This is a genomic window from Bradyrhizobium sp. SSBR45G (assembly GCF_030159255.1).
Lineage (GTDB): Bacteria > Pseudomonadota > Alphaproteobacteria > Rhizobiales > Xanthobacteraceae > Bradyrhizobium.
In genome coordinates, this window is the sequence record NZ_BSCT01000049.1 from 1 (window position 1) to 47,991 (window position 47,991).

Consider the following 47,991-nt stretch of genomic DNA (forward strand, 5'->3'; position numbering starts at 1 on the left):
CTGATTCTTCGCCGCAAGTCTATTTTAGCGCCTATGGGGTCAAGCCCGGGACGACAGCGGAGCGCGAGGCGGGCGCGTGCTCATATCATGACGATGCGCGCTGGTCCGGGACGACGGCGGAAGGTGAGGCCGAACGGCCAAGCACCAAACTCGCTGTCATCGCCCGGCTTGACCGGGCGATCCAGTATTCCAGAGGCGGTGGAGATGGAGCCGAGGTGCCGCGGCGTACTGGATCACCCGCTTTCGCGGGTGATGACGATCGAATGTGCGGTGGGTTGGTCCAACTCACACGCCAGACTCGGTACAGTACTCCGCTCGGCACGCGACCGCCCGAACTACTTCCTGATCTTCACGCCCTTGGTCGTGAATCGCTGCGCGCGCGGCTCCGGGCGCACCGGCCGTCGTGTCGTCGCGGCCTTGCCTGTCCCGGGCGGCTGATGCGCAGGCACCAGTTGTTCGGGGCGCGAGCCGATCAGGTCGCTGCGGCCCATCGCCTTCAGCGCCTCGCGCAGCACCGGCCAGTTGTCCGGGTCGTGATAGCGCAGGAACGCCTTGTGCAGGCGGCGCTGGCGCAGGCCCTTGATGGCTTCGACCTTGTCGCTGCCGCCGCGGCGGACGCCGCGCAGCGGGTTGACGCCGGTGTGGTACATCGCGGTGGCGGTCGCCATCGGCGACGGCAGGAAGGTCTGCACCTGGTCGGCGCGGTAGCGGTTGCGCTTGAGCCACAGCGCGAGGTTCATCATGTCCTCGTCGCTCGTGCCGGGATGGGCGGCGATGAAATAGGGGATCAGATAGTACTTCTTGCCGGCCTCGCGCGCGGCGGCGTCGAACATCTCCTTGAAGCGGTCATAGGTGCCGATGCCCGGCTTCATCATCTTGTCGAGCGGGCCGCGTTCGGTATGCTCGGGCGCGATCTTCAGATAGCCGCCGACATGGTGCGTGACCAACTCCTTGATGTAGGCGGGGCTCTCGACCGCCAGATCATAGCGCACGCCCGAGGCGACCATCACGCGCTTGACGCCCTTGACCTCGCGCACCTTGCGATACAGCCGGATGAGATCGTCATGCGAGGTGTTGAGGTTCGGGCAGATCTCGGGAAACACGCAGGACGGCCGGCGGCAGGCGGCCTCGACCTTCGGGTCCTTGCACGCCATCCGGTACATGTTGGCGGTCGGGCCGCCGATGTCGGAGATCACGCCGGTGAAGCCCGGTGTCTTATCGCGGATGCGCTCGATCTCCTGCAGGATCGATCCTTCCGAGCGGCTCTGGATGATGCGGCCCTCATGCTCGGTGATCGAGCAGAAGGTGCAGCCGCCGAAGCAGCCGCGCATGATCGTCACCGAGAACTTGATCATCTCCCACGCCGGGATCTTGGCATCGCCGTAGGACGGATGCGGCGCGCGGGCGTAGGGAAGATCGTAGACCGAGTCCATCTCCGCCATGGTCAGCGGGATCGGCGGCGGGTTGAGCCAGAGGTCACGGTCGCCATGGCGCTGCACCAGGGGGCGCGCATTGCCGGGATTGCTCTCCCGGTGCAGCACGCGCGAGGCGCGGGCATAGGCCTCCTTGTCGGTCTCGACCTGCTCGCAGGAGGGCAGGCGGATGACGACGTCGCCCTTCTCGCGCGCCGCGCCTTCATCGGCGGAGTCAAGATCGTCGGCGTGGAGCTCGACAAAGCCCTCGGGCACACGGCGGAACACGGCCGTGCCGCGGATGGAGTCGATCTCCTTGGGCGACTGGCCGGCGGCGAGCCGATGCGCGACCTCGATGACGGCGCGCTCGGCATTGCCATAGATCAGAATGTCGGCCTTGGCGTCGGCCAGCACCGAGCGGCGCACCTTGTCGGACCAGTAGTCGTAATGCGCAATCCGGCGCAGCGAGGCCTCAATGCCGCCGAGCACGAGCGGCACGTCCTTGAACGCCTCGCGGCAGCGCTGCGCATAGACCAGCGTGCAGCGGTCCGGCCGCTTGCCGCCTTCGCCGTTCGGCGTGTAGGCGTCGTCGCTGCGGATGCGGCGGTCGGCGGTGTAGCGGTTGACCATGGAGTCCATGTTGCCGCCGGTGACGCCGAAGAACACGCGCGGCTTGCCGAGCGCCTTGAACGGCTCGGCCGACTGCCAGTCGGGCTGGGAGATGATGCCGACGCGGAAACCTTGCGCCTCAAGCAGCCGGCCGATGATCGCCATGCCGAAGGAGGGATGGTCGACATAGGCGTCGCCGGTGACCAGCACGATGTCGCAGGCGTCCCAGCCGAGCGCGTCCATTTCCTTGCGGCTCATCGGCAGGAACGGCGCAGGCGTGAGGTCGGCGCGATGGCGCGGCCAGGAATTCAGCGGCGGGGCTATGGGGAGGGCGATGTTCATCGCCCACGCATAAGGCCGCAGGCCGGCGAGTTCAACCGAACCCCTGGCCGGTGGGTGCCGGCCCGGATCAATTTGTCCGGAATGGTTCCCGCGGGGTGTCGCGGGGCGCCGGGCCTTCAGGCGACCGGGGGCTCAGCCGATCTCCTCGGAGGCGCCGTTGCGCCGCTTCAGCCAGCCATGGCCGAAGAACGCCAGCAGCGAGGCGGCCGCCAGCATGATCCAGATCGAGGGCATCTTGGAGCGCGGGCTGCCGCCGGCCTCGCCGACCGTGCGCGGGTCCTGCATCATGCCGGTGTTGTTCATCGAGACCAGCCGCATGTCCGCGCCCTCGGCGGTGCTGCCGCGCAGGCCGGCCACCGCCGGCTGGGCCTGGCCGTCGGTCGTCAGCATCCGGCCCATCTGGGCGCCGGCATAGGCGGCCGTGCCATCGTCGCCCTGCGGCGTGTCCATCGTGGGCTGTGCCGCCCGGCTGCCGCCAGGCAGCTGCGCGAACGAGTTCAGATTGGCCGGGTGGTGCGGCTTGGGCGGATGCTCTGCCATCCGCTCCGGCTTCTCGGCCTTGTCCGCGGTCTTCAGGCTCTGCGGCACGGCGACGCGGACCTGCGGCCGGGCGTGGGACGGCTGGATCACGGCGAGCATCCGCTCGGACCACGCCATGTAGGCCTTGCAGGGCGTATTGCAGTATTGCCCGTTGACCATGTCGTCCTTGGCCTCTGCGGCACCGGGCGCCGCGAGCAGCACCGTCGACAGCAGCGCCGCAGCAGCGCCGAGCGTCAGTCTCGATCTCACTTGGGACGTCGCTTGCAAATGGCCGTTCATCGCAATTTCCCCCGTCGCGGTTTCACGCCGTTTCGGAGATAACGACAGCCGTGATGGTCGAGAGTTGGATCAGATCGCGTCAACATCCGGATGAGTTTGAGGTCAATTTGCTGATGCGAGGCGTTCCTAAGAAGCGACAAGCGCTGCTGTTCGACATCGACGGCACGCTTGCCGACACCGATGCGCTGCATCTGGAGGCGTTCAACACGGTGTTTGCACCGTTCGGCCATGTGTTCGACCGTGCGCGGGCGGCACGCGAACTGCTCGGGCGCTCCAACGCATCGATCGCTGCCGAGTTTCTGCCATATGAGCCGGCGGAGCGGCGCGACACGATCATGGCGCAGAAGGAGGCCGTGTTTCGCAGCCTCGCTGCCGGCCAGGTGCAGCCGCTGCCGGGTCTGATGGCGCTGCTCGATCGCGCCGCGGCGGCGGCGATCCCGATCGTGGCAGTGACCAACGCGCCGCGCGCCAATGCCGAGCTGATCCTCGCCGGGCTCGGCATCACCGACCGGTTTCGCGCCATCATCATCGGCGACGAGCTGCCGCACGGCAAGCCGCACCCGCTGCCTTATCTGGAGGGGCTGCGCGCGGCCGGCGTCATGGCGGATGATGCGGTCGCGTTCGAGGATTCCCGCGCCGGCATCACGGCTGCAACCGCTGCGGGCATCGTGACGGTGGGCATGCGCACCAATCTCAGCCATGACGATCTGATTGCCGCCGGCGCGATGCTCACCGCGGCGACGTTCGACGAGCCCGAGGTGCTGGCGCTGGTGCGAGGGGCGTGAGTCGGCGAACAAGCGCGCAGGTTCAACGCGAGGAGACGAAATATTTCGGCGATGACGGTCTTTGAAATGTCCAGGCGATGCCTAGCTGCTCGCCCGCCGACATCGATCGGCATGATCGCGCACGGCGACAGCGTTGCGGCAGCAGCCGCGCCGGCCGCGCGCGACTTGGAGATCCCTCATGGACATCACCACTCTGATCCAGCCGGCCCTGTTGGCCGGGGCGGTCATTGCGCTGCTTGCGTTGCTGAAGCTTTCCAACGTCATCCGCTACATCCCCAACAACCAGGTCGGCATCGTCGAGAAGCTGTGGAGCATCCGCGGCTCGGTCGCCGACGGCTTCATCGCGCTGAACGGCGAGGCCGGCTTCGAGCCCGAGGTGCTGCGCGGCGGCCTGCATCTGTTCTTTCCCTTCATGTACCGCATCCACCGCTCCGACCTCGTGACCGTCGGCCAGGGCAAGATCGCCTATGTCTTTGCCCGCGACGGCGCGCCGCTCGGCGCATCGCAGGTGCTGGGCGCCAACGACAGCGACGACAAGAGCGACTTCCAGGACGCGCGCCGCTTTCTTCTGGCCGGCGGCCAGAAGGGCCCGCAGCGCAAGGTCCTGCGCGAGGGCACCTATGCGATCAACACGACGCAGTTCGCGATCATCACCGACGAGCGCGTCTACGGTCATGCGCTGAGCGACCAGGAGCGGATCGTGCTCGACGCCATGCAGCTGACGATCGCCGAGCGCTGGGGCTTCACGCCGGTCATTCTGGCGGCCGATCATGATCTCGTCGGCATCGTCACCGTGCATGACGGCCCGTCGCTGCCTCCCGGCGAGATCATCGCCCCCGAAGTCGGCACCGAGCTGCGCGATGCCGCCACCTTTCACAACAATTTCCAGGAGCCCGAGAAATTCCTCGCCGCCGGCGGTCATCGCGGCCGCCAGCTGCAGGTCATCGTCGAGGGCACCTGGTACATCAACCGGCTGTTCGCGACCGTCGAGGAGGTGCCGAAGACGATCATTCCGGTCGGAAATGTCGGCGTCGTCATCTTCTACACCGGCCCGCGGACGGCCGACGTCTCCGGCGAGACCTATCGCCATGGCGAACTGGTCGGCAATGGCGGCCGCGGCGTCTGGAAGGATCCGCTGCTGCCGGGCAAATACGCGTTCAACACCTATGCCGGCAAGATCGAGATCATCCCGACCGTCAACTTCATCCTTAAATGGGTGCGCGGCGAGGTCGGCGCGATGAAGCTCGACGAGAACCTGTCGGAGATCTCGCTGATCACCAAGGACGCGTTCGAGCCGACGCTGCCGCTCTCGGTCGTGATGCACATCGACTACAAGAAGGCGCCGATGATCATCCAGCGCTTCGGCGACGTGAAGAAGCTGGTCGAGCAGACGCTCGATCCGATGGTGTCAGCGTTCTTCAAGAACGTCGCGCAGAAGATGACCTTGATTGAGCTCTTGCAGAACCGCGCCGCGATCCAGGAGGAGTCGGCGGCCCAGATGAAGGTGAAGTTCGAGGGCTATTCCCTCGAGCTGCAGGAGGTCCTGATCGGCACGCCGCGGGCGGCGCCCGGCGACCAGACCATCGAGAACATCCTGATCCAGCTGCGCATGCGGCAGGTCGCGCGCGAGCAGGTCGAGACCTTCCAGGAGCAGGAGAAGGCTGCGGTGCAGGAGCGCACGCTGAACGAGGCCAAGGCGACGGCGGCGGCGCAGGCGGCGCTGACGCAGTCGCTGATCCAGATCCGCGTCAACGAGAACGAAGGCGCGGCCGCGCTCGCCCGCGCGCAGAAGGACGCCGAGACGCGCAAGGTGACGGCGGCCGCCGTCGGCGAGCAGTCGCGGCTCGAGGGCCAGGGTGAGGCTGACCGTGCGCTGGCGGTTGGTGCGGCCAACGCGCAGGCGACCAAGCTCGCGGTCGACGCCTATGGCGGACCGGAGTTCAGGCTGGCCGAGCAGAACTTCGCCAAGTTCGCCGACGCGCTGACCCGAATCAACCAGCCGCTGGTGCCGCAATTCCTGATGTCCGGCGGGCAAGGGCAGGAGAGCGGCAACTCCGGCCTGATCCCGACGGCGATGCTGAGCTCGATGTTCGGCCGCATGATGCCGGAAGCGCTGGAGCAGTTGAAGCGCGAGGCGCCGCGCGCCGCGCGACAGTAAGGCTGAACGAAGTGGGACGGCGAGCTGACATGTTGCTGACATCGCACAACAGCTTGCCGTCACCGCGTCCGCGCAATGGTCGCCCCGAACGCGGCCAATGCATCGGCCGCCATGAGATCAAGGTGAGACGCATGCGCAATTTGGTGATCACGGCCGGTCCTTCGGAAGAGCCGTTTCGAGTGATGCTGCCAGCCGATGACGGCACGTCGGCGATCGATTCGCGCGGCCGCCGCGTGCGCCTGGGTGGCCGCGCCAATCGTTCGCCGCAGCGATTTCGCTGGGCGCGCCCGTCACGCGCCATGATCGTCATTCTCCGGGGCCTGAGGGCGACGCTGTCGGTGCTGCTGCCGCCGGAGAGCCAGAGCCCTTCCGACGCGGACGTTGCTGCGTTCATCGAGACGCCACCGGCGCCGCCGCGGCTGCGCCTTGTTCGCGATTGCGGCCAGGCGCTCGACATGCCCGCTGCTTCACCCGTCGTGCCGAGGGCGGCCGTTCTCGACGCGATCACGCCGCGCCATCAGGTCGGCGGCCTGCGCACGCGGTACCGGCGCTGAGCGCGCAGGCGACGGTCTTGTCCCGACCTTCATGCCATGAGATTGAAGTGACCGCGGCGGTCCGAAAGCGTCCTGTGCTCCTCCGTCGCGAGAGGTCAGGATCGCATGTTTATTTTGCGCCGTCTGCTTGTGTCGATCGCGCTGCTGCTCGCCCCGGCGGCGCTCGCTTCCGACAAGCCCGGCGAGATCAAGGGCTCGGTGCTGGAGCCGACAGCCGAGAACCTCGCTCTGACCTGGGCCAAGGCCAATGTGGTGCTGCCGGCGGTGCTGGCAGGCGGCCGGCGGTGGGAGGGGCATGCCGAGGACGCGCCCGATGTGATCGGCATCGTGCCGCTGGTCGTGGTGATGCACGGATCGAGTGGCGTCGCGCCGGCGATCAAGGAGTTTCAGGCGTGGCTCGCCGATGAGCTCGGCGCGGCATCGGTCGCACCCGACAGTCTCGCGATCCCGGACCGGCTGACTTATGCCTCGCCGGTCGATGTCGCGATCTACGAGCGCGTTCATGCGTTGCGGCTCGCTGAACTGGAGACCGCGCTGAAGACGTCGCGCGACTGGAGCTGGGTCGACCGCCAGCGCGTCGTGCTCGCCGGTACCAGCGAGGGCTCGGTCGCGGTCGGCCGCTACGCCGGCAAAGATGTCGCCGCGCGCCTGATCTATTCCTGGTCGTGCGAGGACAACTACTTCGTCACCGCGCCGCAGCTCGGCATCGGGCCGAAGGAGCCGGTGCTGAATGCGATCTCGGCGCGCGATCCGTACTTCTCGGCCGCCAATCCCTGGAACAACGACCGCGGCGTGACCGGTTCCTGCGCCGCGGCGCTGAAGGACGATCCGAAGGCGGAGGTGATGGTGATCGATGCCGACGTGCATACGATCCTGAACCTGCCAGAGGTGCGCGAGCGGACCGCGCAATTCCTGCGCGGCATCCTGAATCCCTGAGGCGGCCGCGTCCATGAATGTTCGGAGTGCCAAAACGTGCTGAGACTGCTCGTCCTCGAAGGCAATTCACTGGCCGGCCGGCGCCGCTGGGCGGAGATCACCGGGCATACGCCGTCGGAGAGCTATGCCGACGTGCTGCGTGCGCTGGCGCCGGACGCCGTCGTTGACATCGCCACGCCCGCCGATGCCGATGCGCGGCTGCCGCAGCCGATCGATGCCTATCAGGGCATCGTCATCACCGGCTCGGCGCTCAACATCTATCAGCGCGAGCCGGAAGCGCTGCGCCAGATCGAGCTGGTGCGCACGATCTTCGCGCAGGGCGTGCCGATGTTCGGCTCGTGCTGGGGCCTGCAGCTTGCGACGGTCGCGGCGGGAGGCGAGGTCTCGCTCAATCCGGCGGGGCGCGAGGTGGCGTTCGCGCGCAAGATCGCGCTGACAGAAGCTGGTCGCGCCCATCCGATGCATGCGGCGCGCGGCGAGGTCTTCGACGCGCCGGCCATTCACAGCGATATCGTGACCACGCTGCCGCCGGATACGACGGTCACGGCGCGCAACGCCATGAGCGAGGTGCAGGCCGCCGAGATCCGCAGTGGACGCGGCCGGTTCTGGGGCGTGCAGTATCACCCCGAATTCAGCCTGCAGGACCTCGCCTGGGTGATCCGGCGCATCGGCCTGCCGCTGGTCGATGAGGGATTCTTCGGCGATCTGGCCGAGCTGGAACGCTATGCCGCAGATCTCGCGACCCTGCACCGTGACCGTACGCGGCGCGATCTTCTCTGGCGCCTCGGGCTCGACCAGGACGTGGCGAATGACACGCTGCGCCAGGCCGAGATCAGCAACTGGCTCGCCTCGCTCGAGCGTCGCTGAGCGGGCTACTTCATGAACTGGATGATCAGCGGCGCCAGCGCCACGTTCATCAGTCCGACCAGCACCATCACGAGGCCGGCGATCGCGCCTTCCTCGCGGCCGATCTGGTGGGCGCGCGCGGTGCCCGCGCCATGCGCGCCGACGCCGAACAGCGCGCCCTTGGCCAGCGTCGAGCGCAGCGGCAGCCGCGCCAGCACGATATCGCCGACGGCAGCGCCGATGATGCCGGTGAGCACGACGAACACCGCGGTGAGATCGGGAATGCCGCCGATCTCGCCGGAGACCTCCATCGCGAACGGCGTGCTCATCGAGCGCGGCAGCAGGCTCAGCCGCAACTCGCCGTCGATGCCGAGCAGATAGGCCAGCGCCCAGCTGGTCGCAACTGCGGTGAGGCTGCCGGCGATCATGCCGGCGAGCAGCAGCGGCCAGCGGCGGCGGATCAGCGCGCGCTGCTCATAGATCGGCACGGCGAAGGCGACCGTGGCGGGGCCGAGCAGCGCCACCAGCCAATGCGTGCCGCGGATGTAGTCGCGATAGGAGACGTTGAGCGCAAGCGCCGCGATCATCAGCAAGGCCGGCGCGACCGCGAGCGGCATCAGCCACCAGCGCGGCCAGCGCAGGTGCACGCGCTTGGCGAGCAGATACAGCAGGATCGTCGCCAGCGACCAGACCGCGGCCTGGACCAGCGGCTCACGCCACAGCGCGGCGAGCGTCATGACGTTCGGTCCAGCGGTAGCAGAGGTCGACGGTGAGCGCGGTCACGCACATCACGGCGGTGGTGCTCACGATGATGAGGGCGAAGATCTTCAGGCCGAGCATGCCGAACAGCTCGCGATGGTCGAGCAGCGCCAGCACCGCCGGCACGAAGAACAGCAGCATCTCTGCCAGCATCCAGTTGGCGCCGCGCTTCATGCTCGCGACCTTCAAGCCGCCGGCCAGGAACAGCACGAGCGCCAGCGCCATGCCGATGATGCCGCCAGGCAGCGGCAGGCCCGTCGCGCGGGCCAGCGCCTCGCCGGCCGCCCAGAACGCGCCGAGCAGGCCGATCTGCACCAGACGGTTGCGGCGAAGCAGGCGGTGCGCCGGGATAAGAATATTGCGCTGCATCATGAGTGGTGTCCAAGAACCCTATTGTTGCAGCAAAGATATATCGCAGCGCAGCATGTACAAAATGAATTGAGTGAATGAACTTCAGTCGAAATCGGAATAGTATGTCCCATTATGGAACTCAGGACGTTGAAAACCTTCGTGGAAGTCGTCCGCCAAGGCGGCTTTTCCCAGGCCGCCAAGGTCGTCTTCGCCACCCAGTCGACCGTCAGCAAGGCAGTCAAGCAGCTGGAGGACGAACTGGGCCTGCCGCTGCTGGACCGGCTCGGGCACAGGAGCCGCATGACCGCGGCGGGCGAGATCGTCTATCGCCGGGCGATCCGGCTCCTGGCGGAGCGCGACGATCTGCAGGCCGAGCTTGCCGAGCTGCGCGGGCTGAAGCGCGGCGTGCTGCGCCTCGGCCTGCCGCCGATCGGATCGAGCACGCTGTTTGCGCCGTTGTTCGCGCTCTACCGCCAGCTCTATCCGGACATCGAGATCCGGCTGGTCGAGCACGGCAGTGACCGCCTCAGCGAGTTGCTCGCCGCCGGCGACATCGATTTCGCCGGCCTGCTGCCGCCGATCGCCGACGAGTTCAGCGCCCAGATCGTGCGCCGCGAGCCGCTGATGGCGCTGATCTCGGTCGATCACCCGCTGGCCCAGCGCGACACCATCACGTTGGCCGAGCTGCGGGACACGCCGTTCGTGCTGTTCGAGGCGGGCTTCGCGCTCAACCGCATCATCCGCGAGGCCTGCCGCCGCAACGGTTTCGAGCCGGTCGTGGCGGCGCGCAGCACGCAGATCGATTTCATTGCCGAGCTTGCCGGCGCCGGTCTTGGCGTCGCCTTCCTGCCGCGCATGATCGCGACCCAGCGCACGCAGGTGCCGATCAGCCTCGTCCTGCTCGACGAGCCCGATACGGAATGGACTCTGGCGATGGCGTGGCGCCGCGGCGCCTATCTCTCGCCGGCCGCGGCCGCATGGCTCAGGCTGGTCCGCGAGCGCGGCGAGGCGTGAGTCCTTAGGACCGTTCGCTGAAAGCACCTCCGCCCGATCGAGCGCGTTGCTGATGATGCGATGTCTGCGCGGTCATTGGACAGATGGTGCGTCAGATCGCGGGGGGCAGGGAACGGCACGAGCTGACGACGGTTGCCCTCGGCGCTGACTCGTTGTTCTGCGCCCTTGAAAGGACAATCGATGAGTGAGCACGATCGCACAAACTCGGGCCGCAAGCCTGAGGAACAACACGAGACGCAAGGCGCAGCACCTCCTGAGGTGAAGCAGCATGAGGCGGAAAAGATGCCTTCGGCCGGGCCGCATGCGCGGCCCGAACTGACCGACAATGACAAGACCCCTGGCACAGGCATGTTGCCGGAGCCGGGCGACGCCAATCCGAGTCCGACAGGCTAACTCAAGGCGCGCAACTCAGAGCGTGCGGAACTGGCACCGCTCTGACGGCGTTTCTGCTGGCTCCGAAACAACGTGGCGCGCCCAGGCGTGCCGCGCACTTACTTGTTGAAGTGGAGAAGCGGAATGTGCCGCTGGATCGCGTATCGCGGTGAGACGACGGCGTTCGAGCACTATGTGACCGAGCCGGAACACTCGCTGGTCACCCAGAGCATCCGCGCGCTCGAATCGACTGCAGGCACCAATGGCGACGGCTTCGGGCTTGGCTGGTACGGTGACCATCCCGAGCCTGGGCTCTATCGCGAGACCCGCCCAGCGTGGTCCGACGAGAACCTGCGCTATCTGTGCCGGCATCTGCATTCGCATCTGTTCTTCGCACATGTGCGCGCCGCGACCGGCACCGCCGTGACGCGCCAGAACTGTCATCCGTTCGCCTGCGGCCGCTGGCTGTTCATGCACAACGGCTTCGTCGGCAGCTGGAACAGGCTGCGCCGCAAGGTCGAGGCGATGATCCCGGATGCGCTGTATCCGTCGCGGCTGGGTACGACGGATTCGGAAGCTGTGTTCCTCGCCATTGTCGGCGCCGGCATCGATCAGGACCCGATCGCTGCGACCTCGAAGGTGCTGCGCGCGCTGTGCCAGCTGGTCAACGAGGACGGGCTGCGCGAGCACCTGCGGTTCACGTCCGCATTGTCGAACGGCCACGACCTCTACGCGTTTCGCTTCGCCGCCAACGACCGCGCCAATTCGCTCTACTACCGCGAGGATGGCGATCAGGTGATCGCCGTCTCGGAGCCCTACGACAAGGAGCCGGACTGGATCGAGGTTCCGCCCGACCACGTGCTGGTCGCGCGCGCGTCCAGGCCTGCGGAAATCGTTCCGCTGTTTACCGCTGCGTCTGGCGGTCATGTCGCGGAACGCAGGAGATCACAGAGGGTTATCGGCGGCACATAAAACAACAGGACTGGTGATCCGCGATGTGCGGAATTTGTGGTGAAATCAGCTATTCCGGTCAGCCCGCGCTGGCGGCGCTGGGCCGGGTCAACGATGCGATGCAGGCGCGCGGTCCCGATGCGGCCGGCCTCTACATGCAAGGCGGCGTCGCGCTCGGTCATCGTCGGCTCAGCATCCTCGATCTGTCAGCGGCCGCGGAGCAGCCGATGATCGATGCGGCGCTGGGTCTCGGCATCGCGTTCAATGGCTGCATCTATAATTTCCGCGAGCTCCGGGGAGAGCTGCAGGCCAAGGGCTACCGCTTCTTCTCGGACGGCGACACCGAGGTGATCCTCAAGGCCTATCATGCCTGGGGCAATGCTTGCGTGCAGCGTTTCAAGGGCATGTTCGCCTTTGCGCTGTGGGAGCGTGACAGCGGGCGCGTCGTGCTGGCGCGCGACCGTCTCGGCATCAAGCCGCTCTACTATACAGAAGGTGCGGGTTTCTTCCGCTTTGCCTCGTCCTTGCCGGCGCTGCTGACGGGCGGCGGGGTCGACACATCCATCGACCGGACGGCATTGCACCACTTCTTCAGTTTTCACGCCGCCGTTCCGGCGCCGCGTACGATCCTCAATGGGGTGAAGAAGCTCGAGCCGGCAACATTGCTGACGATCGAGCCCGATGGAACGCAGCACCGCGAACGCTATTGGCAATTCAACGTCGGCCAGCAGCGCCCGACCGATCGCGCCATGAGCGAGGAGGAGTGGTCGGATGCGTTGCTCGACGCGATGACCTCGGCGGTGGACCGCCGTCGCGTCGCCGACGTGCCTGTCGGCGTGCTGCTGTCCGGTGGGCTCGATTCGTCATTGCTGGTGGCGCTGCTGTCCAAGCTGGGACACGAGGACATCCGCACCTTCTCGATCGGCTTCGATGCCGTCGGCAAGCACGCTGGTGACGAGTTTTACTACTCGGACATCATCGCGCGGACCTTCGGCACCAATCACGAGCAGATCAGGATCGGCGGCGAGCGCGTGCTCGAAGCCTTGCCCGGTGCCATCGCGGCGATGTCTGAGCCGATGGTCAGCCACGACGCCGTGGCGTTCTATCTGCTGTCTTCTGAAGTCGCCAAGCGGGTCAAGGTGGTACAGAGCGGGCAGGGCGCCGACGAGGTGTTCGGCGGCTACAGCTGGTATCCCGGCTTCTTGTCGGCGAATGATGCCGTGCAGCAGTATCAGAACGCCTATTTCGATTGGAAGCAGGCCGACCTGCAGCGGCTGCTGGCTCCGGAACTGCTCGGCGACGATTTGAGCCGCGAGCTTGTTGAACGCTTCTTTGCCGATCATGGCGGCGCCTCCGCGGTCGACAAGGTGCTGCAGATCGACACCGAGATCATGATGGTGGACGATCCCGTCAAGCGGGTCGACAACATGACCATGGCGTTCGGGCTTGAAGCCCGCGTGCCGTTCCTGGATCACGAGGTGGTGGAGCTCGCTGCGCGCATGCCGGCCGAGCTGAAGGTAAAGAACGGCGGCAAGCATATCCTGAAGGAGACCGCGCGCCGCTGCGTGCCGGCGGAGGTGATCGATCGGCCCAAGGGCTATTTCCCGGTGCCGTCGCTGCGCTATCTGCGCGGGCCATTCCTCGACTACGTGCGCGACGTTCTCAACGATGACAAGGCACGCACGCGCGGGCTTTATCAGCGCGATTTCATCGACCACATGTTGCGGAACCCCGAAGCCGAGATGAGCCCGAAGGGACATTCGCGGCTGTGGCAGGCGGCCCTTCTCGAAGCCTGGTTGCAGACCCACGGCGTTTGATATCTGACAGGATTGATCACATGGGATTGGACCCGAGAATACTCGAGCGGCTCAGGCTGGGCCTGAGCGACGACGAGCAGCGGCTGGTGATCCGCTCGGCCACCGGCGGCGAGCGCGTCACCGAATATTCCTTCGGCATCGAGGAAGAGTATTTTCTCGTCGACGCGAAGACGCTGGACGTCGCGATTCGTACGCCGGATGATCTGTTCGAAGCGGCGAACTGGTCGACCGGCGGCCAGGCGATGCGCGAGATGCTGCAGTCGCAGCTCGAGGTCGCAACCAACGTGCATGTCGATACGGGCGATGCGCGCGAGGAGCTGAAATTCCTGCGGCGGGAGGTTGCCAGCGTTGCCGGGCAGTATGGCCTGACCATTCTGGCGTGCTCGACGCATCCGACCGCGACGTGGCGAAGCTCGCAGCCGAGCCCGAAGCCGCGCTATGCCGAGATGATGGAGGATCTGCGCTTCGTCGGCCAGCGCAACATGCTGTGCGGCATGCACGTGCACGTCCAACTGCCCGATCCCGAGCGCCGCTTTTCGGTGATGCGGGCGATGATCCCCCATATCCCCGTCTTCATCGCGCTCTCGGCATCTTCGCCGTTCTGGAATTCGCGCGAAACCGGGCTGAAGGGTTACCGGTTGGCGGCCTATGACGAGTTGCCGCGCACCGGCCTGCCTGAGCTGTTCACCTCCAAGCAGCAATACGACCGCTATGTCGCTGCGCTGACGAGGTCGGGCGTCATGCCGGACGAGAGCCATATCTGGTGGGCGATGCGGCCCTCGCTGCGCCATCCGACGTTGGAGCTGCGCGCGCCCGATGTCTGCACGTCGGTCGACGACGCCGTGGCGATCGCCTCGCTGTATCGCGCCCTGGCGCGTCATCTTTGTCTCAACCCGGAGCTCGCCGAGGCCGTCGGCAATGTCGAGCGCGCGATCGCTGTCGAGAACAAGTGGCGCGCGCAGCGCTATGGTACCGACTGCCTGTTCGTGACCGAGGATGGCCCGGTCACGGGCCAGGAGTTTCTGAATCAAATGATCGCCGATATCGCGCCGCATGCGGAGGCGCTCGGCTGTCTCGCGGAGGTCGAACGCTGCCGCACCATCATGCAGTTCGGCAGCTCGGCGGACTATCAGCTGCAGGCCTATCGCGAATCGGGCGGACAAATGTCGGCGGTGACGCAGTGGATCGCGGCGGCGACCGTGTCGCGCGCAGAGCCGCCGCGCTCGCAGGCGCCGGTGGAGCCCGCGCAGTGACGCCCGTCTAGGCCGCCGGCTTGATCACCCGGCCGTCGTGCGCGACGAGGCGGCCGTCCTTGTACACGGACCGTCCTTTGGGAACGGCGACAACCGCCTCCGGGATGTGCTCCGCGCTCAGGGTGACGAAGTCCGCGCGGGCGCCGACACGCAGACCGTAGTCGGCAAGGCGCAAGGCCTTGGCGCCGGCTTCCGTGACCAGATCGAAGGCGATGCGCAGGTCGTCATCGACATAGAAGCCGGAGCGGTAGCCGACCATCATGGCGCGGTTCAACAGATCACCGTCGCCATAGGGCCACCAGGAATCGCGGATGTTGTCGTTGCCGCTGAACACGGTGACGCCGGCGGCGCGCAGCAAAACGACGGGCGGGAAGGGGCGCGCACCCGGCGCGTTGGTCATGATGGCGACGCCTGACGCCGCCAGCACATCGGCAATCTTGTTCAGCGGATCTGCCGGCAGGTCGCCGAGCCCATAAGCGTGGCTGACTGTAACATGGCCTTGCATGCCGAGCGCGCGGGTGCGGGTCGCGATCTGCTCAAGCTCGAACAGCCCGAGCATGCCTGGATCGTGCAGATGGATGTCGACATCGACGCCGTGCTTGTGCGCCGTGCCGAACACGACATCGAGATGCTTTTCCACGTCACGATCGAAGCTTGCCGGATCGAGCCCGCCGACGACGTTCGCGCCGAGCTTGATGGCTTCGTCGAGCAGCTCCGGCGTACCCGGGCTCTTGAGGATGCCGCTCTGCGGAAAGGCGACGAGCTGGATCTCGATCAGGTCGCGATATTCTTCGCGCACGCGCAGGATCGTCTCGAGGGATTTCAGCCCCACCGAGCCGTCGACCATCACGTGGCTGCGCATCCGCGTGGTGCCGTGGCCGATGCACAGATCGAGCTGGTTGCGGGCGCGCACGTCCATCGGCGCGGCGGCGGCGATGTTCTGCGCCTGGAACGTGACGCGCTCATGCACGTCGAAGCCGTTGGTGCAGGGCTTGTGCGGCTTCCAGGCATCGCCATAGAAGCTGGTGTCGAGATGGATATGGCCCTCGATGAAGCCGGGCACGACTAGCGCGCCGCCGAGATCGATCACCTCGCGCGCGTCGGGCCGCTCGGTGTCGGCCAGCAGACCGCTGATGCGGCCATTGTCGACCGTGATCGCATGGCGCGCGCCGCGGTCGAGCCGTGCATTGATGAACAGCTTGTCGACGGTCGTCATCCCACTGATCCTTTCTCGCGATCAGCCCCAGCGTCGGAACGTCATTTGACGGTCCGATGCCGGGGCCGATACGCGCATTCTCGATCAGGATCGATCCGCGCCGCAAGCGCAGATGCTGGTCACGCTGCCAGCGCCTGCGGCAATCCGGCGAGCCAGTCACGCGCCAGCGCGATGTCGGCCTGCGACAGTTGATGTCCGGTCGGCAGCGTCGTGTGGGTCACGTCTGCACCGGCATCGATGAGCTGGCTGCACAGCTTTGCCGAGTTGCTGGCGGGCACGATCGGATCGTTCATCCCCGAGAGGATCAGCACCGGCTTGCGCTGGAGCTTGACGGCCGGCGGCTGCTGGAGCGGAACCATGGCGCGGAACAGCACCGCGCCGGCCAGCGCCTCCGGCTGCAGCAGGAGCAGCGCGGCAGCGATGTTGGCGCCGTTGGAATAGCCGACCGCAACCGGCGCGGCGATGCCGTAGCGTTGCCTTGCCTCGCCGATGAAGGCGCCGAGCTCCAGCGCGCGCCGGCGAACGTCGTCCTCGTCGAACACGCCCTCCGCGAGACGGCGGAAGAAGCGCGGCATGCCATGTTCGAGCACCTGTCCGCGCGGCGACAGCAGGGCTGCGCCGGGCGAGAGGGTGGCGCCGAGCGGCAAGAGGTCGTTCTCGTCGCCGCCGGTGCCGTGCAGGAGCAGCAGCGGCGCTGCTCCCGGTGTGCTTCCGGGCTGGAAGCGGTGATTGAAGGACAATGCCTCGGTCACGATACGGCCTCCTCGAGGTTGGGCAGCACGCCCTCGATCTGCTTGCGGTGCGTCTCGAGGAAGGCGGGCAGCTTCAGGGTCTTTCCGAGCTCAGCGACCGGCTCGTCGACCGCGAAGCCCGGAATATCGGTCGCGATCTCGAACAGCACGCCGCCCGGCTCGCGGAAGTAGATCGAGCGGAAGTAGTTGCGGTCCTTCTGCTCGGTCGGATGCAGGCCGTGGTGATCGACCAGCTTTTGCGCCATCACGCCCTGCTCAGCATCGTCAGCCGCGCGGAACGCGATGTGGTGCACCGAGCCCGCGCCCTGCGCGCCGCGCAGAAAACCCTTGGCCTCGTAGATGTCGACCACGCTGCCTTGGGCGTCGCCCGGCGCCTTGAAGCGGATCACCGAGCCTTCGCGGCCCGTCTCCGCGAAGCCGAACACGTCGGTCAGCACGGCTGCGGTCTTATCCGCGGAGTCGAGCAGCAGGGTGACGCCATGGAAGCCGCGGATCGCATGCTCGGCCGGGATGTCGCCATTGCTGTAGCCGGGCTCGTTCTCCGCGCCGGGGACGCCGACCAAGGCCAGCGCCATGCCGTCGGGATCGGTGAACGGCAGCACCGACTCGCCAAAGCGCTTCTCCAGCGCCTCATAGGCGATGCCCTTCTCGGTGAGGCGCTGCGTCCAGTAGCCGAGCGAGCGTTGCGGCACGCGGAACGCGGTCTGGTGGGTCTCGCCGACGCCGCGGCGGCCGGCCCGCACGCCCGCCCAGGGGAAGAAGGTCAGGATGGTGCCGGGGCGGCCGGTCTCGTCGCCATAGTAGAAATGATAGGTGCTGGGATCGTCGAAATTGACCGTCTTCTTGACGAAGCGCAGGCCGAGATCGCGGGTATAGAAGCCGAAATTGCGGATCGGATCGCCGGCAATCGCGGTGACGTGGTGCAGTCCGGGCATGTGGGTCTCCTGTCTGTGGGGCCCGATCGGGCCGTTGAACTCCTGGACGCAATATTGGTCGGCTTTGATTTGGAGACAATCCGTGCTTTTGTGACGTCTCTGTCTACAATTTAGCGACAATGACGGTCCGGGACGGATGGACAAGCTCAGCAGCCTCAGGGCCTTCGTGAAGGTGGTGGAGAGCGGCAGCTTCGCCGAGGCCGGCCGGCAGCTGCGGCTGTCGCGCTCGGCGATCTCGAAATATATCGGCGAGCTCGAGCAGAGCCTCGGCGTCCACCTGATCGTCCGCACCACGCGCCACGCCAGCCCGACGGACACTGGCCAGCTGTATTTCGAGCGCGCGGTCTCGATCCTCGCCGAGCTCGATGCCGCGGATCAAGCGGTCAGCCAGTCGCAGGCGGCGCCGCGCGGACTGCTGCGCGTCAACGCACCGATGTCATTCGGCACCATGCGGCTCGGGCCCGTCGTCGCCGATTTCATGATGCGCTATCCCGAGCTGCAGCTGCAGATCGTGCTCAGCGACGATCTGCTCGATCCGGTGCAGGACGGCTTCGATGTGACGCTGCGGATCGCCGAGCTGGAATCGTCGAGCCTGGTGGCGCGGCGGATCATGCCGGTGGAGCGCGTGATCTGCGCCGCGCCGTCGTATTTCGCGCGGCACGGCACGCCACAGAGTCCCGAGGATCTGCGCCGTCACACCTCGCTGACTTACGGCTTCCTGCTGACCGGCAATCAGTGGAGGCTCACCGGCCGCGATGGCGATCACTGGATCCAGCCGGCCTGGACCTTGTGCGTCAACAACGCTGAGGTGTTGCGTGACGTCGCCATCAAGGGGCAGGGCATCGCGCTGATCCCGCGCTTCATCGCCGCCGACGCGCTCGCCAGTGGCGCGCTGACCGCTGTTCTCTCCGACTACACGGCGCCGGAGCTCGCGCTCTATGCGATCTATCCGCCGACGCGGCATCTCTCGGTGAAGGTGCGGCTGTTCATCGACTTCCTGGTCGAGCGCTTCGGCAAGGAGGCGGGTTGACATCGGCCTACGGCAGGTTCTCGCGCACGATCAGCTCGGTGCGGGCGCGCACGGCCGCCTCCTGCACGGCGCGCCCGGCGCGCAGGCTGGAGAAGATCGTGATGCACTCCATCAGCGAGGCCTGCGGGTTCTGCGTCAGCACGGCGTCCATGGTGCCGTCGAGCAGCATGGCGCGGGTGTCCGGCGACAGGCCATGGCCGACGAACACGACGTCGCGCTGTCGCCCGACTTCGCGCAGCGCGCGGCCAATGCCCTCGGCCCCACCGCCGATGTTGTAGATGCCGGCGAGGCGTGGATGCCGCGCCAGCAGCAGCTTGGTCTGGCGATAATTGTTGGCCTCGTCATCGTGGCCCTCGCGCAGGCCGACGACGTCGATGTCGGGAAACTCCTCGCGGAACAGATGCAGGAAGCCCATCTCGCGCTCCTCATGGGCGCGATAGCTGAGACTGCCGGCGATCATCGCGACCTGGCCGAGCCCGTTGCCGAGGAAGCGCGCGATCAGATAACCCGCGGTGCGTCCGGCCGCCCGGTTGTCGAGCCCGACATAGGCCACCCGGCGCGTATTGGCGATGTCCGAGATCAAGGTCACCGTCGGCACGCCACGCTCGGCCAGCACGTCGACTGCTTCGCGCACGGCGGGATGCTCGATCGCCATGAACACGATGCCGTCGACCTCGCGGCCGAGCCGCAGCAGCTCCTGCGCCAGAAGATCCGGCTTCAGGCTCTCGATGCGCTCGACGCGCGCGCGCATGTTGAACGAAGCCAGCTGATCCTGGGATGAGATGATCAGCCGTCCGAGCATGTTGAGAAAGCGGTTGGTGCCGGCCGGCAGCAGGAAGCCGAGCCGCCATGGTTTCAGCGCCTGCGCGGGCAGCGTGCTGTCCATCAGATAGCCGAGCTCATTGGCCGCGCGCAGCACCCGCTGCACCGTGACCGCGCGCACGCCCGGCCGCTGGTTGAGGACGCGATCGACGGTCGCGGCGGAGACACCGGAGAGACGCGCGATGTCGTCGATGCGTGCCAGACGGCGGCGACGCGGCGCCTCGGGGCTGGTCTCGGTCATCGCCTGCTCCTGGTCGGCTGACTAAAACACATCAAAATCCATCAAGATTTGAGTTTGACGGCCGTCATTACTGCTCTCTATCGTGCCGGCGACCATGCGGCAAGAGCCTGGAAACATGGGCTGGCCGGATAACAACCAGGGGAGGACGTCATGACCAAACTGAGCCGCCGCACCATGCTGGGTGCGCTCGCGAGTGCCTCCGCGGCCTCGGTGATCGGTGCGCCCCTGGTGGCGCGCACGGCCGAGATCGAGCTGCGCTACGGCAACAATCTGCCGCTGACCCACCCGCTCAACATCCGTGCGCAGCAGGCCGCCGATCAGGTCCGCGACAAGACCAACGGCCGGGTCGACATCAAGATCTTCCCCAACAACCAGCTCGGCGGCGACACCGACATGCTGAGTCAGGTGCGCAATGGCGGCATCACCTTCTTCACGCCGTCGGCGCTGGTGATCGCGACGCTGGTGCCGGTGGCGGCGATCAACGCCGTCGGCTTTGCGTTTGCCGACTACGACCAGGTCTGGCGCGCGATGGACGGCGGCCTCGGCGCGCATGTCCGCGCCGCCATCGCCAAGGTCAATCTGCATGCGTTCGAGAAGATCTGGGACAACGGCTTCCGCCAGATGACCTCGAGCAGCAAGCCGATCGAGGCGGCCAAGGACATGGCCGGCTTGAAGATCCGTGTGCCGGTCAGCCCGCTCAGCCTGTCGATGTTCAAGGCGCTGGATTCGGCGCCAGCCAGCCTGCAGTTCAGCGAGGTCTATACTTCGCTGCAGACCCGCATCGTCGATGCGCAGGAGAACCCGGTTTCGATCATCCAGGTGGCCAAGCTCTACGAGGTGCAGAAGTACTGCGCGCTGACCAACCACATCTGGGATGGCTTCTGGTTCGTCGCCAATGGCCGCGCCTGGGCGGGCCTGCCGGATGACGTGAAGACAATCATCACCGAGGCGCTCAACGAGGCCGGCATGAAGCAGCGCGACGACGTGCGGCGGCTGAATGAATCGGTCCAGGCCGATCTGCAGGCCAAGGGCCTCGCCTTCAACAAGGCCGCGCCGGACTCTTTCCGCGCCAAGCTGCGCGATGCCGGCTTCTACAAGGAGTGGAAGGAGCGCTTCGGCCCGGAGGCGTGGAGCCTGCTGGAGAAGGAAGTCGGCGTGCTCGCCTGATCGTCGCTCGCTCCGGGAGGCGCTGCACATGGACAGTCACGCGGTTGCGATGCCCGCGCCGGAGCTGCCGGCATCAGGCCTGATGGCGGCTGCTCGCCGCATGGAGCAGGCCGTCGGTGCCGCGGTCGAGACGGTCGCCGCGATCGTGCTCGTCGCCGAGATCCTGATCCTCGGTGCTGGCGTCATCGCGCGCTACGTCCTGCATGCGCCGCTGGTGTGGTCGGACGAGCTCGCCTCGATCCTGTTTCTCTGGCTGTCGATGCTGGGCGCTGCGATCGCGCTCCGGCGCGGCGAGCACATGCGGATGACGGGCGTCGTGGCGCGGGTCTCGCCCGCCACGCGCGTGCTGCTCGAAGCCGTGGCGATGACCGCGTCGATCGCGCTGCTGCTGCTGCTTTTGCCCCATGCGCTCGACTACGCGTCGGAAGAGCGCTTCATCGTCACGCCGGCGCTGGAGATCGCTAGCGCCTGGCGCGCAGCTGCGATCCCGACCGGCATCGCGCTGATGCTGCTCGCGGCGGTGTTCCGCCTGATACGACTCCATGCGCTCAAGCCGGTGCTGCTGGCGGTCGCGCTCACGGCTACATTGCTGCTGCTGTTCTGGCTCGCAGGGCCGGCGCTGAAGCCGCTCGGTCGGCTCAACCTCGTGGTGTTCTTCGTCGGCGTCGTTGGTCTGAACGTCTTCGCGGGCGTGCCGATCGCCTTCGCCTTCGCGCTCGCCACCTTCGGCTATCTCGGCCTCACCACCTCGACGCCGATGCTGGTGATGGTCGGCCGGCTCGATGAAGGCATGAGCCATCTCGTCCTGCTGGCCGTGCCGCTGTTCATCTTCCTCGGCGCGCTGATCGGCATGACCGGCATGGCTGCGGCGATGATCCAATGGCTGTCGTCCCTGCTCGGCCACGTCAGAGGCGGTCTCTCCTACGTGCTGATCGGCGCGATGTATCTGGTGTCGGGCATTTCAGGCTCGAAGATCGCCGACATGGCCGCGATCGCGCCGGTGCTGTTTCCGGAGATGCGGGCGCGCGGCGCCAAGCCCGGCGATCTCGTCGCGCTACTGGCGGCGACCGGCGCGCAGACGGAGACCATCCCGCCCTCGATCGTACTGATCACGATCGGCTCCGTCACCGGCGTCTCGATCGCCGCGCTGTTCACCGGAGGGATGGTGCCAGCGCTGGTGCTCGGCCTCGGCCTCTGCAGCATCGTCTGGTGGCGCTATCGCAACGAGGATCTCAGCCACGTCACGCGTCCCACGTGGCGCGAGGTCGGACGGCTGGGCCTGATCGCGCTGCCTGCGATCGCGCTGCCCTTCGTGATCCGGCTTGCGGTCGTCGAAGGCGTGGCGACCGCCACCGAGGTCTCGACCATCGGCATCGCCTATTCGGTGCTCACCGGCCTCCTGATCTACCGCCAGTTCGACTGGCGCCGCCTGCCTGCCATGCTGGTCGAGACCGCCGCGCTCACCGGCGCCATCGTCTTCATCATCGGCTGCGCCACCGCGATGGCCTGGGGCCTCACCCAATCCGGCTTCTCACAGAAGCTCGCGGAGCTGATGGCCGCGATTCCCGGCGGCGCCTGGGGCTTCCTCGCGATCTCGATCCTGACCTTCATCATCCTCGGCAGCATCCTCGAAGGCATTCCTGCCATCGTGCTGTTCGGACCTTTGCTGTTTCCGATCGCGCGCCAGGCCGGCGTCCACGAGGTGCACTACGCGATGGTCGTGATCTTCGCGATGGGCATCGGCCTGTTCGCGCCGCCATTCGGCGTCGGCTATTACGGCGCCTGCGCCATCAGCAAGATCAATCCGGACGAGGGCCTGCGCTACATCTGGGCCTATGTGCTCGCGCTGCTGCTCGGCCTCGTCGCCGTGGCTGCGATCCCGTGGTTCTCGACCGGCTTCCTTTGATGTTTTTGAGCTGACTGTTGGAAAGGACGATGCCATGAGCCGCCTGTTCGGCGAGATCCGTCAAGCCGGGTATGTCGTACCCGACATCGAGGCGGCGATGGACTATTGGTCGCGCGTGCTCGGCGTCGGGCCGTTCTTCTACAATGAGCGCGTTCCGATCCGGAACTACCAGTATCGCGGCGAGCGCTACGAGCCGCACAATTCGGTGGCGCTGGCCAACTCCGGTCCGCTGCAGATCGAGCTGATCCAGTGCCGCAACGACGTGCCGTCGATGTATCGCGACTTTACACGCGCCGGCCATTCCGGCCTGCAGCACGTCGCCTACTGGACCGAGAGCTATGATGCCGATCTCGATCGGCTGCTCGGGCAGGGCTTCAAGCCGGTCATGAGCGGCGAGGTTGGCGAGCGCGGCCGTTTCATCTATTTTGATACGCACTACCATCCCGGCACCGTCATCGAGCTGTCGGAGGTGCTGGGACCAAAGGGCACGATGTTCCGGATGATCCGCGAGGCCTCGCAGAACTGGGACGGCAAGGACCCGGTGCGCCCGTTTCCGGATCTCAGCAGGCTGTGAGCATGGCCGCATCCGACCGCTTCGAGGCCAGCTATCTGATCGAGACGCCGCTCGATCTCGCAGATGTGGCCGAGGTGATGGCCGGCGAGCAGTCCTGCGGCACGTTCACGCGCGTCGAGGGCGAGACGGATGATCTGCGCGCGCGGGCCCGTGCCACGGTGACCGGGATCGTCGAGCTGCCAGCCTCGGATCAGCCGAGCCTGCCGAATGCTTGGCTGCGGCGCAAAGGCAGGGGCGGTCCGTATCGCCGTGCCCGCGTGACGATCTCGTTTCCCGTCGCCAATGTCGGCGCCAATCTGCCGACGCTGGCCTCGGTCGTCGCCGGCAATCTCTATGATCTCGGCGAGGTCACGGGCCTCAGGCTGGAGCAGATCAAGCTGCCCGCCGCCTATCGTGTGCGCTTTCCGCTGCCGAAGCAGGGCATCGCCGGCACGCGGCGGCTGACCGGGGTCGGCAAAAGCGCGCTGGTCGGATCGATCATCAAGCCGAATGTCGGCCTCGATGCCGACGAGACGGCAGCTTTGGTCGGGCGCCTGTGCGCGGCCGGCGTCGACTTCATCAAGGATGACGAGATCTCGGCCGATCCAGATCATGCTCCGCTCGCGCGACGCATCCCTGCGGTCATGGCGGCGATCAAGCGGCATCAGGACGCGACCGGCAAGCACGTGATGATGGCGTTCAACATCACCGACGAGACCGATGCGATGCGCCGCCACGCCGATCTGATTGCGCAGCATGGCGGCTCCTGCGCCATGGTGTCGCTGAACTGGTGCGGCTTTTCCGCGGTCGAGACCCTGCGGCGGTCGACCGATCTCGCGCTGCATGGTCATCGCAACGGCTTCGGCGCGATCTCGCGCCATCCGCGGCTCGGCATCGGCTTCCAGGCCTATCAGACGCTGTGGCGGCTCGCCGGTGTCGACCACATGCATGTGCACGGCCTGCAGGGCAAGTTCGCGCAGGACGACGACGAGGTGGTCGAGTCGGCGAAGGACTGCGTGACGCCGCTGGCCGATGGCTGCGATGACCGCGTGCTGCCGGCGTTCTCCTCCGGGCAATCCGCCGCCACGGTGCAGGCCACCTACGACGCGATCGGCCACGCCGATCTGCTGTTCATGGCCGGCGGCGGCATCATGGCGCATCCGGGCGGACCAGCGGCCGGCGTCACCAGCATCCGCCAGGCCTGGGACGCGGTGACATCGGGCGTCTCGCTCGACGGGGCGGCCCGCGAGCATCTGGAGTTGCGGCAGGCGCTGGCCGCCTTCGGGCGCGCCGGATGAGTGCCGCAGCACCATTCGCGCGGCCGCGCGTCGGCTGGTATGGCGACGATCTGACCGGCGCGACCGATACGCTCGCGACCTGGGCCGAGCGCGGCCACCGCGCGCTGCTGTTCCTGCGGCCGCCGAATTCGGCGCAGCTCGCCGCCGCCGGGCCGCTCGATGCCGTTGGCATTGCCGGCGCCACGCGGTCGATGCCGCCTGACGCCGCGGCAACCGAGCTCGATGCCGCCGGCCGCGCCTTTGCCGCGCTCCGGGTCGACGTGCTGCACTACAAATGCTGCTCGACTTTCGACAGTGCGCCTGACGTCGGCAGCATCGGCGCCGCCGTGGCGGTGCTCCGGAAGCATGTCACCAATCCCCTCGTGCCGATCATCGGCGGCCAGCCCAATCTTGGCCGCTACTGCCTGTACGGCCATCTGTTCGCCGCCGCCGGTGCTGGCGGTGATGTCCATCGCATCGACCGCCACCCGACGATGAGCCGGCATCCGGTGACGCCGATGGGCGAGTCCGACCTGCGCCGGCATCTGGCGGCGCAGGGGCTGAAGCGGGTCGCTCTGATCGACTACCGCGCCTATGCCGAGGGCGACGCCGACACCCGGCTCGACGCCAATCTGGCGGCTGCGCCCCATGCGGTGCTGTTCGACGTCGCGCAGGAGAGCGACCTCGCGGTGATCGGCCGGCTGCTGACGGATCGCCTTGCTGCGGGCCCGATGCTCGCGGTCGGCCCGAGCTCGGTCGCGCGCGCGCTGGCCGCGATCTGGGACGAGCCGGCGAACTCTGCGCCCCCAGCGTCGCCGCCGCGCGCCGGCGGTCCCGTGCTGGCGCTGGTCGGCAGCCTGTCGCCGGTAACGCGAGCGCAGGTCGCGGCGGCCAGCGGCTACCGCATCCTCGCCATCGATCCCGCAAAGCTGCTTGCAGATGGCGGCGAGCTGCGGCGCCTATGTCAGGCGGCGGTCGCGGGGCTTGCCCAAGGACACGTCATGCTGGTGACGGATGCGGCACAAGGCGCCGAGATGGCGCGCGTGGCGCGTGCGACCGGTGCGCTGCTGAGCGCGGTGCTTGCAGAAGCGGACGTCTCGCGCATCGTTGTCGCCGGCGGCGACACCTCCAGCCACGCGATCGCCGCGCTCGATGCCTGGGGCCTGTCCTACCGGGCGCCGATGGTTCCGGGTGCACCGCTGTGCCGCCTGCACAGCGACGACCCCCATCTCGACGGCCGCGACATCATCCTCAAGGGCGGCCAGATGGGGCCGGTGAGCTTCTTCGCTGACGTCATCGCGACCTGAGGCGCCGAGAGAAGAAAATCGCTTCGAACGCCGCGTTGGCTGCTGCTAATGTCCTGCCTGGACTGGAACGAGCTAAGGACGGACGGATGGGGCGGCTGAGCACGCATATTCTGGATACGGTCAGGGGCAAGCCCGCCGCTGACGTCGTGATCGATCTCGATGTGCTGGAGCCCAGTGGCTCCTGGCGCCGGGTCAAGCAGGTCCGGACCAATGCCGACGGGCGCACCGATCAGCCGGTGCTGGCGGGGGATGAGCTCACCACCGGCACCTACATGCTGACCTTCCACATGGGCGCCTATTTCAAGACCCATGGCCTCGCGTCCGAGGATCCGCTGTTCCTCGACCTGATCCCGCTCCGCTTCGCGGTTGCCGACGCCAGCGCGCACTACCACGTGCCGCTGCTCGCGACGCCCTGGAGCTATCAGACCTATCGCGGGAGCTGAGCCGGATGAGTGCCGACGTTTACCCGCGCGACATGATCGGCTACGGCCGCACGCCGCCGCATCCGCGCTGGCCCGGCGATGCCCGTGTCGCCGTGCAGTTCGTGATCAATTACGAGGAGGGCGGCGAGAACAACATCCTCCACGGCGACACCGCTTCCGAGGCCTTCCTGTCGGAGATCGTCGGCGCCCAGCCCTGGTGGGGCCAGCGCCACATGAACATGGAGTCGATCTACGAGTTCGGCTCGCGCGCCGGCTTCTGGCGTCTGTGGCGGATGTTCACCTCGCGCAAGCTGCCGTTGACGGTGTTCGCAATCGCGACCGCGATGGCGCGCAATCCGGAGGCCGTGGCCGCCATGAAGGAAGCCGGCTGGGAGATCGCCTCGCACGGCCTGAAATGGATCGACTACCGCGATTTCTCTGAGGCCGATGAGCGCGCCCATATCGAGGAGGCGATCCGCATCCATACCGAGCTGACCGGGACGCGGCCGCTCGGCTTCTATCAGGGCCGCACCTCGGCGCACACGCTCGACATCGTCCTGAAGGAGCAGGGCTTCGTCTACAGCGCCGATTCCTATGCCGACGAGCTGCCCTACTGGATCCAGGGACCGCACGGCCCGCAGCTGATCGTGCCCTATACGCTCGACGCCAACGACATGCGCTTTGCGACCCCGCAGGGCTTCAACTCGGGCGACCAGTTCTTCGCCTATCTGAAGGACAGTTTCGACCTGCTTTATGCCGAGGGCGCCGAGAGCCCGCGCATGATGTCGGTCGGCCTGCATTGCCGCCTCGTCGGCCGTCCCGGCCGTGCGGCGGCGCTGGCGCGCTTCCTCGACTACATCATGAGCCACGAGAAGGTCTGGGTCGCGACCCGGCTCGACATCGCCCGGCACTGGATCCGGACACATCCGCCGGCCGGTCATCTCAGGCCGTCGCAGATGTCGCGCGTGCTGTTCGTGGAGCGCTATGGCGACATCTTCGAGCACACGCCCGAGATCGCCGAGCGCGCCTATCGCGCCGGCCTGACCGCCTTCGACGATTCGGCGGATGCGCTGCATACGACCCTGATGAACGTCGTCCGCGGCATGACGCGCGATGAGAAGCTGAAGCTGATCCGCGCCCATCCCGAGCTTGCCGGACGCGAGGCGCTGGCCGGCGAGATGACGGATGACTCGATCGGCGAGCAGGGCCGGCTTGGCTTCACCTCGCTGTCGCGCGCCGAGTTCGACCGCGTCGCCGACATCAACACCCGCTATCGCAACAAGTTCGGCATGCCGCTGATCGTCGCCCTGGCGCTACACGCCGACCGTGCCTCGGTCATCGCCGAAATGGACCGCCGCATCAGCCACGACCAGGACACCGAGATCGCCAACGCCATCGACCAGATCGGCCACATCACGCGGGCGAGGTTGGCAAAGAAGTTCGATCAGGGGTGAGGATGAAATCGCCTGCTGATTAGATTCCGGCTGGTCCCTTACGAGCAGTGCGTTCCCTCTCCCCATTCTTACGGGGAGAGGGCTGGGGTGAGGGGCCACCGCACGGGAAGTGTTCGCGGAGAGGCGATCCCGCTTGACGAAATGGAACAGTCGCCGCGCGACCGAGAGCCAATTAGTTATTCCGTCATGCCCGGGCTTGTCCCGGGCATCCACGTGACTCCGAAGACGCCGGACGACGTGGATGGCCGGGACAAGCCCGGCCATGACGTTGTGGGAATAGACGAGCGCAACATGTAGAGCACCACATGCGTTCGCTTTGTCGAAGGCGAAGCGCGGCAAAGATGCAGCTTGCCGCGAGCTAAGTTGCTAATACGCGCTCCGCCTGCGCCGCAACATCCAGCAGCAAGCGATCACGGCCGCGGGCCGCAATCAGCTGCAGGCCGTAGGGGAGACCGCCGGCGTTCTTCCCACACGGGATCGAGATCGCCGGCACGCCTGCGTGATTGACGAACGGCGTGAACACCGCATGTCCGCGCGGGCTCGCCGGCCTGCCGCCGATCTCGGACGGGCCGAGTTGCGCGAACGGCCAGGCGACACAGGGCACCGTCGGCGCCAGCAGCACATCGACCTCCATGAAGAACGCGGCAAAGGCGCGTGCGATCTGCGTGCTCGCCTCGAGCGCGCGCGCGACATCGGCGCCGCTGAGGCCGAGGCCACGCTCGATCTGCTTGGCGATATCAGGATCGAATTGCGTGGCATCGCTGCGGAAGGCGTCACCAAACAGTGCTGCCAGCCCGGCATGCTGCAGCGGCATCACCGCGTCCTCGGCGAGGCCTGCGGGCCAGACGGGATCTCTCCGCGCAATCGACAGGCCCGCGGCCGAGAGACGATCGACTGCGTGTTCGAGGCCCGTGCGGATCTCGTCATCAACCGCGACGTCGAGCCCGAGGCGCGGCGAGAACGCGACGCGCAACTGGCTTGGATGATCGGCCAAGGGTGCTTCAAAGGAATGCGGATCGCGCGGATCGGCGCCGGCCATCGCCTCGAAGGCGAGCCTGGCATCACCGACATCAGCGGTGATCGGCGCGATCACCGAGATGCCCCAGCCGGCCTCGGGAAAACCGGGGCCATAGGGGATCGCGCCATAGGACGGCTTGAAGCCGACCACGCCGACATGGGCCGGGGGACGCCGGCTCGAGCCGCCGGCATCGGTGCCGATCGCGAGCGGCACGAGCCCCGCGGCGACCGCAACCGCTGGGCCGCCGGATGATCCGCCGGGCGTGAGGTCAGGGTCCAGCGGATGACGCGTCGGTCCATACAGCAGCGACGTGGTGACGCCCTTGCAGGCGAACTCCGAGGTCGCGCCGATGCCGACGACGACCGCTCCGGCCCGGCGCAGCCGTGCCACCGCGATCGCATCCTCGGGGGCCGTGAAGTTGGCGAACAGCCGCGAGCCCTGCGTGATGCGCCAGCCGCCGACCCAGATGTTGTCCTTGATCACGACAGGCACACCCGCGAGTGGCAAGTCCTCTCCGGCCGCCACGCGCGCATCGACGGCATCGGCCTCCGCACGCGTGCGCTCCGGATCTGTCGTGACGATGGCGTTGAGATCGCGCGCCGCGGCGATGCGGGTCAGCGCCTGCTCGGCCATCTCCCTCGCGGAGGTCTGCCGCGCCGTAACGGCGGCTGCGATGTCACTTGCGCGCATGGGATCGCTCCATCAGCAGAACGGCTGCGCCCGCAGCCGCTGTCAAGCCAAGTGCCACGAAGCTGCCGCCGAGCCCGACGCGCGGTGTCAGGACGGCAACCAGCAGCGGCGCGGCGACGAGGCCGAGAAACGAGGCGGTGAGCACCGCGCCGGTGGCCTCGGCGACGCGTCCAGGTTTTGCGAGATTGGCGATCTCGGCAATGAACACGCCGTTCCAGCCGCTCGCGGTCAGCCCGAACACGAAGGTCAGCAGCACCAGGATCGGCCGGCTCAGCTGCGCGCCCCACAGTCCCACCAGCAGTGCGCAGATCGCCATGCCTACCCCCGCCATCACCAGCACCGCGCGCGCCGAGCGCAGCCGCGTGGCGACGACGCCCCAGCCGAGCCGTCCGAGGATGCCGGCGCCTTGCGCCGACGCCAGCACCCAGCCGGCCTCGACATGGCTCAGTCCGAGCTCCGCGGTGCCGAAGCTGACGAAGCAGGTGTTGAGGATCACCTGCATGCCGCTGAACGGGATCGAGGCGATGGCGAGCGCTGCCATCCGGCGGTCGGCGCTGATCAGCTGCAGCCGTTCCATGAGGCCGAGCCGCGGCATGACCACCGGCGCGATCGCGTAGGTTGGCCTGAGCCGCTCGAAGGCGGCGAAAGCGATGGCGGCGCAGACGATGACGGCGGCATAGGCGGAGTTCGGCGACATCAGGACGGCGATCGGCGGCAGCGCCAGCGAGCCGACCACGGCGCCGATCTGGCTGCCGGTCTGCCGGATCGAGAACACCATCGCGCGCTTCTCGGCCGGCACCAGCCGCCCGAGCAACGCCGAGCTCGCCGGCGTTTCTGGTCCGACCGCAAGCCCCAGCATCAGCCCGGCGCCGAGCAGGGCCCATCCGCTCTCGAACAGCGCGAGCGACATGCCGGCGCTGACGACCACGGCGCACAGCGCCGCAACGCGCAGCGAGCCGAGCTTCTGCACCAAGGTGCCTCCCCAGAACGAGGAGACGAGGCTGATGGCGAACGCCGCAGTCGAGAACAGCGACAGCTGTTCGATGCTGAGGCCGGCGCGCGGCGCCACCGTGCCGGGTGCGAACAGCGCCAGCGACACCAGCGCCTGCAGCGCGATCATCGCGGCGAGCGCGGGCCACAGCGGCACGGCTGGCGCCGCGGCAGGTTTCGCGTCTATCATGCCGCGACAACCTGATGACGGAGTGCAAAATGGCCGGCGGTATCTCGGTTCATGCGGTCGATGTCGCGAATGGGCGTCCGGCGCTCGGACTGCGCGTCGCGATCTGGCGCGTGGCGCCGGACCGCACGCTGCTCGCCGAAGGCCAGCTCGGCGCCGACGGCACCCTGCAGGCGCCGGTCGTCAAGGGCGACGGCGTGACGGCCGGCGAGTATGAGGTGCTGTTCCATGTCGGCGAGTTCTTCGGGGCGGGAGCACGGGCGAAATTCCTGACCACAGTGCCGTTTCGCTTCGCGATCGACAAGGTCGAGGAGCACTTTCATCTGCCGTTGAAATTCACCCCCTGGGGCTATTCGATCTTCCGCGGGGCTTGAGTGCGTGCGGCCGTCCTTCGAGACGCCCGCCTGCGGCGGGCTCCTCAGGACGAGGGCTGATTGCTTGGCGGTGTATCAACCCTCATGGTGAGGAGCGCCGCTTGCGGCGCGTCTCGAACCATGAGGCCTCCGCAGCCAGACGCCTCGATCAACCCGTCAGCCGCTTCGAAAGACCCGTGGTGCGCTCCATGATCGCCATCAGCGCCACCGTGCCGATGATCAGCACGCTCGACAGCGCGGCGATGGTGACGTCGAGCTTGCCTTCGAGGTCCTGCCACATCCGGATCGGCAGCATGTCGGTGGCGGCGTCGCGCAGGAACAGCGACACCGGCACGTTGTCGAACGACGACATGAAGGCGATGAAGGCGCCGGAGATGATGCCGGGGCGGATCAGCGGCAGCACGATGCGGCGGAACGTGTAGAGCCTGGAGGCGCCGAGGATCGCCGAGCTTTCGAGCAGGGTCGGCTCGAGCTGCGCCAGCGCGGCGACGGTGTTGCGCACCACATAGGGCACGCAGACGACGGTGTGGCCGATCACCAGCGTGAGCAGCGAGATCGGCAGGCCGATCAGCGAGAAGAACATCAGCGCGGCCAGCCCGAACGCCAGCGCCGGCAGCACCAGCGGCGACATGAACAGCGAGTCCAGCAGCTTCGCCGTCAGCGTCTTCGAGCGCGAGATCGCCAGCGCCGCGGCGACGCCGAGCACGACCGACAGCCCCGTCGACCACAGCGCCACCACGACGCTGTTGCGTGCTGCGAATTGCAGCTGCCAGGCGTTCCACAGCTCGACATACCAGCGCGTCGAATAGCCGGGCGGCGGGAATTTCAGCGAGAAGCCCGAGGTAAAGGAGACGATCACCACGACCAGCGACGGCGACACGATCAGGATCAGCGCCAGCACCGCGATGACCGTCATGACGATCTGGAAGCTGAGGGCCTCGAAATTCTTCTGCCTGCGGCTCATCGCGCGTCTCCATAGCCGCGGGCGCGCCGGCCGAGCGTCGAGAACAGCGCGACGATCGCCAGCACCGCGAACAGGAAGATGATCGAGATGGCGGCGGCGAACGGCCAGTTCTGCAGGGTCGAGGCCTGCTGATACAGATACATCGGCATGAACAGCATCTGCCCGCCACCGACCAGCGATTGCGTGATGAAGGCGGTGATCGCCGCCGCATAGGTCAAGGTGCAGCCGGCAATGATGCCCGGCATCGACAGCGGCAGCATCACCTTGACGAAGGTGCGCCAGCTGCCGGCGCCGAGCGAGGCCGAGGCATCGGAGAGATTGGGGTCGATGCGGCCGATCGCGGTGATCAGCGGCAGCACCATCAGCGGCATCTGCACCTGCGCCAGCGCCGCGATCAGCCCTCCTTGCGTGTAGATCATGCGCAGCGGCGTGCCGATCAGGCCGAGCGATTGCAGCACGGAGTTGATGATGCCCTGCCGCCCCAGGATCACGATCCAGGCGAAGGTGCGGACCACGACGCTGGTCAAGAGCGGGAGCAGCACGATCATGATGATCAATGTCTGCACCCGGCTGCCGGAGCGCTGGTAGAGCCAGGCGATGGGATAGCCGAGCACAAGGCAGGCGAGCGTGACCTCGGCGCCGAGCAGAAGCGTCGCGCCGAGCACGGACAGGCTGAAGGGGTCAGTCAGGAACTTGATGTACTGGCCGAGCCCCCACACCGTCGCCGCGGTGTCGTTGTGGAGCGACAGATAGAAGAGTTGCGCCAGCGGCAGCACGAAGAAGATCGCGAACGCTGCGCCTAAGGGCAATGCGAGCCCGAGGCTGAAGCTGGTCACGTCTCGAGGTGCTGTCGTGCTTGCTGCCGTGGCGCTCTTCATGGTTCAGATCTTGATGTCGCGATTGAACTTCTCGATCCAGGACGCGCGCTGTTCGTTGATCTTCTTCCAGTCCTGGAACACGAACTTCTTCTTCAGCTCCGCGGTGTCCTTGGCCAGCACCTTGGCGATCTCGCCGGACATCGCGACCTTGGTGTTGGTCGGCACGATCAGATAGGGCGAGTTCATCAGGGTGGTTTGCACCTCCGGCGACAGCGCCGCCTCGATCAGCTTGAAGGCGAGCTCCTTGTTCGGCGAGTTCTTGACGATATGGATCGTGGTCTTGAAGGCGATCGCGCCTTCCTTCGGTGCCACGAACTCGACCGGCACGCCGCGCGCCTTCAGGATCTGAATCGCGTTGAAATTGCCGGGCGAGATGTCGATCTGGCCCTGCTGGAACAGGGTCGCCAGCGCGCCGGGATTGGCCGCAACCGCGGCGAGGTTTGGCTTCAGCTCCTCCAGCGCCTTGAAGCCTTCGTCGACATTGGCCTCGGAGCCGCCGCGCATGCGCGCGATCTCGACCAGCCAGCCGGTGCCGAGCGTGGAGTTGAGGTTCGTGATGCCGACCTTGCCCTTGAACTCCGGCTTCCACAGATCGGCCCAGGACGTCGGCGGCGTCTTCACCGTCTCCGGATTGTAGGTCAGCCCGACCACTTGGAAAAACGGCGCCGGGCCCATCGCGTCCTGCGCTTCCGGAATCAGGTCCTTGTAGTAGGCGCTCTTGTCGGCCGGGAACGGATCGACGAGATCCTGGCCGATCGCGACCAGTGCCGGACCCGGATCGTGCAGCATGACGTCGATCGGCGGATTGGCCTTGGCGGCGTTGACCTTGGCGATCTGGTCGACCGAGAGCATCGGATCCAGCACGATGGCCGCATCGGCGTTGGCCTTGCGGAACGCCGGCACCAGCACCGCCTTGTGCGCCTCCTCCCAGCTGCCGGTGAAGGTCGCGAATACCAGCGGCCGCGCCTGTGCGAGGCTCAGGCCGGGGAAGGCGTGCATGGCTCCCAGCGTCAAGGCGCTGGTCAGGAGCCGGCGGCGATCAAGCATCATGTTTCACTCCGATGTGTTGGTTGTTCATTCCGGGAAGACGGTGGCGAGTCCGGCCGCGAGCGGCGCGACGCGCACCGGCGTGCCGGCCTCGCGCAGCGGCGTGCCGCCGGTGCGGGCCTGCGAAATCTTGATGCTCGTTCCGTCCTTGGCCTTGATCTCGTGGACGACGGTGGCGCCAAGCGGCAGCGCCATGCCGATCTCACCGCCAAAGCCGGTGTCGTCGCTGACGAAGGTGAGATGCTCGGGACGCAGGCAGACGGTGACCTTGTCTGAGGCACTGACCGGTTTGGGCGCGCGGGCGATGATCTCGCCGCCGGCTTCCAGGGCGACTTTCGCGCCGCCCGCGTCAGTCGCAACCACCACGCCTTTCATCTTGTTCGCGGTACCGACGAAGCTATTCACGAACAGCGTCTGTGGCTGGTCGTAGATCTCCGAGGGCGTGCCGAACTGCTCGAGATGGCCATGGCTGAGCACCGCGACGCGGTCGGCCATCGACAGCGCCTCCTCCTGATCGTGGGTCACGATCAGTGTCGTGGTTCCGGCCATGCGCTGCAGCCGCTTGACCTCAATCTGCATGTCCAGCCGCAAATTCTTGTCGAGCGCGGCGAACGGCTCGTCGAGCAGCAGAATCGACGGCTTGATCGCGAGCGCGCGCGCCAGCGCCACGCGCTGCTGCTGGCCGCCCGACAATTGCCGCGGCAGCCGCTCGCCGAACGGGCCGAGCTGCACCATGTCGAGCAGCCGCTGCGCTTCCTTGTTGCGCGTCGCCTTGTCGACGCCGCGCGCGGCGAGGCCGTAGCCGACATTCTCGGTGATCGACAGATGCGGGAACAGCGCATAGTTCTGGAACACGATGCCGACCGCGCGGCGATTGGGCGGCAGCGCATCGACGACGTCATTGCCGATGATGACGCGCCCCTCGCTCTGGCCGATGAAGCCGGCGATGATGCGAAGCAGCGTGGTCTTGCCGCAGCCGGACGGGCCGAGCAGGGCGATGATCTCGCCGCCTTTCACATCGAGATTGATGTCGGAGACCGCCATCGTGCCGCTCGCAAAGCGGTGGGTGATCCGATCCAGAACGAGCGACTTGGCTTCCGATACGCTGGCCATGGGCTTCCTGCTCAATGAGTTTGAAAAAGCAAGAAACGTGCCGCCTTTTCGGGCAGTGGGGGCCGTTTGTGTACAAGCAAGCGCGCGACCGGTATGCGAGTGTGCCGGGCTTGCGTAGCGCTCGTAGCAAGCTGTTTATCGCTCGCTCTCTCCCCACGTCATTCCGGGGCGCCCGAAGGGCGAGCCCGGAATCCATACCCACAGGCCGTCATTGTCGGGCGAGAGGGCCGTGGCGACCTCTCGGATCTACGCAGTCAGTCGTGGTTATGGATTCCGGGCTCGCGCTGACGCGCGCCCCGGAATGACGGAGGAGAGAGACGGCGCTCCTCACGCCATTCCAACTAACCGTCGCGGTGCTCCAACCGCGCGGCCAGTGCTTCCGGCAATCCCGTCGTCGGCTTCGCCGCCGGGCGGCGGAAGGTGCCGGCGGTGGCCTTGCGCATCTTCAGCGCCAGCAGCGCTTCGGCCTGTTTCACCGCGGCGACCACCTGATCGACCACCGGCACGGGAATGCGGTGCGCGACGCGGGCGGCGAGACCCGAGAGCGGCGCGCCGGCGAAGATCAGCACGTCAGCGTCATTCTCCTCGACCGCACGCAGCGCCAGCTCGACCAGCAATTCTTCCTTCTCATTCTGCACATCGGAGATCTGCTTGAAGCTGCCGTCGAGCATCCGGATGCCGGCGCAGCGCTCCATCAGACCGTGCATGCGCACGCACTCCTCGTACCAGGGGCCGAGCGCCTGCGCGAACGTGACGATGGCGAAGCGCCGCCCGGCCATGCAGGCGGTCAGCATCGCTGCTTCCGCGAGCCCGATCACCGGCACGTCGAACAGCTCGCGCGCGGCGAACAGTCCGGGATCGCCGAAGGCGGCGATGATTGCGGCGTCGAAGCTGCCATTTCGCTCGGCCAGCATCTCCAGCGCGACGGCGCCGCCGATCTGCGCCTCGGCGCGGGTCGCGATATAGGGCACGCCGCGCGGTGCGGTGCAGGGGATCAGCGTCGTGCCGGGCGCGGCTGCGTCGCGGCCGACCTGCAGCATCAGGTCGGTGATGTCGGTACGGATGTTCGGATTGAGCAGCAGGATGTTCATGGCGCCTCGCGAGGGAACGCCAAAGCTTGCCCGAGCCATTGCGGCTCTGTCTACAGTGGTGAGCCGTTCAGGCGGTGCCGGCTGTTCCGCCGACGATGATGGCGATGAAGGTCGCGAGCATCGCGGCCATCGCGCCGACGCTGAGCAGCCGCCGCAGCTTCAGGAACCAGGATCGCCCGTCGCCGCCACCGAAGCAGAGCTCGTCGACGATGAGCGCTGCCAACAGCGCCGCGGCCAGCAGCACCAGCGAGGCCGCAGCCGGCAGCAGCAGCGCGGCCCAGCCGAGCAGCGCCGGTGTGACGCCCCAGGCCATGCGCCACCACCCGGCCAAGGCGGGTGCCTGCACGGCGAGGCCCCAATGCACGGCGCCGAGGAAGCTCAGGATGACGGCGCCGTAGGCGATCTGCGCCTGCACGGCCATCAGGCGCACCGGCCCCTGGCCCGCGATCACCAGCAAGGCAAAACCGACGAACGGGATCAGCCCGGCCAGTCCGAGGATGCGCATGGACGTTGGAATGCCGGCGAGCATGATGTGATCTCTCTCAATGGCCCGGCCGCGCCGGCTGAGCGGTGGTCCGCCGCTCCGCGCGGCAGCGGTCGGAGCAGAACTTCACCTCGTCCCAGTCGCGCGCCCATTTCTTGCGCCACGCGAAGGGGCGGCCGCACGCAGCGCAGGTCTTAGTGGGAAGGTCGGCCTTGCGGCGCATCTTCGGCATGGCGCCTCACCACGGGACCGGCGCGCCGCGCCAGTCGTAGAAGCCGCCGGTGTCCTGCGGCCCGAGCCGGTCGATGACCCCGAGCAGGTGGCGGGCGGCCTCCGCCGGAGCGATGCCGGAGGCGGAGGCGAACGGCGCCGAGAGCGGCGTCGCCACCGTGCCCGGATGCAGTGCGACGCAGATCGCCTCTGGCGCGCGACGCGCGAGCTCGATGGCCGCACAATGCACGAGCTGGTTCAGCGCCGCCTTGGAGGCGCGATAGCCGTACCAGCCGCCCAGCCGGTTGTCGCCGATCGAGCCGACCCGCGCCGACAATGCCGCCACCGTCGCTTTGCCGGTGCGGGGCAGCCGCGGCAGCAGATGCTTCATCAGCAGCGCGGGGCCCGTCGCGTTGATGGTGAAGGCGCGGGCGAGACGTTCGGCATCGAGCTCGCGCCAGCTCTTTTCCGGCAGCGCGCCAGCCTCGTGCAGCATGCCGGTGGCGATGATGACGAGACGGATCTCGCCCGCACCTGCCATCAGCTCCGCTGCCTGCGCGAGGCTTGTCTCGTCGGTGAGATCGAAGGCAGGGGTCGTGCCGCGGCTGAAGCCGAGCACGGTGTCGAAATGTCCGCTGTCGCTCAACGCCGCGCTGAGCGCCGAGCCGATACCGCCGCTGGCGCCGAACACGGCGGCAACGCCGCCACGTGGAAATGAATCCAGCCGGACGGTGTGCCGGGGCTGGGGCGTTGCAACGCCCGAAGCGGCGTCACGCGTCGCGTTCGCGATCAGCTGGTCCGTCACGTCCGTCCTCGCGGGAGCCATGCAGCCTACCAAGGCTGCTCATCCTCCTAACGAAGCTGCCCTGTGGCCGGATCATTGCGCTAGACTGCCGGCTCAGGAGGAGGCGCCTGGAACCGGCCGGCCCGGACTCGCCCGTCACGATCACGATCGCTTGGCCGTTCACCGCGCCGCAACGAGTTGCGTCCAGATTGTCGGCGCGAACCGAATGAGCGGTCATGACACCAGACACCTCCGCCCTCACTGTCCGAGGGTTAACCAAATGTTTCGAGCGGCCTGCCGTCGACGGGCTCGACCTGATCGTGCGCGCCGGTGAGTTCTATGCGCTGGTCGGACCCAACGGCGCCGGCAAGACGACGACGTTGCGCATGGTGGCGGGGTTGCTGCGGCCGGATGCCGGCGAGATCGCGATCTTCGGCATCGACGCGCTTGATGATCCGATCGCCGCCAAGCAGGTGATGGCCTGGGTCTCCGACGAGCCGATGATCTATGACAAGCTCACGCCGCTCGAATATCTCGAATTCGTCGCCGGGCTGTGGGGCGTCGATCCGGCGAGCTCGAGCGCAACGGCCCGCGCGCTGCTGGTCTCGCTCGGGCTGGAGCCTCACCTTCACGAACGCTGCGAGGGCTTCTCCAAGGGCATGCGCCAGAAGGTGGCGCTGGCCGGCGCGCTGGTGCACGACCCGCAGCTCATCATCCTGGACGAGCCGCTCACCGGCCTCGATGCGGTGTCCGCGCGTCACGTCAAGGGTCTCCTGGCCGAGCGCGTCCGCCGCGGCGGCACCGTCATCATGACCACGCACATTCTCGAAGTGGCCGAGCGCATGGCCGACCGGATCGGGGTCATCGCCGCCGGGCGCATCGTCGCCGAAGGCACGCTCGCCGAGCTGCGCCAGCAGAACGGCCGCACAGACACCAGCCTGGAAGAGCTGTTCATCGCGCTGGTCGACGTCGAGTCCGCGGCATGACGCGGGCGGCGACGCTCGCCTGGTTCGCCCGCCACGAGATCAGGCTCGCCTGGCGGGAATGGCTCGGCATGATCACCGCCGGCAAGCGCCGCCGCACCCGTGCCGCGATCATCGGCCTCGTGCTGTTCGGCGCCATCATGCATCTGCCGGCCTGGGCGGTGGTCGGCCGCTACGCCGACCTGCAGCCGCCGCTCGACAAGACCGCGCTGATCGTGATCACCGCGACCATCATGCTGTCCTGGGCCTTGATGCTGTCGCAGGCGATCGAGTCGGTGACGCGCGTGTTCTACGCCCGCGCCGATCTCGACCTCATCATGTCGTCGCCGGTGCGGCTCGCCGAGATCTTCTCGGTCCGGATCGCGGCGATTGCGCTCTCCGTCACCAGCATGGCCCTGCTGCTCGCGACGCCGTTCGTCGACGTGCTGCTGATCGAAGGCGGCGTGCGCTGGCTCGCGGCCTTCGTCGTCGTCGCAGCCGTCGGCCTGTCGGCCGCCGCGATCGCCATCGCGGTCACGATCATCCTGTTTCGGCTCATCGGCCCGGCGCGCACGCGGCTGGTGGCGCAGATCCTGGCCGCCGTGATCGGCGCCGGCTTCGTCATCATGCTGCAGATCGCAGCCATCGTGTCCTATGGCACGCTGTCGCGCTTTGCCGTGCTCACCTCGGATGCCGCGGCTGCGATTGCCCCGGACCCGGACAGCCTCGTCTGGCTGCCGGCCCGCGCCGCGCTCGGTGACGGCCAGGCGCTGCTGATCCTGCTCGCGGCCGGGTTGCTGCTGCTCGGCATCGTCATGATGGTGTTCTCGCCGCGCTTTGCCGACACCGCGATCAGCGCCGCGGCCCAGGGCGTCTCGACCCGCGCCGGTGCACAGATCCGGGCCTTCCGCGGCGGCTCGCGCCAGCAGGCGCTGCGCCGCAAGGAGTTCGTGCTGTTAAGGCGCGACCCGTGGCTGATCTCGCAGACGCTGATGCAGCTGCTGTATCTGCTGCCGCCGGCGCTGCTGCTGTGGCGCAGCTATTCCGACAGCTCGCAGGCGGTGATCCTGATCACGCCGGTCATCGTGATGGCCGCCGGCCAGCTTGCCGGCGGCCTCGCCTGGCTCACCATTTCCGGCGAAGACGCGCCCGAGCTGGTCGCGACGGCGCCACTGACGGCCGCCAGCATCGTGCGCGCCAAGATCGAGGTCGTGCTGATGACCATCGCGGTGATCTTTGCGCCGCTCGTGCTCGCGCTAGGCTGGATCGCGCCATGGCAGGCGCTGGTGACCGCGGCGGCGGTGCTGGTGGCCACGATCTCCTCGACCGCGATCCAATTATGGTTCCGAATCCAGGCGCGGCGCAGCCAGTTCCGGCGCCGTCAGACCTCGTCGCGCCTCGCCACCTTTGCCGAGGCGTTCTCGTCGATCGGCTGGGCGGCGACCGCGGCGCTGGCGCTCGCGCTGCCGGCAGCGGCCTTGATCTGCGGACTGATGACCGCAGGGATCCTGTTCGCCGCCTGGAGGCTGAGCCCGGCGCGGACCTGACATGCTCAGCGCAGCACCTCCATGACAGCGTCCGCGAACGCCGCGGGCTCCTCCTGCGGCAGATTGTGGCCGGCGCGGGGGATCACGCGATGCGCGATCCGGTTGCTGAATTTCGCGGCATGTGCCGCTCCGTCGGTGGCCGGGATCACGCCGTCGCCGTCGCCATCGAGCGTGATCGTGGGCACGGTGATGACCGGCTGCGCCGCCAGTCGCCGTTCGTGCTCGTCATAGCGCGGATCGCCCGCGGCCAATCCGAAGCGGTGGCGGTAGCTGTTGATCACGACATCGACGTGATCGGGATTGTCGAAGGCTGTGGCCGCGCGCGCGAAGGTCGCATCGTCGAAGCGCCAGTTCGGCGACCATTGCTGCCACAGCAGCCGTGCGATCTCGGCGCGGTGCGCTGCGAGGCCGGCGCGGCCGCGCTCGGTCTGGAAGTACCATTGATACCAGAACGCGAGTTCGCGCGGCACCGGCGCGGGCTCCATCGCCCTGGCGATGTGCTGGATCAGATAGCCATTGACCGAGACGAGGCCGATGCAGCGCTCGGGCCACAGCGCGGCGCCGATGCAGGCGCCGCGGCCGCCCCAATCATAGCCGGCGAACACGGCGCGCGGGATCGCCAGCGCATCCATCAGCGCGATCAGGTCGGCGCCGACCGCGGCCTGCTGGCCTGAGCGCGGCGTCGAAGCATCGCGGAAGCGCGTCGGCCCATAGCCGCGCACATAGGGCACGATGACGCGGCAGCCTTGGGCCGCAAGGCGCGGCGCGACGTCGACATAGGAATGGATATCGTAGGGATAGCCGTGCAGCAGGATGACGGCGGGACCATCGGCCGGTCCGCTCTCGACATAGGCAATGCTGAGAACCCCGGCATCGATGGCCTTGATGGGTTGCATCAGCTGCGCCTGCGACGATCCGTCTCGATCAATCATGCCATCCTCCCATGCTCGCAATGCCCTGGCGTGCCGTCGGGCATTGCGATGAGGATAGTTTGGATCGCAATTCCTCGCTACACTCCCACGGGCTGTTGAAGAGGAACCGCCATGCTGCGCTCGCTGGTCTCGCTGCTTGCCGTCCTGGTCTCGTTCGCATCGCCTGCTCTGGCGCAATCGGGACCGCGCACCAGCGAGTGCCTGGCGATGGCCGGTGGCCCGCCGCGCGCCACGCCCGTCAGCCTGCGTCGGACGGCTGCGGCCGGCAACGAGGTGACGATCACCTATGCCGGCCACTCGACCTACTTCATCGACACGCCGATGGGCATCCGCATCGCCACCGACTACAGCGGTGCCTATCAGGTCGGACGGCTGCCCGACGTCATCACCATGAACCGGGCGCATTCGACGCACTACACGCTGGCGCCCGATCCGCGCATCCCGCACGTGCTGCACGGCTGGGGCGACGACGGCAAGCCGGCGCAGGTGTTCGAGCGGGTCGGCGACGTGCTGATCCGCAACATCACCACCGACATCCGCCGCTATTTCAGCGATTCCCTCGGCGCCGACATGATCAAGGACGGCAACTCGATCTTCGTCTTCGAGGTCGCCGGCCTGTGCATCGGCCATCTCGGCCATCTGCACGTCAAGCTCGACGAGACGCATTTCGCCGCGATCGGCCGGCTCGATATCGTGATGGTGCCGATCGACGGCGGCTACACGATGTCGCTCGACGGCATCTCTGACATCACCAAGCGGCTGCGGGCCTCGGTGGTGCTGCCGATGCACCGTTTCGCGACCCCGCTCGACGAGTTCATGCGCAAGATCGGCCAGCAGTTCGAGATCGACCGCCGCACCGAGCGGACACTGAAGATGTCGCGCGAACTGCTGCCGTCTGTCCCGACCGTGATCATCCTCGACGGCGTGTAACCTCAGGCGCCCGCGAGGCTGGTGCCGCGGCGGCCTTCCGGCGTCAGGAACATGCGCTTGAGCTTGCCCATCACGCGCACCGCGAGGCCGAGCACGTAAGGCTGCGTCTTCAGGCAGAAGGCCAGCTTCTTGACGTGGCCCTCGACATGCCATTTGGCATGGGCGCCGTCGCGGAAGAAGATCACGTCGCCCGGCCCATAGCGCTTCGCCGGGAGCCCATCGCTCTCCAGCACGATCGCGCCGTCCAGGATCAGGATGGTCTCGTCGAAATCGTAGTACCAGTTGAACTTGCCCTCGGTGCAATGCCAGACGATGGTCGAGCCCAGACCGTCGCTGCTGCGCGCCACCGTGCAGGAGGTCGCGGTCGGATTGCCCTCGATGATCCAGGACGGCTCGATCGGAGCGGGCGCCAGGTCGACGGTGAGATTGGCGGTTTCGATCAAGGACGGAGACATCGCGGACCTCGAATGCACGGGACTGAAACGGCCGGCCAGATGCCGGCATGAGGCTGCGACCGTATCCGGATGGGCCTGACCGCCGCTTTCTGCGATCGTTAAAATTTGAACTGACGGCCGCGACCAGCCGTCGCATCACAACCACGCCAGCGCTATAAACATCACGCGAACGCCGCAATTTGTTCGCGGCTTCGCCAAACCTCCCGATCTACTGTTTGACCGCACTGCAAGATGCGGACGTGCCGAGCCCCGGTCGCCCAATGCATCCAGCATCGTGTTGTCGCCTTTAAAGATTTGCCGCTGTCGCAGAAATAAGGATTTCCCAGGATGCGCCGACTGAGCCTCGCCATCGCCCTCACGCTGTCCGCCGCCACCCTTGCCACCACCACGTTCGTCATGGCCGGCGAAACGCCTGCGCCTGACAACGCCAAGGCCTACTTCATCAACCTCAAGGACGGCGACACCGTCGCCTCGCCGGTTCTGATCCGCTTCGGCCTGTCCGGCATGGGCGTCGCGCCGTCCGGCACCGAGGCCCCGAACACCGGCCATCATCACCTGCTGATCGACGCGCCGGCGCTCGAGGGGGATTCGCTCAACGAGGCGATCCCGGTGGATGCCGAACATGTCCATTTCGGCAAGGGTCAGACTGAAGCCTCGGTCAAGCTGACGCCGGGCAAGCACACCTTGCAGCTCGTGCTCGGCGACTGGAGCCACATTCCGCACAACAAGCCGGTCATGTCGGAGCGGATCACCGTGACGGTCGAGGCCACCACCCAGGCCAAATCACCATAAGCCCGGCATGGCGCGGCCCGCTATGCTGCGGGCTGCGCCACCGCCTGCTGTCTCCCGATCGAGTGGCCGCTCGCTCATCTACACCCGGAATGCGAGCCGCAGTCCGCCCCAATGGCGGTCCTTGATCCTGATCGGCACGTCGATCTCCTTCACCGTGACGGTCACGCCGCCGCCCATGTCGCGCTCGTAGCGCTGCGCGAGATGCCCATGGAGCGTCCGCGCCGCGGCCATGCCGGCGCGGTCCTTGTAGAACCGCCGATTGCGGCAGTTCGCCACGTTCCAGACATGTTCACCCCGCCGCTGTTGCTGCGAGACCCTGCGGTTGTGTGTCGGAATGTAGGCGTTCCGATCGATTGCCACGCAGAACACGACGTTCGGATCGGCCGCCAGCGCAGCCTCCTGGAACGGCGGCAGCAGGCGGTCGCAGATCGCCGTGAATGGCGCCTCGAACTGCTCGGGATCGGTGTCCGGGATGCGCCGATAGTCGAAGTCAAACCAGCGCGCGACCGTGGTCTCGCCTGACGCGATCGACTGCTCGATCGCCGCCGTGATCTGCCCGGCGACCGCCAGCGCGGCGTCGACATGCGCCTGATCGGCCCGGTCGATCTCGGCCAGCAGCGCATGGACCGCATCGCGCCGCGCCTGGGCCAGCTCGCGAAAGCTGAGATGGACGTCGCGATTGCCGATCGCCACGATATCGCAATCGACCGTACCGAACGACGCGCACTCCACCTTGACCTGCTGCTGCTCGGCGAGGCCGACCACATCTATCGCGGCGCGGAAGCGCAGGCCGCCGCCCGAGATGTCGAGCAGGGTGCCGTCGACCTGGCCGCCCCTCGAGTGCAGTCGTGCGGGGATGCTGACGGGCCGGCGCAGATCCGTCGAGCGGCGGTCGCCGAGGCTCGAGGTCCGCAGCGAGACCATGAGATTGGCGCGCAGCTCGGAGACCCGGCCATTGGTGCCGGTCACGAGCTCGGACACGGTCTGGGTCTGCTGCTCGATTTCCGACGAACGGCTGGAAATGCGGGTGACGTTCTCGGCCACCATCGCCACGCCGGCCGAGGCCTCGGTGAGGCTGCGCGCCACTTCGCGCAAGGTCGCCTCCTGCTGCTCGGCGGCAGCGGCCATCGCCGCGCTGGCGCCGTCGATGCTGCCGATCGCCGCGCTGATCTTGCTGATCACGGCGGTCGAGTCGGAGGTCGCGGTCGAGATCCGATCGATGCGCTGGGCGATGTCATCGGCGGCCTCGGAGGTCTTGCGCGCCAGCGCCTTGACCTCATGCGCGACGATCGCGAACCCTGCGCCCGCTTCGCCGGCCCGAGCCGCCTCGATGGTGGCGTTGAGCGCCAGCAGGTTGGTCTGCGCCGCCACTTCGGCGATGGTGTTGACGACGGACGAGATCTGCCCGGCTGCATCGCTGAGAGCCGCCACGGTCGATCCGGCCTGCTGCGCTTCGCGCGCGGCCCGGCTGGCCAGCTCCGCCGTCTCCGCGGCACGCTGCGCGATCTCCCGTCCGGTGGCCGACAGTTCTTCCGCCGAGCTCGAGACCGTGGTCACGTTGCTGCTGGCGCGGGCGGAGGCCTGCGCCACCATGCCGGCCTCGCTCGCGATCGTCTTCGCCTCCGCGACGGCCTGGGCGCTGCGGGTCGACGCATCGCCGCTGATGGTCATCACCTCGGCGACGGCGCAATCGAGGTCGGTCTCGAGCAGCTCCCACATTTCGGCGAACATCTTGCGCCGCTCGCGCTCGGCGGTCTCCTTTGCCCTGGCCTGCTCCTCGGTGAGCCGGCGGTTCTCCAGCAGCTTGCCGTGGAACACGCCGAGGGCGCGTGAGATCTGGCCGACCTCGTCGCGACGCTTCACCGGCTCGAGGCTGACGTCGAGATCATTCTGCGCCAGCCGCTCCATGGCGCGGGCCATCTGCAGCAGCGGTGCGGCGAGCCAGCGTCCGAACATCAGCGCCGCCGCCGCCGTGACCAGCACCGTGATGGAGATCGACCAGAACACGGTGTCCTTCACGCTGGCGAGCTCTGCCTTGACGATGCCGAGCCGCTGATCAGCCGCGGACCTGATCGCCTGCAGCGTCGGACTGATGCTTTCATAGTACCGCGTCAGTTCGGCTGTTTCTCCCAGCAGGTTGGTCTGCCCGCTCATGTAGGAGAGGAAGCTCGTCCGATAGACGTCCATCAGCTTGACGATCTCGGCCTTGACCGGCTCGGGCAGATCGGACCTGCCGAGCTCTGCGCCGAATTCGTCGACGCGCTTGCGCAAATCGTCGCCGTATTTCGGATCGCCACGCAGCATAAAATCCTTTTCGTGCCGGCGCATCATCAGCATCAGCACTGCGAGGCGCGGCTGATCATGCTTCGTCAGCTGGGTCTCGATCGACCGAACGGCGCCGCGCAGCTTGCCTTGCAGACCGTCATTCTCATTGAAACCGATGACCTTCTGCGCAGCGACGACCTGGGCGAAGCGGGTCGCGTAGCCGGTGATCGCCTCGCGCGACGAGGCGGCCTGCCGCGCGGTCTCGTCGTTGGGTGTCGCGGCGAGCATCTCGTCGATGCGGTCGAGGCGCGACGTGATCGTCTTCGCGATTCCTTCATGCGCGGCGACCTTGGCCTCCGACGGCTTCTGCAGGAATTCGGTCGCCGTGCCACGCGCCTGCAACAGCCCTTCCCATATTCCGCCACTCAAAGTGGCCAGCGTCGCGACGCGATCCGCCGTCTGCTGGCTGCGCCGCTCGATTGAAAGCCCCGTCAGATAGAGGCAGCCGATGACAGCAACGCCGGCAACACCGAGACAAAGAATTTGGCCCTTGAGCCCAAACCGAAACCGGCTCTGCACCGAACCGGCAACCGCCACACCCATTGCTGTTCCCTGTGAATCAATTGAGCAACAGCTGCGAGCTTTAAGGGTCGTGCTTAATGACAGACTAAGTGAGGCGCGTGTTTCATAAATATTCAACCATGAGGTGCAGTAGAACTACGGGATTTCCGGCAACTACAAACAGCCTTACGCACATTCACGTGCAATCGGCGGCCCATCTCGCGACGTGCCGCCGATAGAAGCCTCGGACGAACTCAGGCCCACTCGCCCTTGCGGAACACCGGCACGCGGCGGCCGTCTTCATGGACGCCGTCGATGTCGGTCTCGGCAGCGCCGATCATCCAGTCGATATGGATCAGGCTCTGGTTGCCGCCCTGGGCGGCGATCTGCTGCGGCGACAGCGAGGTGCCGTTGACGAAGCACTTCGAATAGCACTGGCCGAGCGCGATGTGCGAGGCGGCATTCTCGTCGAACAGCGTGTTGTAGAACAGCAGCCCGCTCTTGGAGATCGGCGAGGAGTGCGGCACCAGCGCCACCTCGCCGAGCCGGCGCGCGCCCTCGTCGGTGTCGAGCACCTTGTTCAGAACCTCCTCGCCCTTCGAGGCCTTCGCCTCGACGATGCGGCCTTCCTCGAACCTGACCTGGATGTTGTCGATCAAGGTGCCCTGATAGGACAGCGGCTTGGAGCTGACGACATGGCCGGACACGCGGCGGCAATGCGGCGTCGTGAACACCTCCTCGGTCGGGATGTTGGCGTTGCAGACGATGCCGTTCTTCGCCGTGGAGGCGCCGCCTTCCCATTCGTGGCCGTCGGCGAGACCGATGGTCAGATCCATGCCTGGGCCGGTGTAGTGCAGCGCGCTGAAGCGCTGGCCGTTGAGCCATTCGGTGCGCTCGCGCAGCACCGCGTTATGCTGCTCCCAGGCGGACACCGCATCGTCGCGGTCGACGCGCGAGGCCGCGAAGATTGCGTCGGCCAGCTTCGCGACCGCGACCTCCTCCGGCACGTCGGGGAAGACGAGCGTCGCCCACGCCGGGCTCGGATAGGCGATGATGTTCCAGTTGGTCTCGAAATTCGTGATCTTCTCGAGCGCCGGCTGATAAGCCTTGGAGTTCGCCTTGCTGGCGCGCGCCACCTTGGCCGGATCCTGGCCGGACAGCAGCATGGGATTGTCGCCGACGATGGCGAGCCGGGCGGTGTTCTCCGAGAATGCCTTGGCCATGCCCTGATAGAGCCAGTCGGCGGCGCGATCGAAGCTGTTGTCATGACCAAAACGATACCGTGCCAGGGTCAGCTCCTCGTCGGAGAAGAACGAGGTCACGATACCCGCGCCGGCCTTGTAGGCATGCTCAGCAACCTTCCGCACCAGCGGCAGCGCGACCGACGGCGCGGTGAGCAGCAGATCCTGCCCCGGCTGCAATTGCAGGCCGACCTTCACCGCCACTTCGGCGAGACGGTCGAGCTTCACGGGATCGATAGCGGTATCGAAGCTTCTGACATGTGCGGTCATCAGGGCTGTCCAGTTCCGGTTCTTTGCGATGCTCAAGAGATAGGCCAATCGATGGTGCGGTCAATGGTGGAGTGCAGCAGCATTCTCCGCTGTCGTCCCGGGCTTGACCCCATAGGCGCTAAGATAGTTTTAGCATCATTTGATAG

The 47,991-nt window shown here is 67.0% G+C and carries 45 protein-coding genes; 23 read left to right on the forward strand and 22 right to left on the reverse strand.

Annotated elements, in window-relative coordinates:
• Window positions 1–335: 335 nt before the first annotated feature.
• Window positions 336–2,363, reverse strand: coding sequence for a YgiQ family radical SAM protein (locus QQL87_RS33810; RefSeq protein WP_284423470.1), 2,028 nt, complete (start codon window positions 2,361–2,363; stop codon window positions 336–338).
• 132 nt (window positions 2,364–2,495) lie between these two features.
• Complete coding sequence (locus tag QQL87_RS33815; RefSeq protein ID WP_349817311.1) at window positions 2,496–3,152, reverse strand: hypothetical protein; 657 nt, start codon at window positions 3,150–3,152, stop codon at window positions 2,496–2,498.
• 137 nt (window positions 3,153–3,289) lie between these two features.
• On the opposite strand from QQL87_RS33815, the gene QQL87_RS33820 reads away from it, so the two are divergent.
• The 5 genes from QQL87_RS33820 (at window position 3,290) to QQL87_RS33840 (ending at window position 8,482) form a co-directional block, all read left to right on the forward strand.
• Window positions 3,290–3,967: an HAD family hydrolase gene (locus QQL87_RS33820; RefSeq protein ID WP_284423472.1), complete on the forward strand. Its 678-nt coding sequence runs from the start codon at window positions 3,290–3,292 to the stop codon at window positions 3,965–3,967.
• A gap of 178 nt (window positions 3,968–4,145) precedes the next feature.
• Window positions 4,146–6,125: an SPFH domain-containing protein gene (locus QQL87_RS33825; protein ID WP_284423473.1), complete on the forward strand. Its 1,980-nt coding sequence runs from the start codon at window positions 4,146–4,148 to the stop codon at window positions 6,123–6,125.
• 131 nt (window positions 6,126–6,256) lie between these two features.
• Window positions 6,257–6,679: a hypothetical protein gene (locus QQL87_RS33830; RefSeq protein WP_284423474.1), complete on the forward strand. Its 423-nt coding sequence runs from the start codon at window positions 6,257–6,259 to the stop codon at window positions 6,677–6,679.
• Window positions 6,680–6,784: 105 nt separating this feature from the next.
• Window positions 6,785–7,615 carry a dienelactone hydrolase family protein gene (locus tag QQL87_RS33835; protein WP_284423475.1) on the forward strand — a complete coding sequence of 277 codons (831 nt, stop codon included), beginning with the start codon at window positions 6,785–6,787 and terminating at the stop codon, window positions 7,613–7,615.
• A 36-nt stretch (window positions 7,616–7,651) separates the two neighbouring features.
• Window positions 7,652–8,482 (forward strand): type 1 glutamine amidotransferase, encoded by an 831-nt coding sequence (locus tag QQL87_RS33840; RefSeq protein ID WP_284423476.1) that lies wholly within the window; start codon window positions 7,652–7,654, stop codon window positions 8,480–8,482.
• 5 nt (window positions 8,483–8,487) lie between these two features.
• On the opposite strand, the gene QQL87_RS33845 is transcribed toward QQL87_RS33840, so the two are convergent.
• Entirely contained in the window at window positions 8,488–9,198 is a 711-nt protein-coding gene (locus QQL87_RS33845) for an LrgB family protein (RefSeq protein WP_284423477.1), read from the reverse strand.
• Window positions 9,173–9,592 carry a CidA/LrgA family protein gene (locus QQL87_RS33850; RefSeq protein ID WP_284423478.1) on the reverse strand — a complete coding sequence of 140 codons (420 nt, stop codon included), beginning with the start codon at window positions 9,590–9,592 and terminating at the stop codon, window positions 9,173–9,175. Before QQL87_RS33850 ends, QQL87_RS33845 begins: the two co-directional genes overlap by 26 nt.
• 111 nt (window positions 9,593–9,703) lie before the next feature.
• Between QQL87_RS33850 and QQL87_RS33855 the strand changes: the two genes are divergently transcribed.
• From QQL87_RS33855 to QQL87_RS33875, 5 genes are all read left to right on the forward strand, one after another.
• The gene (locus QQL87_RS33855; protein ID WP_284423479.1) at window positions 9,704–10,585 is read left to right on the forward strand and encodes a LysR family transcriptional regulator; all 882 of its coding nucleotides are present in this window, start codon (window positions 9,704–9,706) and stop codon (window positions 10,583–10,585) included.
• A 180-nt stretch (window positions 10,586–10,765) separates the two neighbouring features.
• Window positions 10,766–10,978 carry a hypothetical protein gene (locus QQL87_RS33860; RefSeq protein WP_284423480.1) on the forward strand — a complete coding sequence of 71 codons (213 nt, stop codon included), beginning with the start codon at window positions 10,766–10,768 and terminating at the stop codon, window positions 10,976–10,978.
• Window positions 10,979–11,101: 123 nt separating this feature from the next.
• Complete coding sequence (locus tag QQL87_RS33865; RefSeq protein ID WP_284423481.1) at window positions 11,102–11,929, forward strand: class II glutamine amidotransferase; 828 nt, start codon at window positions 11,102–11,104, stop codon at window positions 11,927–11,929.
• A 23-nt stretch (window positions 11,930–11,952) separates the two neighbouring features.
• Entirely contained in the window at window positions 11,953–13,725 is a 1,773-nt protein-coding gene (locus tag QQL87_RS33870; protein ID WP_284423482.1) for an N-acetylglutaminylglutamine amidotransferase, read from the forward strand.
• Window positions 13,726–13,745: 20 nt separating this feature from the next.
• Window positions 13,746–14,978 carry a carboxylate-amine ligase gene (locus tag QQL87_RS33875; protein ID WP_284423483.1) on the forward strand — a complete coding sequence of 411 codons (1,233 nt, stop codon included), beginning with the start codon at window positions 13,746–13,748 and terminating at the stop codon, window positions 14,976–14,978.
• Between the two features lie 7 nt (window positions 14,979–14,985).
• Here QQL87_RS33875 and QQL87_RS33880 read toward each other — a convergent pair whose 3' ends face one another.
• The 3 genes from QQL87_RS33880 to QQL87_RS33890 all read right to left on the reverse strand — a co-directional run bounded on the left by QQL87_RS33880 (window position 14,986) and on the right by QQL87_RS33890 (window position 17,881).
• Window positions 14,986–16,194, reverse strand: coding sequence for an amidohydrolase family protein (locus tag QQL87_RS33880; protein WP_284423484.1), 1,209 nt, complete (start codon window positions 16,192–16,194; stop codon window positions 14,986–14,988).
• A gap of 119 nt (window positions 16,195–16,313) precedes the next feature.
• Entirely contained in the window at window positions 16,314–16,946 is a 633-nt protein-coding gene (locus QQL87_RS33885; protein ID WP_284423485.1) for an alpha/beta hydrolase, read from the reverse strand.
• Entirely contained in the window at window positions 16,943–17,881 is a 939-nt protein-coding gene (locus tag QQL87_RS33890) for a ring-cleaving dioxygenase (RefSeq protein WP_284423486.1), read from the reverse strand. The genes QQL87_RS33885 and QQL87_RS33890 overlap by 4 nt, the downstream gene beginning before the upstream one ends.
• A gap of 136 nt (window positions 17,882–18,017) precedes the next feature.
• On the opposite strand from QQL87_RS33890, the gene QQL87_RS33895 reads away from it, so the two are divergent.
• Entirely contained in the window at window positions 18,018–18,911 is an 894-nt protein-coding gene (locus QQL87_RS33895; RefSeq protein ID WP_284423487.1) for a LysR family transcriptional regulator, read from the forward strand.
• A gap of 7 nt (window positions 18,912–18,918) precedes the next feature.
• Here QQL87_RS33895 and QQL87_RS33900 read toward each other — a convergent pair whose 3' ends face one another.
• Window positions 18,919–19,974, reverse strand: coding sequence for a LacI family DNA-binding transcriptional regulator (locus QQL87_RS33900; RefSeq protein WP_284423488.1), 1,056 nt, complete (start codon window positions 19,972–19,974; stop codon window positions 18,919–18,921).
• Between the two features lie 150 nt (window positions 19,975–20,124).
• Here QQL87_RS33900 and QQL87_RS33905 point away from each other — a divergent pair, with 150 nt between their 5' ends.
• The 7 genes from QQL87_RS33905 (at window position 20,125) to puuE (ending at window position 28,060) form a co-directional block, all read left to right on the forward strand.
• Window positions 20,125–21,141 carry a TRAP transporter substrate-binding protein gene (locus tag QQL87_RS33905; RefSeq protein WP_284423489.1) on the forward strand — a complete coding sequence of 339 codons (1,017 nt, stop codon included), beginning with the start codon at window positions 20,125–20,127 and terminating at the stop codon, window positions 21,139–21,141.
• A gap of 49 nt (window positions 21,142–21,190) precedes the next feature.
• Window positions 21,191–23,047: a TRAP transporter large permease gene (locus QQL87_RS33910; RefSeq protein ID WP_502871252.1), complete on the forward strand. Its 1,857-nt coding sequence runs from the start codon at window positions 21,191–21,193 to the stop codon at window positions 23,045–23,047.
• Between the two features lie 34 nt (window positions 23,048–23,081).
• Window positions 23,082–23,621 (forward strand): VOC family protein, encoded by a 540-nt coding sequence (locus QQL87_RS33915; RefSeq protein ID WP_284423490.1) that lies wholly within the window; start codon window positions 23,082–23,084, stop codon window positions 23,619–23,621.
• A 2-nt stretch (window positions 23,622–23,623) separates the two neighbouring features.
• Window positions 23,624–24,898, forward strand: coding sequence for a ribulose-bisphosphate carboxylase large subunit family protein (locus QQL87_RS33920; RefSeq protein WP_284423491.1), 1,275 nt, complete (start codon window positions 23,624–23,626; stop codon window positions 24,896–24,898).
• On the forward strand, window positions 24,895–26,184 hold the full coding sequence (locus tag QQL87_RS33925) for a four-carbon acid sugar kinase family protein (protein ID WP_284423492.1): 1,290 nt from the start codon (window positions 24,895–24,897) through the stop codon (window positions 26,182–26,184). Before QQL87_RS33920 ends, QQL87_RS33925 begins: the two co-directional genes overlap by 4 nt.
• Window positions 26,185–26,270: 86 nt before the next feature.
• Window positions 26,271–26,627 carry a hydroxyisourate hydrolase gene (gene uraH / locus QQL87_RS33930; RefSeq protein WP_284423493.1) on the forward strand — a complete coding sequence of 119 codons (357 nt, stop codon included), beginning with the start codon at window positions 26,271–26,273 and terminating at the stop codon, window positions 26,625–26,627.
• A gap of 5 nt (window positions 26,628–26,632) precedes the next feature.
• Window positions 26,633–28,060 carry an allantoinase PuuE gene (gene puuE / locus QQL87_RS33935; RefSeq protein ID WP_284423494.1) on the forward strand — a complete coding sequence of 476 codons (1,428 nt, stop codon included), beginning with the start codon at window positions 26,633–26,635 and terminating at the stop codon, window positions 28,058–28,060.
• Between the two features lie 358 nt (window positions 28,061–28,418).
• Here puuE and QQL87_RS33940 read toward each other — a convergent pair whose 3' ends face one another.
• Complete coding sequence (locus tag QQL87_RS33940; protein ID WP_284423495.1) at window positions 28,419–29,768, reverse strand: amidase; 1,350 nt, start codon at window positions 29,766–29,768, stop codon at window positions 28,419–28,421.
• Window positions 29,755–30,948 carry an MFS transporter gene (locus QQL87_RS33945; protein WP_284423496.1) on the reverse strand — a complete coding sequence of 398 codons (1,194 nt, stop codon included), beginning with the start codon at window positions 30,946–30,948 and terminating at the stop codon, window positions 29,755–29,757. Before QQL87_RS33945 ends, QQL87_RS33940 begins: the two co-directional genes overlap by 14 nt.
• Before the next feature lie 29 nt (window positions 30,949–30,977).
• On the opposite strand from QQL87_RS33945, the gene QQL87_RS33950 reads away from it, so the two are divergent.
• A complete protein-coding gene (locus QQL87_RS33950) occupies window positions 30,978–31,319 on the forward strand; it encodes a hydroxyisourate hydrolase (protein WP_284423497.1) in 342 nt (113 codons plus the stop codon).
• A gap of 148 nt (window positions 31,320–31,467) precedes the next feature.
• Here the strand turns inward: QQL87_RS33950 and QQL87_RS33955 are convergent, their stop codons facing one another.
• The 8 genes from QQL87_RS33955 to QQL87_RS33990 form a co-directional block, all read right to left on the reverse strand.
• Window positions 31,468–32,283 carry an ABC transporter permease gene (locus tag QQL87_RS33955; RefSeq protein WP_284423498.1) on the reverse strand — a complete coding sequence of 272 codons (816 nt, stop codon included), beginning with the start codon at window positions 32,281–32,283 and terminating at the stop codon, window positions 31,468–31,470.
• The gene (locus QQL87_RS33960; protein ID WP_284423499.1) at window positions 32,280–33,161 is read right to left on the reverse strand and encodes an ABC transporter permease; all 882 of its coding nucleotides are present in this window, start codon (window positions 33,159–33,161) and stop codon (window positions 32,280–32,282) included. The genes QQL87_RS33955 and QQL87_RS33960 overlap by 4 nt, the downstream gene beginning before the upstream one ends.
• A 3-nt stretch (window positions 33,162–33,164) precedes the next feature.
• Entirely contained in the window at window positions 33,165–34,211 is a 1,047-nt protein-coding gene (locus tag QQL87_RS33965) for an ABC transporter substrate-binding protein (protein ID WP_284423500.1), read from the reverse strand.
• A gap of 24 nt (window positions 34,212–34,235) precedes the next feature.
• On the reverse strand, window positions 34,236–35,321 hold the full coding sequence (locus QQL87_RS33970; RefSeq protein WP_284423501.1) for an ABC transporter ATP-binding protein: 1,086 nt from the start codon (window positions 35,319–35,321) through the stop codon (window positions 34,236–34,238).
• Window positions 35,322–35,662: 341 nt separating this feature from the next.
• The gene (locus QQL87_RS33975; protein WP_284423502.1) at window positions 35,663–36,412 is read right to left on the reverse strand and encodes an aspartate/glutamate racemase family protein; all 750 of its coding nucleotides are present in this window, start codon (window positions 36,410–36,412) and stop codon (window positions 35,663–35,665) included.
• Window positions 36,413–36,479: 67 nt separating this feature from the next.
• Window positions 36,480–36,941, reverse strand: a complete 462-nt coding sequence (locus tag QQL87_RS33980) for a DUF3429 domain-containing protein (RefSeq protein WP_284423503.1) — start codon at window positions 36,939–36,941, stop codon at window positions 36,480–36,482.
• 13 nt (window positions 36,942–36,954) lie between these two features.
• Window positions 36,955–37,128 (reverse strand): DUF2256 domain-containing protein, encoded by a 174-nt coding sequence (locus QQL87_RS33985; RefSeq protein ID WP_284423504.1) that lies wholly within the window; start codon window positions 37,126–37,128, stop codon window positions 36,955–36,957.
• Window positions 37,129–37,134: 6 nt separating this feature from the next.
• Window positions 37,135–37,911, reverse strand: coding sequence for an SDR family NAD(P)-dependent oxidoreductase (locus QQL87_RS33990; RefSeq protein ID WP_284423505.1), 777 nt, complete (start codon window positions 37,909–37,911; stop codon window positions 37,135–37,137).
• A 215-nt stretch (window positions 37,912–38,126) separates the two neighbouring features.
• Between QQL87_RS33990 and QQL87_RS33995 the strand changes: the two genes are divergently transcribed.
• Together QQL87_RS33995 and QQL87_RS34000 are read left to right on the forward strand one after the other, a co-directional pair.
• Window positions 38,127–38,876 (forward strand): ABC transporter ATP-binding protein, encoded by a 750-nt coding sequence (locus tag QQL87_RS33995; RefSeq protein ID WP_284423506.1) that lies wholly within the window; start codon window positions 38,127–38,129, stop codon window positions 38,874–38,876.
• Complete coding sequence (locus QQL87_RS34000; protein WP_284423507.1) at window positions 38,873–40,399, forward strand: permease; 1,527 nt, start codon at window positions 38,873–38,875, stop codon at window positions 40,397–40,399. The genes QQL87_RS33995 and QQL87_RS34000 overlap by 4 nt, the downstream gene beginning before the upstream one ends.
• 5 nt (window positions 40,400–40,404) lie before the next feature.
• Here the strand turns inward: QQL87_RS34000 and QQL87_RS34005 are convergent, their stop codons facing one another.
• The gene (locus QQL87_RS34005; RefSeq protein WP_284423508.1) at window positions 40,405–41,331 is read right to left on the reverse strand and encodes an alpha/beta fold hydrolase; all 927 of its coding nucleotides are present in this window, start codon (window positions 41,329–41,331) and stop codon (window positions 40,405–40,407) included.
• Between the two features lie 111 nt (window positions 41,332–41,442).
• Here QQL87_RS34005 and QQL87_RS34010 point away from each other — a divergent pair, with 111 nt between their 5' ends.
• Complete coding sequence (locus QQL87_RS34010) at window positions 41,443–42,261, forward strand: MBL fold metallo-hydrolase (protein WP_284423509.1); 819 nt, start codon at window positions 41,443–41,445, stop codon at window positions 42,259–42,261.
• A 2-nt stretch (window positions 42,262–42,263) separates the two neighbouring features.
• Here the strand turns inward: QQL87_RS34010 and QQL87_RS34015 are convergent, their stop codons facing one another.
• Window positions 42,264–42,716: a cupin domain-containing protein gene (locus QQL87_RS34015; protein ID WP_284423510.1), complete on the reverse strand. Its 453-nt coding sequence runs from the start codon at window positions 42,714–42,716 to the stop codon at window positions 42,264–42,266.
• Between the two features lie 327 nt (window positions 42,717–43,043).
• Here QQL87_RS34015 and QQL87_RS34020 point away from each other — a divergent pair, with 327 nt between their 5' ends.
• Window positions 43,044–43,508 carry a DUF4399 domain-containing protein gene (locus QQL87_RS34020; protein ID WP_284423511.1) on the forward strand — a complete coding sequence of 155 codons (465 nt, stop codon included), beginning with the start codon at window positions 43,044–43,046 and terminating at the stop codon, window positions 43,506–43,508.
• Between the two features lie 78 nt (window positions 43,509–43,586).
• On the opposite strand, the gene QQL87_RS34025 is transcribed toward QQL87_RS34020, so the two are convergent.
• A complete protein-coding gene (locus tag QQL87_RS34025; RefSeq protein WP_284423512.1) occupies window positions 43,587–46,376 on the reverse strand; it encodes a methyl-accepting chemotaxis protein in 2,790 nt (929 codons plus the stop codon).
• 212 nt (window positions 46,377–46,588) lie between these two features.
• The gene (locus tag QQL87_RS34030; RefSeq protein WP_284423513.1) at window positions 46,589–47,845 is read right to left on the reverse strand and encodes an aminopeptidase; all 1,257 of its coding nucleotides are present in this window, start codon (window positions 47,843–47,845) and stop codon (window positions 46,589–46,591) included.
• Window positions 47,846–47,991: the final 146 nt, after the last annotated feature.

Coding starts and splice junctions, on each gene's coding strand:
- QQL87_RS33810 (WP_284423470.1), bottom strand. CDS start 2,363: ATGAACATCGCCCTCCCCATAGCCCCGCCGCTGAATTCCTGGCCGCGC.
- QQL87_RS33825 (WP_284423473.1), top strand. CDS start 4,146: ATGGACATCACCACTCTGATCCAGCCGGCCCTGTTGGCCGGGGCGGTC.
- QQL87_RS33830 (WP_284423474.1), top strand. CDS start 6,257: ATGCGCAATTTGGTGATCACGGCCGGTCCTTCGGAAGAGCCGTTTCGA.
- QQL87_RS33835 (WP_284423475.1), top strand. CDS start 6,785: ATGTTTATTTTGCGCCGTCTGCTTGTGTCGATCGCGCTGCTGCTCGCC.
- QQL87_RS33845 (WP_284423477.1), bottom strand. CDS start 9,198: ATGACGCTCGCCGCGCTGTGGCGTGAGCCGCTGGTCCAGGCCGCGGTC.
- QQL87_RS33850 (WP_284423478.1), bottom strand. CDS start 9,592: ATGATGCAGCGCAATATTCTTATCCCGGCGCACCGCCTGCTTCGCCGC.
- QQL87_RS33855 (WP_284423479.1), top strand. CDS start 9,704: ATGGAACTCAGGACGTTGAAAACCTTCGTGGAAGTCGTCCGCCAAGGC.
- QQL87_RS33860 (WP_284423480.1), top strand. CDS start 10,766: ATGAGTGAGCACGATCGCACAAACTCGGGCCGCAAGCCTGAGGAACAA.
- QQL87_RS33865 (WP_284423481.1), top strand. CDS start 11,102: ATGTGCCGCTGGATCGCGTATCGCGGTGAGACGACGGCGTTCGAGCAC.
- QQL87_RS33870 (WP_284423482.1), top strand. CDS start 11,953: ATGTGCGGAATTTGTGGTGAAATCAGCTATTCCGGTCAGCCCGCGCTG.
- QQL87_RS33875 (WP_284423483.1), top strand. CDS start 13,746: ATGGGATTGGACCCGAGAATACTCGAGCGGCTCAGGCTGGGCCTGAGC.
- QQL87_RS33880 (WP_284423484.1), bottom strand. CDS start 16,194: ATGACGACCGTCGACAAGCTGTTCATCAATGCACGGCTCGACCGCGGC.
- QQL87_RS33890 (WP_284423486.1), bottom strand. CDS start 17,881: ATGCCCGGACTGCACCACGTCACCGCGATTGCCGGCGATCCGATCCGC.
- QQL87_RS33895 (WP_284423487.1), top strand. CDS start 18,018: ATGGACAAGCTCAGCAGCCTCAGGGCCTTCGTGAAGGTGGTGGAGAGC.
- QQL87_RS33900 (WP_284423488.1), bottom strand. CDS start 19,974: ATGACCGAGACCAGCCCCGAGGCGCCGCGTCGCCGCCGTCTGGCACGC.
- QQL87_RS33905 (WP_284423489.1), top strand. CDS start 20,125: ATGACCAAACTGAGCCGCCGCACCATGCTGGGTGCGCTCGCGAGTGCC.
- QQL87_RS33910 (WP_502871252.1), top strand. CDS start 21,191: ATGCCCGCGCCGGAGCTGCCGGCATCAGGCCTGATGGCGGCTGCTCGC.
- QQL87_RS33915 (WP_284423490.1), top strand. CDS start 23,082: ATGAGCCGCCTGTTCGGCGAGATCCGTCAAGCCGGGTATGTCGTACCC.
- QQL87_RS33920 (WP_284423491.1), top strand. CDS start 23,624: ATGGCCGCATCCGACCGCTTCGAGGCCAGCTATCTGATCGAGACGCCG.
- QQL87_RS33925 (WP_284423492.1), top strand. CDS start 24,895: ATGAGTGCCGCAGCACCATTCGCGCGGCCGCGCGTCGGCTGGTATGGC.
- uraH (WP_284423493.1), top strand. CDS start 26,271: ATGGGGCGGCTGAGCACGCATATTCTGGATACGGTCAGGGGCAAGCCC.
- puuE (WP_284423494.1), top strand. CDS start 26,633: ATGAGTGCCGACGTTTACCCGCGCGACATGATCGGCTACGGCCGCACG.
- QQL87_RS33940 (WP_284423495.1), bottom strand. CDS start 29,768: ATGCGCGCAAGTGACATCGCAGCCGCCGTTACGGCGCGGCAGACCTCC.
- QQL87_RS33945 (WP_284423496.1), bottom strand. CDS start 30,948: ATGATAGACGCGAAACCTGCCGCGGCGCCAGCCGTGCCGCTGTGGCCC.
- QQL87_RS33950 (WP_284423497.1), top strand. CDS start 30,978: ATGGCCGGCGGTATCTCGGTTCATGCGGTCGATGTCGCGAATGGGCGT.
- QQL87_RS33955 (WP_284423498.1), bottom strand. CDS start 32,283: ATGAGCCGCAGGCAGAAGAATTTCGAGGCCCTCAGCTTCCAGATCGTC.
- QQL87_RS33960 (WP_284423499.1), bottom strand. CDS start 33,161: ATGAAGAGCGCCACGGCAGCAAGCACGACAGCACCTCGAGACGTGACC.
- QQL87_RS33965 (WP_284423500.1), bottom strand. CDS start 34,211: ATGATGCTTGATCGCCGCCGGCTCCTGACCAGCGCCTTGACGCTGGGA.
- QQL87_RS33970 (WP_284423501.1), bottom strand. CDS start 35,321: ATGGCCAGCGTATCGGAAGCCAAGTCGCTCGTTCTGGATCGGATCACC.
- QQL87_RS33975 (WP_284423502.1), bottom strand. CDS start 36,412: ATGAACATCCTGCTGCTCAATCCGAACATCCGTACCGACATCACCGAC.
- QQL87_RS33980 (WP_284423503.1), bottom strand. CDS start 36,941: ATGCTCGCCGGCATTCCAACGTCCATGCGCATCCTCGGACTGGCCGGG.
- QQL87_RS33985 (WP_284423504.1), bottom strand. CDS start 37,128: ATGCCGAAGATGCGCCGCAAGGCCGACCTTCCCACTAAGACCTGCGCT.
- QQL87_RS33995 (WP_284423506.1), top strand. CDS start 38,127: ATGACACCAGACACCTCCGCCCTCACTGTCCGAGGGTTAACCAAATGT.
- QQL87_RS34000 (WP_284423507.1), top strand. CDS start 38,873: ATGACGCGGGCGGCGACGCTCGCCTGGTTCGCCCGCCACGAGATCAGG.
- QQL87_RS34005 (WP_284423508.1), bottom strand. CDS start 41,331: ATGATTGATCGAGACGGATCGTCGCAGGCGCAGCTGATGCAACCCATC.
- QQL87_RS34010 (WP_284423509.1), top strand. CDS start 41,443: ATGCTGCGCTCGCTGGTCTCGCTGCTTGCCGTCCTGGTCTCGTTCGCA.
- QQL87_RS34015 (WP_284423510.1), bottom strand. CDS start 42,716: ATGTCTCCGTCCTTGATCGAAACCGCCAATCTCACCGTCGACCTGGCG.
- QQL87_RS34020 (WP_284423511.1), top strand. CDS start 43,044: ATGCGCCGACTGAGCCTCGCCATCGCCCTCACGCTGTCCGCCGCCACC.
- QQL87_RS34025 (WP_284423512.1), bottom strand. CDS start 46,376: ATGGGTGTGGCGGTTGCCGGTTCGGTGCAGAGCCGGTTTCGGTTTGGG.
- QQL87_RS34030 (WP_284423513.1), bottom strand. CDS start 47,845: ATGACCGCACATGTCAGAAGCTTCGATACCGCTATCGATCCCGTGAAG.